The organism is Rhizobium sp. AP16 (genome assembly GCF_000281735.1).
GTDB classification, from domain to species: domain Bacteria; phylum Pseudomonadota; class Alphaproteobacteria; order Rhizobiales; family Rhizobiaceae; genus Rhizobium; species Rhizobium rhizogenes.
Genome location: NZ_AJVM01000074.1, coordinates 114,336 through 172,006, shown reverse-complemented (window position 1 = coordinate 172,006; position 57,671 = coordinate 114,336). Strand labels below are relative to the sequence as shown.

The 57,671-nt window shown below is 60.9% G+C and carries 48 protein-coding genes, 1 pseudogene and 2 riboswitches (2 of these 51 cut by a window edge); of the genes and pseudogenes, 37 read left to right on the top strand and 12 right to left on the bottom strand.

Annotated elements, in window-relative coordinates:
* A protein-coding gene (locus PMI03_RS25825) for a GntR family transcriptional regulator (protein ID WP_012649878.1) crosses the window boundary here: on the bottom strand, positions 1 to 685 show its 5' portion. It extends 71 nt beyond the left edge of the window; the window shows 685 of its 756 coding nt (coding positions 1-685); the start codon lies at positions 683 to 685; its stop codon lies beyond the left edge, outside the window.
* A gap of 129 nt (positions 686 to 814) precedes the next feature.
* On the opposite strand from PMI03_RS25825, the gene PMI03_RS25820 reads away from it, so the two are divergent.
* The 12 genes from PMI03_RS25820 (at position 815) to PMI03_RS25765 (ending at position 15,166) form a co-directional block, all read left to right on the top strand.
* Positions 815 to 2,137, top strand: a complete 1,323-nt coding sequence (locus PMI03_RS25820; RefSeq protein WP_007700626.1) for a M20 family metallopeptidase — start codon at positions 815 to 817, stop codon at positions 2,135 to 2,137.
* A 12-nt stretch (positions 2,138 to 2,149) separates the two neighbouring features.
* Positions 2,150 to 3,700: an ABC transporter substrate-binding protein gene (locus tag PMI03_RS25815; RefSeq protein WP_007700624.1), complete on the top strand. Its 1,551-nt coding sequence runs from the start codon at positions 2,150 to 2,152 to the stop codon at positions 3,698 to 3,700.
* A 117-nt stretch (positions 3,701 to 3,817) separates the two neighbouring features.
* A complete protein-coding gene (locus tag PMI03_RS25810) occupies positions 3,818 to 4,765 on the top strand; it encodes an ABC transporter permease (RefSeq protein ID WP_007700620.1) in 948 nt (315 codons plus the stop codon).
* Entirely contained in the window at positions 4,758 to 5,588 is an 831-nt protein-coding gene (locus PMI03_RS25805) for an ABC transporter permease (RefSeq protein ID WP_007700613.1), read from the top strand. The genes PMI03_RS25810 and PMI03_RS25805 overlap by 8 nt, the downstream gene beginning before the upstream one ends.
* 1 nt (position 5,589) lies before the next feature.
* Positions 5,590 to 7,227 (top strand): ABC transporter ATP-binding protein, encoded by a 1,638-nt coding sequence (locus PMI03_RS25800; RefSeq protein WP_007700611.1) that lies wholly within the window; start codon positions 5,590 to 5,592, stop codon positions 7,225 to 7,227.
* A gap of 23 nt (positions 7,228 to 7,250) precedes the next feature.
* The gene (locus PMI03_RS25795; RefSeq protein WP_007700604.1) at positions 7,251 to 8,471 is read left to right on the top strand and encodes a M20 family metallopeptidase; all 1,221 of its coding nucleotides are present in this window, start codon (positions 7,251 to 7,253) and stop codon (positions 8,469 to 8,471) included.
* A 6-nt stretch (positions 8,472 to 8,477) separates the two neighbouring features.
* Positions 8,478 to 9,599, top strand: coding sequence for a Xaa-Pro peptidase family protein (locus PMI03_RS25790; protein ID WP_007700598.1), 1,122 nt, complete (start codon positions 8,478 to 8,480; stop codon positions 9,597 to 9,599).
* A 358-nt stretch (positions 9,600 to 9,957) separates the two neighbouring features.
* Positions 9,958 to 10,176 carry a hypothetical protein gene (locus tag PMI03_RS25785; protein ID WP_007700595.1) on the top strand — a complete coding sequence of 73 codons (219 nt, stop codon included), beginning with the start codon at positions 9,958 to 9,960 and terminating at the stop codon, positions 10,174 to 10,176.
* 73 nt (positions 10,177 to 10,249) lie between these two features.
* Positions 10,250 to 12,010 (top strand): ABC transporter permease subunit, encoded by a 1,761-nt coding sequence (locus PMI03_RS25780; protein WP_007700591.1) that lies wholly within the window; start codon positions 10,250 to 10,252, stop codon positions 12,008 to 12,010.
* 23 nt (positions 12,011 to 12,033) lie between these two features.
* Entirely contained in the window at positions 12,034 to 13,365 is a 1,332-nt protein-coding gene (locus PMI03_RS25775; RefSeq protein ID WP_007700590.1) for an AAA-associated domain-containing protein, read from the top strand.
* Between the two features lie 125 nt (positions 13,366 to 13,490).
* Positions 13,491 to 14,555 carry a sensor histidine kinase gene (locus PMI03_RS25770; protein WP_007700587.1) on the top strand — a complete coding sequence of 355 codons (1,065 nt, stop codon included), beginning with the start codon at positions 13,491 to 13,493 and terminating at the stop codon, positions 14,553 to 14,555.
* Between the two features lie 2 nt (positions 14,556 to 14,557).
* A complete protein-coding gene (locus tag PMI03_RS25765; RefSeq protein WP_374188985.1) occupies positions 14,558 to 15,166 on the top strand; it encodes a response regulator transcription factor in 609 nt (202 codons plus the stop codon).
* A gap of 94 nt (positions 15,167 to 15,260) precedes the next feature.
* Here PMI03_RS25765 and PMI03_RS31215 read toward each other — a convergent pair whose 3' ends face one another.
* Entirely contained in the window at positions 15,261 to 15,617 is a 357-nt protein-coding gene (locus tag PMI03_RS31215; RefSeq protein WP_007700578.1) for a hypothetical protein, read from the bottom strand.
* Positions 15,618 to 15,862: 245 nt separating this feature from the next.
* A riboswitch (cobalamin riboswitch) is annotated at positions 15,863 to 16,077 on the top strand.
* 100 nt (positions 16,078 to 16,177) lie between these two features.
* Here PMI03_RS31215 and metE point away from each other — a divergent pair.
* The 14 genes and pseudogenes from metE to PMI03_RS31910 form a co-directional block, all read left to right on the top strand.
* Positions 16,178 to 18,526 carry a 5-methyltetrahydropteroyltriglutamate--homocysteine S-methyltransferase gene (metE, locus tag PMI03_RS25755; protein WP_007700577.1) on the top strand — a complete coding sequence of 783 codons (2,349 nt, stop codon included), beginning with the start codon at positions 16,178 to 16,180 and terminating at the stop codon, positions 18,524 to 18,526.
* 101 nt (positions 18,527 to 18,627) lie between these two features.
* Positions 18,628 to 18,855: riboswitch (cobalamin riboswitch) on the top strand.
* Positions 18,856 to 19,102: 247 nt separating this feature from the next.
* Positions 19,103 to 19,324, top strand: a complete 222-nt coding sequence (gene nrdH, locus PMI03_RS25750; protein WP_007700576.1) for a glutaredoxin-like protein NrdH — start codon at positions 19,103 to 19,105, stop codon at positions 19,322 to 19,324.
* Complete coding sequence (gene nrdI / locus PMI03_RS25745; protein WP_007700572.1) at positions 19,324 to 19,752, top strand: class Ib ribonucleoside-diphosphate reductase assembly flavoprotein NrdI; 429 nt, start codon at positions 19,324 to 19,326, stop codon at positions 19,750 to 19,752. The genes nrdH and nrdI overlap by 1 nt, the downstream gene beginning before the upstream one ends.
* Entirely contained in the window at positions 19,722 to 21,875 is a 2,154-nt protein-coding gene (nrdE, locus tag PMI03_RS25740) for a class 1b ribonucleoside-diphosphate reductase subunit alpha (RefSeq protein ID WP_007700571.1), read from the top strand. Before nrdI ends, nrdE begins: the two co-directional genes overlap by 31 nt.
* Before the next feature lie 16 nt (positions 21,876 to 21,891).
* Positions 21,892 to 22,881: a class 1b ribonucleoside-diphosphate reductase subunit beta gene (gene nrdF, locus PMI03_RS25735; RefSeq protein ID WP_007700569.1), complete on the top strand. Its 990-nt coding sequence runs from the start codon at positions 21,892 to 21,894 to the stop codon at positions 22,879 to 22,881.
* Between the two features lie 141 nt (positions 22,882 to 23,022).
* Complete coding sequence (locus tag PMI03_RS25730) at positions 23,023 to 23,748, top strand: phosphatase PAP2 family protein (RefSeq protein WP_007700567.1); 726 nt, start codon at positions 23,023 to 23,025, stop codon at positions 23,746 to 23,748.
* A gap of 280 nt (positions 23,749 to 24,028) precedes the next feature.
* Complete coding sequence (locus PMI03_RS25725; protein WP_007700564.1) at positions 24,029 to 24,925, top strand: ABC transporter permease; 897 nt, start codon at positions 24,029 to 24,031, stop codon at positions 24,923 to 24,925.
* Positions 24,922 to 25,743, top strand: coding sequence for an ABC transporter permease (locus PMI03_RS25720; RefSeq protein WP_007700562.1), 822 nt, complete (start codon positions 24,922 to 24,924; stop codon positions 25,741 to 25,743). The genes PMI03_RS25725 and PMI03_RS25720 overlap by 4 nt, the downstream gene beginning before the upstream one ends.
* A 41-nt stretch (positions 25,744 to 25,784) precedes the next feature.
* Positions 25,785 to 26,858, top strand: coding sequence for an ABC transporter substrate-binding protein (locus PMI03_RS25715; RefSeq protein WP_007700560.1), 1,074 nt, complete (start codon positions 25,785 to 25,787; stop codon positions 26,856 to 26,858).
* Positions 26,859 to 26,928: 70 nt separating this feature from the next.
* Positions 26,929 to 27,543 carry a helix-turn-helix domain-containing protein gene (locus PMI03_RS25710; protein ID WP_012649858.1) on the top strand — a complete coding sequence of 205 codons (615 nt, stop codon included), beginning with the start codon at positions 26,929 to 26,931 and terminating at the stop codon, positions 27,541 to 27,543.
* The gene (locus PMI03_RS25705) at positions 27,533 to 28,621 is read left to right on the top strand and encodes an ABC transporter ATP-binding protein (protein WP_007700555.1); all 1,089 of its coding nucleotides are present in this window, start codon (positions 27,533 to 27,535) and stop codon (positions 28,619 to 28,621) included. The genes PMI03_RS25710 and PMI03_RS25705 overlap by 11 nt, the downstream gene beginning before the upstream one ends.
* A 34-nt stretch (positions 28,622 to 28,655) precedes the next feature.
* A complete protein-coding gene (locus PMI03_RS25700; RefSeq protein ID WP_007700553.1) occupies positions 28,656 to 30,083 on the top strand; it encodes an aldehyde dehydrogenase family protein in 1,428 nt (475 codons plus the stop codon).
* Positions 30,084 to 30,362: 279 nt separating this feature from the next.
* Complete coding sequence (locus tag PMI03_RS25695) at positions 30,363 to 31,613, top strand: multidrug effflux MFS transporter (protein WP_039974678.1); 1,251 nt, start codon at positions 30,363 to 30,365, stop codon at positions 31,611 to 31,613.
* A gap of 82 nt (positions 31,614 to 31,695) precedes the next feature.
* A pseudogene (locus PMI03_RS31910) lies at positions 31,696 to 31,838 on the top strand (short-chain dehydrogenase); the annotation flags it as partial.
* 19 nt (positions 31,839 to 31,857) lie between these two features.
* On the opposite strand, the gene PMI03_RS25690 reads toward PMI03_RS31910, so the two are convergent.
* The 5 genes from PMI03_RS25690 to PMI03_RS25670 form a co-directional block, all read right to left on the bottom strand.
* Positions 31,858 to 32,385 (bottom strand): cupin domain-containing protein, encoded by a 528-nt coding sequence (locus PMI03_RS25690; RefSeq protein ID WP_007700546.1) that lies wholly within the window; start codon positions 32,383 to 32,385, stop codon positions 31,858 to 31,860.
* 121 nt (positions 32,386 to 32,506) lie between these two features.
* On the bottom strand, positions 32,507 to 33,751 hold the full coding sequence (lysA, locus tag PMI03_RS25685) for a diaminopimelate decarboxylase (protein WP_007700543.1): 1,245 nt from the start codon (positions 33,749 to 33,751) through the stop codon (positions 32,507 to 32,509).
* Between the two features lie 117 nt (positions 33,752 to 33,868).
* Positions 33,869 to 35,050, bottom strand: a complete 1,182-nt coding sequence (locus tag PMI03_RS25680) for a PLP-dependent transferase (protein WP_007700541.1) — start codon at positions 35,048 to 35,050, stop codon at positions 33,869 to 33,871.
* Between the two features lie 13 nt (positions 35,051 to 35,063).
* A complete protein-coding gene (locus PMI03_RS25675; protein WP_007700538.1) occupies positions 35,064 to 36,431 on the bottom strand; it encodes an MATE family efflux transporter in 1,368 nt (455 codons plus the stop codon).
* Positions 36,431 to 37,579, bottom strand: a complete 1,149-nt coding sequence (locus PMI03_RS25670) for a GNAT family N-acetyltransferase (protein WP_007700537.1) — start codon at positions 37,577 to 37,579, stop codon at positions 36,431 to 36,433. The genes PMI03_RS25675 and PMI03_RS25670 overlap by 1 nt, the downstream gene beginning before the upstream one ends.
* Positions 37,580 to 37,900: 321 nt before the next feature.
* Between PMI03_RS25670 and PMI03_RS25665 the strand changes: the two genes are divergently transcribed.
* The 8 genes from PMI03_RS25665 (at position 37,901) to PMI03_RS25630 (ending at position 49,287) form a co-directional block, all read left to right on the top strand.
* A complete protein-coding gene (locus PMI03_RS25665) occupies positions 37,901 to 41,875 on the top strand; it encodes a non-ribosomal peptide synthetase (protein ID WP_007700534.1) in 3,975 nt (1,324 codons plus the stop codon).
* A 33-nt stretch (positions 41,876 to 41,908) separates the two neighbouring features.
* Positions 41,909 to 43,219 carry a lysine N(6)-hydroxylase/L-ornithine N(5)-oxygenase family protein gene (locus PMI03_RS25660; RefSeq protein WP_007700531.1) on the top strand — a complete coding sequence of 437 codons (1,311 nt, stop codon included), beginning with the start codon at positions 41,909 to 41,911 and terminating at the stop codon, positions 43,217 to 43,219.
* Positions 43,220 to 43,663: 444 nt separating this feature from the next.
* Entirely contained in the window at positions 43,664 to 44,254 is a 591-nt protein-coding gene (locus PMI03_RS25655; protein ID WP_007700528.1) for a sigma-70 family RNA polymerase sigma factor, read from the top strand.
* A gap of 2 nt (positions 44,255 to 44,256) precedes the next feature.
* Positions 44,257 to 44,787 (top strand): GNAT family N-acetyltransferase, encoded by a 531-nt coding sequence (locus tag PMI03_RS25650; RefSeq protein WP_007700525.1) that lies wholly within the window; start codon positions 44,257 to 44,259, stop codon positions 44,785 to 44,787.
* Positions 44,784 to 45,608, top strand: a complete 825-nt coding sequence (locus PMI03_RS25645) for an ATP-binding cassette domain-containing protein (RefSeq protein WP_007700522.1) — start codon at positions 44,784 to 44,786, stop codon at positions 45,606 to 45,608. Before PMI03_RS25650 ends, PMI03_RS25645 begins: the two co-directional genes overlap by 4 nt.
* Positions 45,598 to 46,506, top strand: coding sequence for an iron-siderophore ABC transporter substrate-binding protein (locus PMI03_RS25640; RefSeq protein WP_007700520.1), 909 nt, complete (start codon positions 45,598 to 45,600; stop codon positions 46,504 to 46,506). Before PMI03_RS25645 ends, PMI03_RS25640 begins: the two co-directional genes overlap by 11 nt.
* Positions 46,506 to 48,491, top strand: a complete 1,986-nt coding sequence (gene fhuB, locus PMI03_RS25635; RefSeq protein WP_007700517.1) for a Fe(3+)-hydroxamate ABC transporter permease FhuB — start codon at positions 46,506 to 46,508, stop codon at positions 48,489 to 48,491. The genes PMI03_RS25640 and fhuB overlap by 1 nt, the downstream gene beginning before the upstream one ends.
* Positions 48,492 to 48,561: 70 nt before the next feature.
* Positions 48,562 to 49,287, top strand: a complete 726-nt coding sequence (locus tag PMI03_RS25630; protein WP_007700515.1) for a beta-ketoacyl-ACP reductase — start codon at positions 48,562 to 48,564, stop codon at positions 49,285 to 49,287.
* A 227-nt stretch (positions 49,288 to 49,514) separates the two neighbouring features.
* On the opposite strand, the gene PMI03_RS25625 is transcribed toward PMI03_RS25630, so the two are convergent.
* Together PMI03_RS25625 and PMI03_RS25620 are read right to left on the bottom strand one after the other, a co-directional pair.
* Positions 49,515 to 49,907: a GFA family protein gene (locus tag PMI03_RS25625; protein WP_007700512.1), complete on the bottom strand. Its 393-nt coding sequence runs from the start codon at positions 49,905 to 49,907 to the stop codon at positions 49,515 to 49,517.
* A 188-nt stretch (positions 49,908 to 50,095) separates the two neighbouring features.
* On the bottom strand, positions 50,096 to 52,285 hold the full coding sequence (locus PMI03_RS25620) for a TonB-dependent siderophore receptor (RefSeq protein ID WP_007700509.1): 2,190 nt from the start codon (positions 52,283 to 52,285) through the stop codon (positions 50,096 to 50,098).
* A gap of 320 nt (positions 52,286 to 52,605) precedes the next feature.
* On the opposite strand from PMI03_RS25620, the gene PMI03_RS25615 reads away from it, so the two are divergent.
* From PMI03_RS25615 to PMI03_RS25605, 3 genes are all read left to right on the top strand, one after another.
* The gene (locus PMI03_RS25615) at positions 52,606 to 53,508 is read left to right on the top strand and encodes an alpha/beta hydrolase (protein WP_007700508.1); all 903 of its coding nucleotides are present in this window, start codon (positions 52,606 to 52,608) and stop codon (positions 53,506 to 53,508) included.
* Between the two features lie 163 nt (positions 53,509 to 53,671).
* The gene (locus tag PMI03_RS25610) at positions 53,672 to 54,448 is read left to right on the top strand and encodes a cyclase family protein (RefSeq protein WP_007700507.1); all 777 of its coding nucleotides are present in this window, start codon (positions 53,672 to 53,674) and stop codon (positions 54,446 to 54,448) included.
* 185 nt (positions 54,449 to 54,633) lie between these two features.
* Positions 54,634 to 55,356 (top strand): 4'-phosphopantetheinyl transferase superfamily protein, encoded by a 723-nt coding sequence (locus PMI03_RS25605; RefSeq protein WP_007700506.1) that lies wholly within the window; start codon positions 54,634 to 54,636, stop codon positions 55,354 to 55,356.
* 30 nt (positions 55,357 to 55,386) lie between these two features.
* Here the strand turns inward: PMI03_RS25605 and maiA are convergent, their stop codons facing one another.
* The 3 genes in view from maiA to hmgA are tightly spaced (at most 37 nt apart) and all read right to left on the bottom strand, a layout consistent with a single transcriptional unit that may run on beyond the window.
* On the bottom strand, positions 55,387 to 56,019 hold the full coding sequence (gene maiA / locus PMI03_RS25600; protein ID WP_007700505.1) for a maleylacetoacetate isomerase: 633 nt from the start codon (positions 56,017 to 56,019) through the stop codon (positions 55,387 to 55,389).
* Positions 56,016 to 57,041, bottom strand: coding sequence for a fumarylacetoacetate hydrolase family protein (locus PMI03_RS25595; RefSeq protein ID WP_007700502.1), 1,026 nt, complete (start codon positions 57,039 to 57,041; stop codon positions 56,016 to 56,018). The genes maiA and PMI03_RS25595 overlap by 4 nt, the downstream gene beginning before the upstream one ends.
* Positions 57,042 to 57,078: 37 nt before the next feature.
* Positions 57,079 to 57,671 carry the 3' end of a homogentisate 1,2-dioxygenase gene (gene hmgA / locus PMI03_RS25590; protein WP_007700500.1) on the bottom strand. The gene runs 769 nt beyond the window's last position, so 593 of the gene's 1,362 nt are visible here — the last part of the coding sequence; its start codon lies off the right edge, out of view; its stop codon occupies positions 57,079 to 57,081.

Genomic DNA, 57,671 nt, shown 5'->3' with positions numbered 1-57,671 from the left:
CGGACTGATCGTAGGATACCTCATCGATCGTTAGCACGGCATCCGGCAGAGTGAGCTTCAGCAGCCGGGCATCATCTTCCGTCGCAAGCGTTGCCGCAATCTGTTCGCGAACCGCGGAAATGCGGATGCCATAGCGATCGAGAAGAAACAGATAGAGCAGCGCGGGAATGTCCTCTTTCTTCTCGGGGAAGCCCGGCAGCAAGTGCGCCGGAAGCGTGATGACCTCATGCATGACCGGTACGCCGCCGACGCTGCGCAGGCGATGAAAGGTGATCACCTCCGTCGGGCTTTCCAGTTGCAGGCTCGCGCTCTCGTCCTGGCTGGCCAGGCGCTTCTCAAGCGACAGGATTTCCGAGGTGGAATTCTGCAGCGAGCCGTCGAGGCCATGAAGGCGGAAATACTGAAAGAAGAAACGCAGGCTGTGCTGCGGCGTGCGCCCCGTCACGACCGTCCCCGTCTTGCGCCGGCGGCTCAGCAATCCCTCATTGGTCAGATCCGCCAAAGCCCGCCGGACGGTGCCGACCGCCACTCCGAACATCTGCGACAGCGCGATCTCGCTCGGCAGGATGGTCCCAGCCGGCCATTTGCCCATCATGATCGCTTCGGTGATCTGTCGCTTGACCACCTCATAGAGCGGCAGGGATAACTCCGCCGCTCGCGATGTATCTGCTAAAAAATTGGGCATTTCGCGCAATTAATTGCCTCTTATTTGGAGTTGACTCACGGAAGGCGAGGAAGCATCATTACTATATAGTTTATATGAATACGAGAATAGCAAAAGCCTCCATTCCGCGCATCTTTTTCGGAACTCAACGTGAGCAATCAAGCCTTATCACCCCAGTCGGTATCATTTGCAAACGCCTTGGCGGCAATCGAACGCGATGTCGAAAAGGCGGTCGAGGATCTGGCGCGGATGATTGCCATCGACACCTCCTTTCCACCGGGCTTGGGCTACCCTGCCTTTTCGGACCTGATGGAAGAACTGCTGGCACCCCTGGGCTTTTACACCAGGCGCGTCACGGTGCCGGACGCGCTATGGCGTGTCGCCAACGGCCCGGCTTGCGGAGAGCGCGTCAATCTGATCGCCGAACGTCCGGCAAACAAGCCGGTCTGCGGCCTCTACTATCATGTCGATACCGTTCCCGTAGCGCCGGGCTGGCAGCGTAACCCACTGGGCCTGACGCGCGAGGGAGACCAGCTTTTCGGGCTGGGCGCCGCCGACATGAAGGGGACGATCGCCGCGACATTGCTTGCGCTGCGCGCCGCCGAAGAGCACGGCGTCGAGCTTGCCTATGACCCGATGCTGCTGCTGTGTACGGACGAGGAAGGCGGGCTTTATCCCGGTATCCGCTATCTTGCCGAACAAAACATGCTCAAGGGGCACATCGTCAATTTCAACGGTTCGGCCGCGCCGCGCATCTGGGCCGGCTGCTTCGGTGTCTTTCACCTTCAGATCACCATCAGAGGGCATGCCGTTCATGCCGGCGAAGGCAATCGCACCGGTTCGGGCGTCAATGCCATCGAGGGTGCCCTCCCCCTTCTCAATGCACTCCAGGCGCTGAAGCCGAAGATCGCCGCTTTCGAGTCCAAACTGCCGCCGCCGCCACATGCGAGCGGCCCATTGCGGCCGCAGCTGTCCATATCCGCCGTCAACGGTGGCACGTCGGGCGGGCAGGTCGCGGCCGAGGTCAAGATCCTCGTCAGCCGCCGTTACGCTCCGGAAGAAAGCTATGATGCGGCGCGCGCCACACTCGAGGATCTGGTGCGCGCATGCGTGGCGCAAACGCCAGGCCTTAGCTTCGACATCGACGTCGTCGGCCACCTGATCCCAACGGCAGACCCCGATGGCCCCCATTGGCCGCGCTGGCAGAAGGCTTTGAGCCTCGGTTTCGGCTACCAGCCCTCCGACTTCAGCAAGTGGGGGGCCGCGAGCTGCTCGGATTTCGGTTACGTCCAACGGACCGGCGTGATGCAGGAGATACTGCTCGGGGGCCTCGGACGTCCCGAAAGCTGCATCCACAGCCCGGAAGAACACACGACAACGACGGATATCATCGCCCTGGCGAAAAGCATTCTCGCCTACCTCGCGCAGGATTTTTCCGCCGATCTCATTCCAGACTATTCCGCGTCAAAATAAGGGGAACACCAGATGCTGAAGTTGAACCGACGTCATTTTCTGGCCGGAACGGCGGCGCTTCTGACAGCACCGTCTCTCGGCCTTGCCCAGACTGCCACGCCCGCAAAGGGCGGAACATTGCGGATCTCCGTCGACCAGGCGGCAAGCGTGATCCATCCGCTTCTGACCCGCGTCAATCCGGAATACATGGTCACCGAGCTGCTCTACAGCAATCTGACGCGACTGAAGGTCGATATGACCATCGAGCCGGACCTTGCCGAATCCTGGAGCGCCAACGATGCGCTGACCGAATGGACGTTCAAGCTTCGCGCAGGCGTGAAATTCCATGACGGCTCGCCCTTCACCGCGACCGACGTCGTCGAGACCTTCAAGGCGATCCTCAATCCGAACAATGCGTCTCCGGCCCGCAACAATGTCGGCCCGATCGCCGATGTCACGGCTGCCGACCCTCTGACCGCCGTCTTCAAGCTCTCGGGTCCCTATGCCGACTTCCCGGTCGCCATGGCCTATACGGTGGCCCGCATCATTCCCGCCTCGATCGCGACCGGCGACTTCAAGAAGCTGTCGACAACAGCGAACGGTACCGGCCCCTTCAAGCTCGTGTCCTATGAGCCCGACCGCCTGATCGTCGTCGAACGCAATCCGGACTATTACGATCCGAAGCGTCCCTATCTCGACCGCGTGGAAATCCAGGTTTTCCCGGATACGTCAGCCCAAACCTCGGCACTTCTGGCCGGCGACATCGACGTCGTCTCTACCGTCCAGCCCACCGAATATCTGCGCATGAAGGACGCCCAGGGCGTCAACGCATTGCGCGTTCCCTCGGGCCAGTTCTGCAACATCAACTTCGGCTGCGACACCAAGCCTTTCAACGATCCCCGTGTCCGGCGCGCCCTGGCGCTGACTGTCGACCGGCAGGCCATGGTCGATTTCGTGACCGAAGGCTTCGGAACGCCGGGCAACGACACGCCGCTGAACTCCTCCTACCACTTCTATACCGACCTGCCGCTGCGCCAGGCCAATATCGAGGAAGCAAAGAAGCTGCTCACCGAAGCGGGCTATCCGGACGGGTTCGAAGCCACTCTGATTGCTTCCGACAAGCCGAGCCAGCGCACGCAGCTTGCCGTGGCGCTGCGCGAAATGGCCAAGGAAGCCGGCATCAGGATCAACGTCCAGACGATGCCACACGCCACCTATCTGGATCAGGTCTGGAAGAAGGGCAGTTTCTATGTCGGCTTCTACAACATGCAGCCGACGGCCGACGCCATCTTCAAGCTTCTCTATACCTCCGACGCAGCCTGGAACGAAACGCGCTGGAACAACACGGCCTTCGACAAGGTCGTCAACGAAGCACGCGGGATCACCGACGAGACCAAGCGCACGGCGCTCTATGCGGAGGCGCAAAAGCTGATGAACGAGGAAGTCCCCTCGATCATTCCAGTCTTCTTCGACGTCCTGGCGGCCAAGCGCGATTGGGTCTCAGGCTTCGAAGTCCATCCGCGCGCATCCGTCTTCCGCCTCGATTACACCGCCTTGACCGATAAGGCGCCGAAGCGGAGCTGAGCTCGTAGAGGCTCGGAGCCGATATAGGCGTTGCGCGTCGCTCTCCGGCGCGCAACGCAGCTCAAAGGCCGGCCGTATAATCCGCAGCCGGCCACAGGAACGCCAGGGAACAAGCCCTTGTCACCGCACTATCTGATCAAGCGACTATTGATGATCGTCTACACGCTCTTCGTCGTGTCGCTCGTCGTCTTCGCCATTACCCAGGTCCTGCCGGCCGATGCCGCCGTGATGATGCTGGGGGAAAACGCTACCGCCCAAGCCCTGGACGCGCTGCGCCAACAGATGGGCCTCAACGACCCCGTCTGGCTGCAATATCTGCATTGGCTGGGTGGCGTCCTACACGGCGATTTCGGCCATTCGCTGCGCACCGGCCAACCCATCGGTCCCGTGATGTTCGAAGCGCTGGGGCGCTCACTGCTGCTCGCCTGCCTGTCGATCGGCCTGATGCTGGTGCTGGCCATTCCACTCGGCGTCATCGCCGCGATGCGGCGCGGGCGCCTGACCGACATGCTCGTCAGCCTCGTGTCCTATGCAGGCGTTTCGCTGCCTGAATTCGTGACGGCAACGGTCGCGGTGCTGGTCGTTTCCGACTGGCTGAAATGGCTGCCCGCGACCGGCTACGTGCCGCTCACCGAGAATTTCCTCGACGGCATCGCGCATCTGGCGCTGCCCGTCTGCGTCATCTCCATCATCCTCATCGCCCACGTCTCGCGCATGGTGCGCTCGGAACTCGTCGATGTCTTGCATACCGACTATATCCGCGCCGCACGGCTGAAGGGCCTCTCCGGTTCACGCGTTCTGTTCGGCCACGCCCTTCGTAACGCACTGCTGCCAACCATCACCGTCGTTGCGCTGGATGTCGGCTATCTGCTCGGCGGCATCATCGTCGTCGAAGAGATCTTCGCCATTCCTGGCATCGGGCGGCAGCTCATCGTCGCCATCCAGACGCGCGACCTGCCCTCCATCCAGGCCGGCGTCCTCCTCATGGCCGCCACCTATTCCATCGTCAATTTCGCAGCCGACCTTCTCTATGCCTGGCTCGACAAGAGGATCCAATATGGTTGATCTTCTCAAGCGGCTGTTGCGTACACCGCAGGGCGCCACCGGCCTGATCCTGATCGTTCTGGTGTTCATCGTCGTCGCATTCGGGCCGTGGCTCGCCCCCCGCGACCCCGAAGCCATGTCGATCCTTGCCCGCTACAAGGGACCGAGCATGACCTTTCTGCTCGGAACGGATCAATATGGCCGCGATATTCTGAGCCGGCTGCTGATCGGCGCCCGTGCGACCGTGATCACGGCGGTCGTCGCCACCCTGGCCGGAACCTTTGCCGGCGCCCTCATCGGTACGGTGTCGGCTTATCTTGGTGGTCGCGCCGATGAGATGATCATGCGAACGATCGATGCCATCATGTCGATCCCGAACCTTCTGTTCGCGCTTCTGATCGTCAATCTACTCGGCTCCGGTAGCATCAATGCGCTGGTGGCGGTCGCCGTCGCCTTTGCGCCCGGCATGGCCCGCATCACCCGCAGCGTCGCCCTTTCCATCCGCAAGCAGGACTATGTCAGTGCGGCAATCGCCCGCGGCGAAAGCTCGTCCTACATCATTCTGCGCGAAATGCTGCCCAACGTCATCGCCCCGATCATCGTCGAGACGACCATCCGGATTTCCTTCGCCGTGATGCTGTTCGCGACACTGAGTTTCCTTGGGCTCGGCGCCCAGCCGCCAGCAACGGAATGGGGACTGATGATCTCCGAAGCGCGCCAATACATGCATATCAGCGCCGGCATTCTGATCTGGCCGAGCCTGGCGATCGCAATCGTCGCCGTCGGCTTCAACCTACTCGGCGATGGCCTGCGCGATGCTCTCAACCCGCGCACGGGAGGATGAGATGAGCGAACTCGCACAAAACAGCGTTCTACAGATCCGCAACTATTCGCTCGACTATCTGACAGTGAACGGCGTCTTCCACGCATTGAAGAACATCGACCTGGAGATCGCGGCCGGGGAAATCCTCGGCCTCGTTGGGGAATCCGGTTCCGGCAAGACCTCGCTTGCCTGGTCGATCATGCGTTACCTGCCGGACAATGCCCGCGAAGTCGCCGGCGCCATCCGGCTGCAGGGCGAGGACCTCGCGGCGAGATCGCCGGCCGAAGTCAACCGCATGCGCGGCAAGCAGATCAGCATGGTGTTTCAGGACCCCGGCACCTCGCTCAACCCCACCCTTTCGCTCGGCACGCAGCTGACGGAGGCGCTGAAGCGTCATCGCGGGCTTACCAAGAAGCAGGCATGGAGCGAAGGCGAGGCGATGCTTGCCCGTGTCGGCCTGAAGAGCCCGGCGCAGATGATGCAGCGCATGCCGCATGAGGCATCGGGCGGCGAGAAGCAGCGTGTCGTCATCGCGACGGCCTTTGCCTGCAATCCGCAATGCATCATCTTCGATGAACCGACGACCGCGCTTGATGTCATCACCTCGCGGCAGATCCTCGACCTATTTCTCGATCTTCAGGCGGAGACAGGCGTCGCCTCGCTCTATATCTCGCACGATCTGGCGCTGCTCTCCCGCACGGCCAAGCGCGTGGCGGTGATGCGGCGCGGCGCGATCGTCGAACAGGGCGCCATCGACGATATCTTCAGAGCACCGCGCCAGGATTACACCAGAGAGCTGCTTGCAGCCGTGCCGCGACCCGCCAACCGGCTGGTCGAGACGCGCCCGACCTATCAGACCCAACCGCTGATGGAGGTCGAGAATATCAGCGTCCATTACGGTCGCAAGCCGTTTCTCTCGGCGCTGACGGGCCGCACCTTCAAGCGCTTCACCGGCAATCGCGCCATCAGCCTCACTGTGCAGCCGGGCGAAATCCTCGGCATCGTCGGAGAATCCGGTTCCGGCAAGTCGACGCTCGCCAAGGCGATGACCGGGCTCAATCCGTTCGAAGGCAGGATGACCTTCGCCGGGCGGACAATCACCGGCCTTGCCGACATGGACAGGAGCTATCGCAAGGATGTCCAGCTGATCTTCCAGCACCCCGACGCCTCGCTCAATCCCCGGCAGAAGATCCATGAAATCCTGTCTCGACCATTGAAACTCTATGGCGCGGGTGAAGGCGGTTCCCTGTCGCAACAGATCGGCGACCTGTTGGAACAGGTTCGCCTGCCGCGCACCCATGCCGACCGCTATCCGCATCAGCTCTCGGGTGGAGAGAAACAGCGCGTCGCCATTGCCCGCGCCTTCGCCTCGAAACCGAAGCTCGTCATCTGCGACGAGATCACCTCGGCGCTGGATGTCTCGGTGCAAGCATCGATCGTGCAGCTGCTGCTGGAACTGCACCGCAAGCACGGCACGGCCTTTCTCTTCATCACTCATGACCTCAATCTCGTCCGCCAGATCGCCCATCGCATCGCCGTGATGTACCGCGGCGATCTTGTCGAGGTCGTACCATCAGACGAAATCGCCAGCCCTGACCGCGCCGACTATACCCGCCAGCTGATCGCGGCGGTTCCGGCGCTCGCAAGCACATCCATTTAGAATTGCAGAGCAAGGAGCATATAATGGACCCGAAATCGCTCGTCGGCACAATCGACGAGAAGAGCTGCCTCGACTTCCTGTCGAACATGGTACGCCAGAAGAGCCATTCCCAGACCGATGGCGAGCGCGAACTCGCCCGCATCATGGCCCGCGAGATGGCAGCGATCGGCCTCCAGTCCGAGCTGCAGCCTTTCGACGACGGTCAGCGCTTCAATGCCATCGGGCGCCTGAAGGGATCGGGCGGCGGCAAGAGCCTGCTGTTCAACGGCCATCTCGATACCAATCCGGTGACCGAAGGCTGGACTGTCGATCCCTGGGGCGGCCTCGTCGATGACAAGTTCATCTACGGTATCGGCGTTTCCAACATGAAGGCGGGCGACGCGGCCTATTTCTGCGCCGTCAAGACGCTGCTGGATGCGGGCGTGAAGCTCAAGGGCGATATCATCCTGACCTATGTGGTCGGTGAATTGCAGGGCGGCGTCGGCACGCTCGCGGCCATCCGCAGCGGCGTCAAGGCCGACTATTTCATCAACAGCGAGCCGAGCGACCTCGCCGCCGTGACGATGCACGCGGCAGCGCTGAGCTTCGTCATCGAGCTTACCGGCGACACCCGACATCTTTCCAAGCGAGAACAATCCGTCGATGCCATCGCCGCCGCCTGCGACATCATTCCGCGCATCAACGCCATGACGTTCAGCGGCGCGAGAAGCGAAGTGCATCGCTCCATCAACCGCGGCCATGTCGGCGTCGTCCATGGCGCTCTCGGACGCGATCTCGAGGAATGGCGGCCACCGCAGGTCTCCGACTTCGTCCGCATTCGGGGCTCGGCCCGCTACGCACCCGGCCAGACACAGGAAGGCGTTCTCGCCGATCTCGCCGGCGAACTCGTCGAACTTGAGAAGCGTTTTCCAGGGCTCAAGGCCAAGCTGGTTCCCGAGATGATCGAAGGACGTCCGCTGATGCCGCCTTTCGAGGTGTCGCCGACCTCGCGCATCGTTACGTCGATCAACGCGGCCTATGAGGCCGTGCGCGGCGAGAAGCAGCCGACCGGTGCGATCACACCAACCCGCTTTTACGGCACAGATGCCGGCCATCTCTATCACGAGCTTGGCATGGAAGGCATCGTCTGCGGTCCAGGCGGGCGCTACAACACCATGCCGGACGAGCGCGTCGACATCATCGACTATCTCGACATGATCCGCGTCTACATGCTCACCATTCTCGACATCTGCGAGATCGCCTGAGGCCGCATGTTCCCTCGTGACGAATATGACTGGCGGATTGCCAAGGCACATGCCGCAATGGACGCCTCCGCTGTCGATCTCCTTCTGATCGACAGCGGCGAGCTGCTGGCCTGGCTGACGGGCTATACCGTCTCCGAAACCATGTACCGCGCCGCCCTGCTTCCACGCCACGGACAGCCGTGGTTCGTACTTCGCGAACTCGACGAAGCGCCCTGTCGGGAGAAGACTTGGATCGCGGATGTGATCGGCTTTGCAGATGTCGATGATCCTCATCAGGCCGTCGCGGACAGCATCTGCGCCTATGGTTTCGCTGACGCCCGCATCGGCGCTGATATCAATGCCTATAGCTTCAGTGCCCATACGGCCGCCAGGCTCAGGGCATGCCTGCCTCGGGCGGAATTCATCGCCCTTCCCGGCATCAGCGACAGCTTGCGCTGGATCAAATCGCCGCGCGAGATCGCGGTTCTGACGGATGCGTCTGCTATTGCCGACAAGGCCATGCGGGCCATCGCCGAGACAATCCGCTCGGGCATGTCGACCCGCGATGCGGCAGCGGTTGCAGCCGCGACATTCCTGCGGGAGGGCGCCGATACGGGTGAGACCGGACCGATCGTCAAGGCGAGCGGCAGCCACGAGTTTCTGCATGGTGCGCTCAGGAATGACGTGCTGAGCGAGGGAGACATACTGCACGTTGAGTTGATCCCACGCATCGGCGGCTACGGCGCACGTCTGATGCGGCCGATCATCATCGGCAAGCCCGCGTCCCGGCTCCGCGATGCAACGTCCCGCATCGTCACGCTGCAGGACGAGCAGATTGCGACCATGAAGCCCGGAGCTATCGCGCGGGATGTGGACGCCATCGTTCGCAATGGCCTCGTCGCGGAGGGTTGGCGGCCAACCTATAACAACGTCACGGCCTATACGCTCGGTCTCTATACGCGCACGCCGCGCACAAGCGACTTTTCCCGCGTGTTCCTGCCGACGGAGAATTGGCCGCTGGAAGACGAAATGGTCTTCCATGTCTATGCAAGCGCCTGCGGCCTTGGCTTTAGCGAAACAGTCGTGGTGACGCCTGACGGCGGCAAAAGGCTGACATCGACTGCCCGGCAGATCTTGATCTCCGGCTAGCCGTCAATCGCGGCGGCGGCTCTTGCCGCCCCCGATCGGCTTGATCCACAGCGCAAACATTCCCCGCCTATACCAAGGTATAATCGCGGTGCACCAACGCCTGATTGACCGTTCATCCCCCCCATGAGATCACGGCCATGCCCCACGACGCAGCGCGCGGGGTTACCGAAACAACAGATCAAGAAGCCAATGGACAGCTACTCTAGTCGCTATCCGGTTGCGGCATCCGGCCGTGACCGGATGGTCATCGCAACAACCTGGAACGCTCCCGGCGCAATCGCCCGGGCGAGCGCCGGTCGGGCCTAGCCTGTCCGGTTCGCCGCCCGGACCCGCCGTCGGCGGACCGAGGAGGTGAACCATGAACAACATCGTTCTTTTTCGCGGACGGATGCCCGCATCCAAATTTCCGGTGATCCGGACACTCCCCGCCCATTCGGAACAGCCGCGCCCGGCCCTTGTCGCCGTCTGGCACACCAGCCCGCTGACGGGGAAGCTGGAGTGCTTCTGGACCACGCAAGACCGCGCGCCCCTCGACGAGGATGGCAGTCGTCGCACGGATAATCATCAGGTGGCGTAGCCCCCGCTGCGACCGCCATCACATCACGCGGGCATATCGCCGACACTCTCCAATTTTTCCATGAGGTCATCACATGGTCTTTCTTTCCAATGATCGCCGGGGGCACAGCGCCGTTGCCGAACTGGCACGAACCCGCATTTTGCCGAACGGCTACGATCTCGTCGCCTTCGCTTTCGTCGCGGCGCTGGCCGTGCTCGCTGTGCATGGCGCTGCCGAAATGCGGGCGCCGCTGGACGGGTTGGCAAACACCCCCATCTCGCTCGATCCCGCGCGGCTGCCGGAATATGCCCTGCGCACGACGTTGCGGATGTTCGCGGCAATCGGGGCCTCGCTCGTCTTCACCTTCGTTTTCGCAACGCTGGCCGCCAAAAGCCGGCGGGCGGAGATGATCATCATCCCTGCCCTCGATATCCTGCAATCCGTGCCGGTGCTGGGCTTTCTGACATTCACCGTCACCTTCTTCATGGGGATCTTCCCGGGAAGCCAGCTTGGCGCCGAATGTGCGTCGGTCTTCGCGATCTTCACCAGCCAGGCCTGGAACATGGCCTTTTCCTTCTATCAGTCGCTGCGAACTGTGCCGCGCGATCTCGACGAGGTGAGCCGTGGTTTCGGTCTTTCCGCCTGGCAGCGGTTCTGGCGGCTGGAAGCGCCTTTTTCGGCGCCCGGGCTGATCTGGAACACGATGATGTCGATGTCCGGCGGCTGGTTCTTCGTCGTCGCCTCCGAAGCGATCACCGTCGGCAATACCACGGTGCAGCTGCCGGGCCTCGGCTCCTGGCTGGCGGTTGCCATCGACAAGCAGGATTTTGCAGCAGTGAGCTGGGCAGTCCTCGCAATGGGCGTCGTCATCGTGCTCTACGACCAGCTGCTGTTCCGGCCGATCGTCGCCTGGGCCGACAAATTCCGCTTCGAGCAGACGGCTGGGCAGGAGAAGCCCCGCTCATGGGTCTATTCGCTGATCCAGCGCACGCGCCTGCTGAAATACCTGATGGGACCGCTTGCCTGGGCATGGGGCAGCCTGATGCTCGTCCGACTGCCGGCCATGCCCCGAAAGGCGCCGGTCGTCAGGCACAACAATGCCGTGGCTACACGAATGCTCGATTACGCGTGGTTCGTTCTGATCGCAGGTATCGGCATCTGGGGCATCTGGACTGCGTTTGCCTTCGTGAGCCAGACGCTCACATGGAGCGACGCGTGGGAAGCCTTCAGCGGCGGTCTCGTCACGCTGCTGCGCGTACTTGTGCTGATTGCGGTGGCGTCCGTGATCTGGGTGCCGATCGGCGTCTGGATCGGCCTCAGGCCGGCCGTTGCCGAGCGTGTTCAGCCGGTGGCGCAGTTCCTCGCGGCCTTTCCCGCCAATGTGCTGTTTCCCTTCGCGGTCATAGCAATCGTCGCGACCGGAGCGAGCCCGAACATCTGGCTCTCGCCGCTGATGGTGCTCGGCACGCAATGGTACATCCTCTTCAACGTCATCGCCGGCGCCAGTGCCTTTCCGACGGATCTAAAGGAAGCTTGCTCGGTCTACCAGCTGCGGTCCTGGACCTGGTGGCGGCGCGCCATTCTGCCGGGGATCTTTCCCTACTACGTCACCGGCGCGCTGACGGCATCGGGCGGCTCGTGGAATGCCAGCATCGTCGCCGAGGTGGTGAGCTGGGGCCACACCAAGCTCGAGGCCTTCGGCCTCGGCTCCTACATCGCCAAGGCCACGGAGGCCGGCGACTACCAGCGCGTCATCCTCGGCATCGCGGTCATGTCGCTCTTCGTCACGCTTTTGAACAGAACCCTCTGGCGACCGCTCTACGTCTTCGCCGAACGCCGCCTGCGTCTCAACTAACCATTCCAGTCGGAGTAACAATCATGGAAAACACCATACTCACGAAAAAGGCAGGAATTGCCGAAGCCGCCCCGCTGGTATCGGCCAAGCAGGTCTGCCAAATCTACGACAAGGGCGCATCCGGCTCGCTGGTCGTGCTGGACAATGTCGATCTGGAGCTTCGCTCCGCCGAGATCGTCGGACTGCTTGGGCGGTCCGGTTCCGGTAAGTCGACGCTGCTGCGGGCGATCGCCGGCCTGATCCGGCCGAGCAAGGGCGAAGTCACCTTCGAAGGCAAGCCCGTGACCGGTCCCAACTCGGGCGTCTCCGTTGTTTTTCAGAGTTTCGCGCTCTTCCCCTGGCTTTCGGTCCTGCAGAATGTCGAACTTGGCCTTGAAGCCCAGGGCGTAGCACCGGCCGAGCGGCGCAAGCGGGCACTTGCCGCCATCGACCTCATCGGCCTAGACGGTTTCGAAAGCGCCTATCCGAAGGAACTCTCAGGCGGCATGCGCCAGCGTGTCGGCCTTGCGCGCGCCCTCGTCGTGCGCCCGAAGGTGCTGCTGATGGACGAGCCCTTCTCGGCGCTCGACGTGCTGACGGCCGAGACACTGCGCACCGATCTGCTCGATCTGTGGTGCGAAGGCCGGATGCCGATCGAATCCATCCTGATGGTGACGCACAATATCGAAGAGGCCGTGCTGATGTGCGACCGCATCCTGATCTTCGGGTCGAACCCCGGTCGCGTCATCGCCGAAATTCGCGTCGACCTACCGCAGCCGCGCAACCGTCTCGATCCCACCTTCCGGATGCTGGTCGAAGATATCTATGCAAGGATGACCGCGAAAACCGGCACGACGGCGCGCGATGGGCTTTTCCCAGGAACGGGAATAGCCATGGCCCTGCCGCGGGTATCGACCAACCTGCTGTCCGGCCTGATCGAGACGGTCGCGGCCGAACCTTATCGGGGACAGGCGGACTTGCCACCGCTTGCCACGCATCTCCATCTCGACATCGACGATCTTTTCCCCGTCGCCGAGACACTACAACTGCTACGCTTTGCCGATCTGGAAGGTGGCGACATTCGACTGACGGCACCGGGCCTGCGCTTCTTCGACAGCGATGTCGACGAACGCAAGCGCCTGTTCGAGCAGCATCTCGCCACCTATGTGCCGCTTGCCGCCCATATCCGCCGTGTTCTCGACGAGCGGCCGACGCACCGCGCGCCGGCCCGGCGTTTTCGCGACGAGCTCGAGGACTACATGTCGGAGGACTATGCCGATACCACGCTGAAAGCCGTGACAAACTGGGCTCGTTACGCCGAATATTTTGCTTATGACGAGAATGCCGACCTGTTCACACTCGAAAACCCAAGTTGAGGGCGACACTCGATCATGGCCGACCATTGGCACTCCGCAATGGTCGGCATTGCTCATGGCTTTCCGATCGTGCACCCTGCCGTCGCACGTGCGGCGGCGGATTCGTGTGAGAAGGGTAAGGCAACATGAGGCGCGAGGTCCTGCGATATCTGGTCGAGGCGCCCTTGATGTGGCTGGGCATTACGCTGCTCGCCGCCCTGATCTTTGTTGCCGACACGGTGACCAATCTGGAGATCGCCTTTGCGGTGCTCTATGTCTCGGTGATCCTCATCTCCGTGCGATCCGGCCGGCCTGGAGCCGTCATGGTCGTGGGGATCGTCTGTGCCGTCCTCACCATAGTCAGCTATTGTCTGACACGACATGGCGATTCCCAATCCGGCACGGTGAACGGGGCCATAAGCCTGCTCGCGATCGCCGCGACCACCTATCTGGCGATCAGGATCGAGGCGACCGAGGCAAGAGCCAGACAGGCGCAATCCGAACTCGCACGCATGTCGCGCATCATGACGATGGGCGAACTCAGCACCTCCATCGCCCATGAGGTCAGCCAGCCGATCACCGCGATCGTGGCCAATGGCAATGCGGCGCTCCGCTGGCTGTCGGCAACGCCTCCCGACCAGGAGGAGGCCCGGCGCGCGCTCGACAGGATCGTCAAGGATGCCGGTCGCGCCGGCGAGGTGATCGGCCGTGTCCGCAGCCTCGTTGCGCGAACATCTCCATCGCGCGACAGCATCGACATGGCCGAGACGATCTCGGAAGCGCTGGCGCTCGTCCGTAGCGATATCCGCGAAAACCATATCCTGCTGCGCACCGAACTTGCCAATGATCTACCATCCGTGACGGGCGACCGGGTTCAGCTGCAGCAGGTGATCCTGAACTTCGTCATCAATGCCATCGAAGCGATGGCGGGCGTCGATGCGGAGAAACGCGAACTGCTGGTCAGCGCCGCAGCTGACGACAGGAAGATAACCATCAGCGTGCGCGACACCGGCATGGGCGTGCCGCCAGCCGCTTCCGACAGGATGTTCGAAGCCTTCTTCACGACCAAGACGACAGGAATGGGGATGGGGCTGGCGATCAGCCGGTCGATCGTCGAGGCGCATGGCGGTGCGGTCTATACGGCGCCCAACTTCCCGCATGGCGCGGTGTTCGGCTTCATCCTGCCGTCGGATACCGGAGCAAGAGGATGATCATGCCGGAGCAGAAACCGACCATTTATGTCATCGACGACGATCCCTCCGTCCGGGATGGGCTGGACAGCCTCCTGCGCTCAGTCGGCTATGACGTCAGCAGCTTCGCATCGCCACGGGATTTCCTGAAGCATCGACGATCCGACGGTCCGTCCTGCCTTGTCCTTGACGTCAGGATGCCGGATGCAAGCGGCCTTGATTTCCAGGACGAGCTGGCAAGAACCGGCAATCCCCTGCCCATCATATTCCTGACCGGCCACGGCGATGTGCCGATGTCCGTGAGGGCGATGAAGGCCGGGGCGGTGGAGTTTCTGCTCAAGCCCTTTCGGGAACAGGATCTTCTCGACGCCATTCGGCAAGCTTTGGAAAAGGATCGCACCCGGCTTCGCCAGGACGCTGCTACGACCGATTTGCGGGAGCGATTTGCGACGCTGACGGCGCGCGAGCGTGAAGTGATGGCGCTTGTCGCCCGCGGACGCCTCAACAAGCAGATCGCCGCCGAACTCGGCCTCAGCGAAATCACCGTGAAGGTCCATCGCGGCCAGGCGATGCGCAAGATGCAGGCGGGATCCGTCGCCGATCTCATCAGAATGGCCGACGCGCTCGGATAGTCGGAATGTCTGTCCAAGGCACGATCAAAACCGTGCCTTGGCATTATGCTTTGGCCCGCCGCCTACATTGGTCGCGGCGGATGATACCGGAGCCTCAATTGAGGGCCGGGCAGCCGCGTCGATTGGCAAAGACCATGCGGTCGGGACCGCCATCATTCCAGCCACGGACAACAATGCGTCGCCCATTGTTTTCGACCGAATCAATGCGGCGGAAACCTTCCTGGCGGGCGGCATCCATAAGGTCGCGCCGGCTGCAACCACCACGGTCACCACGGTCACGATCTCTGCGCGGGCCATCCCAGTCCTGATCCTGGCGGCGGTCCCATCTTGGCGGCTGCCTGTATCCATCATCGTCGCCGTAATACTGCGCCATGGCGACAGATGGCATCAACTGCGTTGCGGCCAAGCCGGCCAACGCGATGAAAGAAACTCGTGCAAAACGTCTAAACATCCTTCGCTCCTCACTCTGATATCGATGGCATGGATGGGTGATATTGCACTCTACATGAACGCTATCCGAACAAACCGTTCATACAGTCCCAACGCGATCGTCTCCAAAAGCATCGCCCCATAATGCTGCATTTCCCCAGATATGAAAACTAGGGTTGCGTGCCGTGAAGGCAAGCGTCCGCCAGAAGCGTCGCAGGATCATATAAAGATATCTTTATATCTCTTGACGACAGCAACACATTCCGACATCCTGCGTGCCATCGTGGTTCTGCGGATCGTCTGATCCGGAGCTAAGAGGGAATTCGGTCAAGACATCTGCAATGTCCATGCCGGAGCTGCCCCCGCAACTGTAGGCGGTGAGCCGCCATCCGATCAAAGTCACTGAGGAAGACGCCTCGGGAAGACAGGATGGTGGTGACGACCCGCAAGCCAGGAGACCTGCCGCGATAGATAACGTCCACGGGCGGGGTGTCCCGGTGTGCCGCTTTGCGATCGGCACCCCTGTGCCTTTCGTCGATGCGTCATTCCAATGCCTTGCCCACAACCCTCGGGGTAAGGAAAATGACCATACTGACTGCGAATCTCGGCTTTCCACGCATCGGACGACACCGCGAATTGAAATTCGCTCTGGAATCCTGCTGGTCCAGGCAATCGGACCGCGCCGCTCTTTTCGATGTCGCCAAGACACTTCGCGCCGACAATTGGCGGCTACAGAAGGAGAAGGGGATCGCCGTAATTCCCTCCAACGACTTCTCGCTTTACGATCATGTCCTCGATACCGCCGTCATGGTCGGCGCCATCCCGGCGCTCTACGGCTGGAGGGGAGGCCCGGTCGATCTCGACACCTACTTCGCCATGGCACGCGGATCGACGGGCGGCGGCCATGGCGATTGCGGCCATGTCCACCATCATCAAGGCGCGCCGGCGCTCGAGATGACCAAATGGTTCGACACCAACTATCACTACATGGTTCCGGAAATTGGGCCGGACCAGGCTTTCGAGCTGACGGCCAACAGGCCGCTGGAAATGTTCCGGGAAGCAAGGGCGCTGGGAATCCATACGCGCCCGGTCTTGCTGGGGCCGATCACCTTGTTGAAGCTCGCCAAGAGCAAGGAGGAGGATTTCGAGCCGATCCGGCTTCTGGACCGGCTGCTTCCCGTCTATGCGAGGATACTCGCCGAACTGAGCGCGGCCGGCGCGGACTGGGTCCAGATCGACGAGCCAGCGCTCGTGCTTGATCTGACCGACGAAGACAGGAGCGCTTTCGCACACGCCTATGAGGCTTTCCACAAACTGGTGCCCAACCTCAAGATCATGGTCGCCACCTATTTCGGAGCGATCGGCGATAACCTGCCCATCGTACTCGCCAGTCCCATGGCGGGGCTGCATATCGATCTCGTCCGAGCGCCGGAACAATTGAGCGAAGTCCTGGCGAAGCTTCCGCCAAATCGCGTTCTGTCACTCGGCGTCATCGACGGCCGCAACATCTGGCGGGGCGATCTTGTGAAAGCCCTGGATCATCTGGAGCCGGTCGTTGCCGCGATTGGAGCCGACCGGGTACAAATCGCGCCTTCCTGCTCACTTCTCCATGTGCCGATCGATCTTGAGCTCGAGACGGCGCTCGATGCCGATCTTGGACGCTGGCTGGCTTTCGCGACACAGAAGCTCGACGAGGTCGTAGCTCTTGGGCGCGGTCTGTCCGACGGACGAAACGCCATCGGCGACGCCCTTGCGGCTTCTGCCACTGCCGCGGCATCGCGGGCATCCTCGCCGAAGGTTCACGATCCCGTGGTCGATGGTCGTATCAAGGGCCTCGACGCTTCCATAAAGCGCAGACAAAACGCGTTCCTTCGTCGCAAGGCTATCCAGGAAAAACGGCTCAAACTGCCCCTGTTCCCAACCACGACGATCGGGTCGTTCCCGCAGACGGCCGAGGTGCGCAAGGCCCGAGCCGCGCATGGGAAGGGAACCATGAGCTATGTGGACTACGATGCCTTCCTGAGAAAAGAGACGGAATCGGCAATCCGCTGGCAGGAGAAAATCGGCCTGGATGTCCTCGTTCACGGTGAGTTCGAACGCAACGACATGGTCCAATATTTCGGGGAGCAGCTTTCCGGGTTCGCGTTCACCCAGCATGCCTGGGTCCAGAGTTACGGCTCGCGCTATGTGCGCCCGCCGGTCATCTATGGCGACGTATCCCGCCCAAGGGCGATGACGGTCCAATGGTGGCGTTACGCCCAGTCTCTCACGGAAAAGCCCGTCAAGGGCATGCTGACCGGGCCGGTAACGATCCTGAACTGGTCTTTTGTGCGTAACGATCTTCCGCGAAGCGCGGTGTGCCGCCAGATTGCCCTTGCGATCCGGGACGAGGTTGCCGACCTTGAAGAGGCAGGCGCCTCGATGATCCAGATAGACGAGGCAGCCTTGCGCGAGGGTCTGCCGCTGCGAACGTCGGACTGGAAGATCTATCTCGACTGGGCGGTGGAATGCTTCCGGCTGTGCTCGACGGGCGTTTCCGATGAGACGCAGATACACACGCATATGTGCTATTCCGAGTTCAACCACATCATAGACGCCATCGCCGCAATGGACGCCGATGTCATTTCCATAGAGACCTCACGGTCGAAGATGGAACTGCTCGATGCATTCCGGACATACAAGTACCCGAACGAGATCGGACCGGGCGTCTACGATATCCATTCGCCGCGCGTTCCCGAGGTATCGGAAATGACCGAGCTGCTCGACCTTGCCCGTCTGCGGCTGGGCGATGCGCAGCTCTGGATAAATCCTGATTGCGGATTGAAGACCCGCAAATGGGACGAAGTGAGGCCGGCGCTCGTGAACATGGTTCATGCGGCTCGTCTGCTTCGCCTGTCGGCCCAGGCCCGGACAACGGCATCGGCGTCCTGATCCTCAGCAGAGCAACGCCTCCCCCTGCGGCGGCGCTGCTCTATCCCCACGAAACGCGACGGCACATCATCATATCGATTGACGAAATTCCAACCTCGTCTACTATATCTAGTGTTCGAGGTTCTTCCGATTCGCAATAATTGGAGGCTAAGACGGGAATACGGTGCGCGACCGCCCCTTATGGGCGCCGCAATTCCGGAGCTGCCCCCGCAACTGTAAGCGGCGAGCATCTATCCAGCGAAAGCCACTGAAGCATGATGCTTCGGGAAGGTGAGGATTGATGCAACGACCCGCGAGCCAGGAGACCTGCCTCAAACAAAACGTCCACGGGCGGGGTGTCCGGAAGGTCGCGATGTACTGCGGAATGACACCGTTCGTGCACGCCTCCCCGAACTCCTGCGATCAGTCAACTTCGGGGTGAAGTCCATGTCGAATTTTTCAAGCCAGTCCCGGCGCGAGTAGCCGTACATCCACGTCCAAATCCGGGCGTGTGCTGATCCATCTTCATTTCCTTCGAACGGGCATCGGCGGATGTCCGGACGATATCGTGTGCCTTTCAAAGATACGAGGACAATCATGAGCATCACCGTCTACAGCAAGCCCGCCTGCGTCCAATGCACCGCGACCACAAGGGCACTCGACCGTCACGGCATCGACTATCGGATCATCGATGTTTCCATCGACGATGCCGCCCTCGAACTGGTGCAGGGCCTCGGCTACCGCCAGGTCCCGGTGGTCGTTGCCGGCGAACAGCACTGGGCGGGCTTCCGGCCCGACATGATCAGCGCGCTTGCCTGATGGGACAGCCATCGACGGAGCGGATCGTCTATTTCTCCAGCCGGTCCGAGAACACCCATCGCTTCATCGGCAAGCTCGGCCTGGATGCCGTGCGAATACCGGTCCGTCCAAATGAGCTTTTCCGTGTCCACCAGCCCTTCGTCCTCGTGGTGCCGACCTATAGCGGCGAAAGCGGCAAGGGCGCGGTTCCAAAACAGGTGATCCGTTTCCTGAACGAGACGGAGAACCGATCGAACATCCGGGGCGTGATTGCCGCGGGCAACAGCAACTTCGGAGCGACCTTCGGGATCGCCGGCGACATCATCTCCGCCAAATGCCAGGTGCCGTACCTTTACAGGTTCGAGCTGATCGGCACGGAAGAGGACGTCGTCAATGTCAGAGATGGATTGGAACGATTTTGGACACGCTCACACTCGAACGCCCGGTGAAGGCTACGGAAACGCAGCTCGACTATCATGCGCTGAACGCCATGCTGAACCTTTACGATGAGGATGGCAAAATCCAGCTCGACAAGGACCGGCTGGCGGCGAAGCAGTATTTTCTCCAGCACGTCAACCAGAACACCGTTTTCTTCCATAACCTCAGGGAGAAGCTCGATTATCTGGTGACCGAGGGCTACTACGAACGCGAGGTTCTCGACCAGTATTCCTTCAACTTCGTGCGCGATCTCTTCGACCACGCCTATGCGAAGAAGTTCAGGTTCCCGACATTTCTCGGGGCCTTCAAATATTACACCAGCTACACGCTGAAAACCTTCGACGGGAAGCGTTATCTCGAGCGCTATGAAGACCGCATCTGTATGGTGGCGCTGACCCTGGCGCAGGGCAATGAATCCCTGGCCAGAGACATGGTCGACGAAATCATTTCCGGCCGCTTCCAGCCGGCAACGCCGACCTTCCTCAATGCCGGCAAGAAGCAGCGCGGCGAACTGGTCTCCTGCTTCCTGATGCGCGTCGAGGACAACATGGAGTCCATCGGACGCTCGATCAATTCAGCGCTTCAGCTCTCCAAGCGCGGCGGCGGCGTCGCTCTCTCGCTCACCAACATCCGCGAGGCCGGTGCGCCGATCAAGCATATCGAAAACCAGTCATCCGGCATCATTCCGATTATGAAACTGCTGGAAGACAGCTTCTCCTACGCCAACCAGCTCGGCGCGCGGCAAGGGGCGGGCGCGGTCTATCTGAACGCGCATCACCCCGACATCATGCGGTTCCTCGACACCAAACGCGAGAATGCCGACGAGAAGATCCGGATCAAGACACTGTCGCTCGGCGTCGTCGTCCCGGACATCACCTTCGAACTCGCGAAGAACAACGAGGACATGTACCTGTTCTCGCCCTATGACGTCGAACGCGTCTATGGCGTACCCTTCACGGAAATTTCCGTGACGGAGAAATACCGCGAGATGGTGGCCGACAACCGTATCCGCAAGAAGAAGATCAAGGCGCGCGACTTCTTCCAGGTGATTGCCGAAATCCAGTTCGAGAGCGGCTATCCCTACATCATGTTCGAGGACACGGTGAACCGCGCCAATCCGATCGCCGGGCGCATCACCATGAGCAACCTCTGCTCCGAAATCCTCCAGGTGAGCGAGGCGAGCACCTACAGGGACGATCTTTCCTACGAGCATATGGGCAAGGATATTTCCTGCAATCTCGGCTCCTTGAACATCGCCGCGGCTATGGATTCGGAAGACTTTGGCAAGACGATCGAGACGGCAATACGGGCGCTGACGGCAGTTTCTGACATGAGCCGCATCTCGTCGGTACCTTCGATCGAAAAGGGCAATGACGAAAGCCATGCGATCGGCCTCGGCCAGATGAACCTGCATGGCTATCTCGCCCGCGAGCGGATTCTCTATGGCTCCGAAGAAGGCGTCGATTTCACCAATATCTATTTCTATACCGTGACCTATCATGCCATCCGCGCCTCCAACCGCCTGGCAGCGGAGCGGGAGCGCAGCTTCAAGGGGTTCGAGAATTCGAAATATGCCTCCGGCGACTATTTCGGCAAATACACCGAACAGGAATGGAAGCCCGCGACGGAGCGGGTTCGAACACTGTTCGAAACCGCTGGCATCGACATTCCGACGCGGGAAGACTGGCAGGAACTGAAGCAGGCCGTGATGACATCGGGCCTCTATAACCAGAACCTGCAGGCCGTGCCGCCGACGGGATCCATCTCTTACATCAACCACTCGACCTCCTCTATCCATCCGATCGTCTCGAAGATCGAAATCCGCAAGGAGGGCATGATTGGCCGTGTCTATTATCCGGCTGCCTTCATGACGAATGACAATCTCGACTACTATCAGGACGCCTACGAAATCGGGCCTGAGAAGATCATCGATACCTATGCGGCTGCCACCCAGCATGTCGATCAGGGACTGTCGTTGACGCTGTTCTTCCGCGACACCGCGACGACCCGCGACATCAACAAGGCGCAGATCTACGCCTGGAAGAAGGGCATCAAGACCATCTACTACATCCGCCTTCGCCAGATGGCGCTGTCCGGCACGGAAGTGCAGGGCTGCGTGTCCTGCGCACTCTGATCTCCTGGGGAACAAGATGAACATCCAAGTGAAAACCAAAAACCCGAAGCGTCCCGAAGCAGTGCGCGCCATCAACTGGAACCGCATCGAAGACGACAAGGATCTGGAAGTCTGGAACCGGCTGACGGGGAACTTCTGGCTCCCGGAGAAGGTGCCGCTCTCGAACGATATTCCGTCCTGGGCGGCGCTCAAGCCCGAGGAACAGCAGCTCACCATCCGCGTCTTCACCGGCCTGACGCTGCTCGACACCATCCAGACAAGCATCGGCGCGCCGACTTTGATGGAGGATTCGATCACCTCTCACGAGGAGGCCGTCTATTCCAACATCTCCTTCATGGAAGCCGTCCACGCCCGCTCATATTCGTCGATCTTCTCGACGCTATGCTCGACGCCTGACGTCGATGACGCCTATCGCTGGTCGGAGGAGAACGAGCATCTGCAGAGGAAGTCGGCGCTCATTCTCGAACAGTACCGCAACGGCGATCCGCTGAAGCGCAAGATCGCCAGCGTCTTTCTGGAAAGCTTCCTGTTCTATTCCGGCTTCTATCTGCCGATGTACTGGTCGAGCCGCGCCAAGCTTACCAATACCGCCGACATGATCCGCCTCATCATCCGCGACGAGGCCGTGCATGGCTACTACATTGGCTACAAGTTTCAGCGCGGGCTGGAGCGTCTGAGCGAAGAGGGTCGGCAGGAGATCAAGGACTTTGCTTTCGATCTGTTGCTCGAACTCTATGACAACGAGACGAAATACACCGAAGCGCTCTATGACGGTGTCGGCCTGACGGAGGACGTCAAGAAATTCCTGCATTACAATGCCAACAAGGCACTGATGAATCTCGGCTACGAGGCACTGTTCCCGCCGGACGCTTGCAAGGTCAACCCGGCGATCCTGTCGGCACTCTCGCCGAATGCCGACGAAAACCATGACTTTTTCTCAGGCTCGGGATCGTCCTATGTCATCGGTAAGGCGGTGGCGACCGAGGATGAGGATTGGAACTTCTGAGCCGACATCGCCGGTCATTTCCGAAACCATGCCGTTTCGCAAGCAGCGCTTTTCTCGTTGCCGCATGGATTTGGCCGGTGGTACATCTCCACCAGAATCCAGAGGAGACGAAATGACAACTATTCAGGTGGGCGACCGCGCATGAACGATCAGCAGCCCCGCAAGCCGGGTATATTTGGGTGGCTGAACCGTTTCGAACCCCTGGTGCTCATCATGTTCGCGGCCTTCTCCGGCGGGCTCTTTCTGTTTCTGCAATTGACCGGCGAGGTTCTTGAAGGCTCGACGAGGCGATTTGACGACAGCATATTGCTGGCGCTTCGCCAGCCCGGAGATCTCTCCCGTCCGGTGGGGCCTGCATGGCTCACCCATGCCTTCAGCGATATCACCAGCCTTGGCGGCACGACGGTCCTCGCACTGTTGACGACTCTGGTGACGATCTACCTGCTTCTCGATCGCCGCCGCTCGATCGCCATCTTTATCCTTGCCTCGGTGTTGGGCGGATGGCTGCTGAGCACCACTCTGAAGCTGGGCGTTGCAAGGCCGAGACCGGACATCGTTCCGCATCTGGTCGAGGTTCATGATCTCAGTTTTCCGAGCGGCCATGCGATGGTGTCGGCCGTCACCTATCTGACGCTTGGCGCGCTTCTCTCCCGCACGCAGGCCTACAGGTCCACCCGGATCTTCATGATCGTGGTCGCCATTCTTCTGACGCTGCTGATCGGCACAAGCCGGGTCTTTCTCGGCGTGCATTTCCCGACCGATGTCCTCGGCGGCTGGTGCGCCGGTGCCACCTGGGCGCTCGGATGCTGGATGATCTCCCGTCGCTATATATCGAAATCCCCTAGAACGAAAAAACCGACGTCCTGATCGACAATGCCGTCAGATAGACGCCGGTGGGCGGATCGGTCGACGTCGCCACAGGCTTGACCTGCATCTGTCGAACCGAACGCCCCCGGCTTCTGCGCCGTCGTGTCGTTTGGCCAGCGCCCGGACATGCGCGGGGTGGGCTGATCCACTTTTCGGCTGACATTGCGCCGCCCAGCAAAGCAGATCATCACTCAAAGACAGGCCGCACTCGAAAAACCGCTTGACCAATTCACAAAAATGAAATGCTATCAGTTAATTTCATTTTCCAGGCAGCGATATAATGTCGAACGGTGCCATGGCCCAACTTGCCGACGGCGAGACCAGACGAAAGAGCGGTTCAGCCTTTCGCGCGGCGATGCTGGCCCCAGGCGCGCTCGTCGCCTTCGTCCTCATCCTCTTTGCGCTAGCCCTCGTCATCTTCCTCTCGTTTCGGACAAACGACGGCTCGCTGCTCGGCGCCGGCATTTCGCTCGCCAATTTCGGCACGCTCTTTTCCGATCCGCTCTATGGGATGGTCATTCTACGATCCTTGGTGATTGCCGGTGTCGTGACACTGGCGACGGTGGCAACGGCCTATCCTGTTGCCTACTACCTTGCCTTTCACGCCGGTTCGAAACGAGGCCTGCTGCTCTTTCTGGTGACCCTGCCCTTCTGGACCAGCTATCTGCTGCGGGTCTTCGCCTGGAAGATCGTACTCGCCTATAACGGTGTCCTCAATTCGGCGCTGATGATGACCGGGATCACTTCAGAGCCGCTGACGATCTTCCTGAACACGCCGGCGGCCGTCGTCCTGACACTGGCGCATGCCTATGCTCCCTTCGCCATTCTGCCGATCTACGTGGCGCTCGAGACCCTGCCGAAATCGCTGCTCGAGGCAGCAGCCGATCTCGGCGCCCGGCCCTTCACGACATTTCGCCGCGTAATCCTGCCGAACTCCATGCCTGGCGTGCTTGCCGGCGCGCTGGTCGTGTTCGTGCCAACGGTCGGTGATTATGTGACGCCGGCGCTGGTGGGCGGTCCTGCCAGCACCATGATCGGCTCGCTCATCCAGGCGCAGTTCGGCAAGGCGAATGATTGGCCGTTCGGCGCGGCACTCGCCGTGCTGGTCATGCTGGTGATCCTCGCGGTCGTCCTCATCGTGCGCGCCGCCGACCGCGCTTTCGGGAGCCGCACATGAGCGGAAAACCCGTCCAGGAACGAAAGCAGGGACACGGGCTGGCGATCTATGTCGTCGCCTACCTCATCTTCCTCTACCTGCCGGTCGTACTGATCCCGCTATTTTCCTTCAACGATTCCATCCAGGCGGCCTTTCCCCTGAAGGGCTTCACCTTCGCCTGGTATGCAACGCTCGTCGGCAATCAGGCGCTCACCGGCGCATTGCAGACGAGCCTGCTGATCGGCGTGCTCGCGGCCTCGCTCGCGACCCTTTGCGGCATAACGGTCGCCTATATGGACACATACGGCCGGTCACGGCTGGCAGGCACGATATCGACGATCGCCCGGCTGCCGATCCTGATCCCCGGCGTCATCGTCGGCATCTCGCTGCTGATCCTCGTCAATCTTGCCGGTCTCGGCCCGTCGCGGATCGCCATCGTGCTTGGCCACGTCCTCGTGGCGCTGCCCACCACCGTCGTCATCATGCGATCCCGGTTCCTCGCCATCCCGAGGAGCATCGCCGAGGCCGCCCAGGATCTCGGCGCCGGCGACGCGATCGTCTTTCGCCGCATCATGCTGCCGCTGGCGTTTCCCGCGATCGGTTCGGCCTTCATGCTGGCCTTTCTCACCTCCTTCGACGAGTTCATCGTCGCCTTCTTCCTGTCGGGAACCGAGCCGACGCTGCCGCTCTATATCTGGAGCCAGCTGCGCTTCCCGAAATCACTTCCGACCGTGATGGCACTTGGAACGAGCATCCTTGCCGTGTCGATCGTCATTGCCGGCTGCGCCGAACTTCTACGCCAGCGCGGCCTTTCGAGGAGCGCGCGCGGACAAGCCTGAGATCTGCAACGACGACAACGAAAGAAAAGAGGAGAACTGCAATGCCCCATAAAAGCAGACTGAATTTCCGCCGGCTGGCGGCCGGGATCGCCGCATTGGCGATCACCGTCGCATCGGTGGCGCTGCCGGCGCAGGCGGCCGACAAGCTCACCTATTTCACCTGGTCCGGCTATGAGCTGCCCGATTTCGACAAGACCTATCTCGCGGCCCATCCGAATACCGTCGAAACCTCCGTCTTCGGCGATGACGACGACGCCTTCACCAAGGTCAAGGCCGGCTTCCATCCCGATCTCGCGCACCCCTGCTACGACAAGGTCGCCCGCTGGAACAAGGAAGGGCTGCTGCAGCCGATCGACACCTCCAGGATCAAGAACTGGGACAAGATCTTCCCCGTCTTCCGCAATCTGCCGGATCTGCAGGCCGGCGACGGCAAGGTGTGGATGGTGCCCTGGGATTGGGGCAATACCTCCGTTCTCTACCGCACCGATCTCGTCAAGAATCCCGAGCAAAGCTGGAAGCTGCTGTGGGACAAGCAATATGCCGGACGGATCGCAACCATCGACGCCGTGCACGACACGCCGGTCGTCGCAGCCCTGCTCGCCGGCGTCAGCCCTTTCGACATGACGCCCACTGAGCTCGACAAGGTGGCCGACAAGCTACGCGAACAGCGGCCACTGGTATCCGCCTATACGACCGACATGACCTCGGTGGAGCAGTCGCTGGCAAGCGGCCAGCTCGTGGCCGCCATGACCTGGAACGCTTCGGCGGTGGCCCTGAAAAAGCAGGGCGTGCCGGTCGAATTCATGAAGCCGAAGGAAGGCATGCTGACCTGGGCCTGCGGTTTCGTGATGCTCAAGGATGCCAAGAACATCGATCTCGCCTATGACTTCATCAACAGCCGGCTCGAGGCCGATTCTGGCAAGTTCCTGATCGAAAGCTATGGCTATGGCGCATCGACCAGCTCGGCCTTCGCCGCCGTACCGAAGGAGACGCTGGACAACCTCCAGCTTCCCGCCGACCCGGATACGATGCTGAAATCCACCGTCTTCACCGGCCCGATGAAACAGAACGATGATCTGGCCAAGATGTTCGAAAAGGTGAAGGCCGGCGGTTGATCTCTGGCAATGCCGGCCCGGACATAGCATGTTCGGGCCGGCCGATGGCTGCAAGGACCTGGGAGACATGATGGACGCTCTGGACGATCAGACAGACAAGCCCGCGCGCGACGCCAACGAAGTGGACGTCCTCGTCGGACGGCGGGTTCGGGCATTGCGGCTCGAACGCAATCTTTCGCTGGCGGAGCTTGCCACCAGAACCGGCATATCGATCGGCGCGCTCAGCCAGATCGAACGCGGCATGTCGTCTCTCAGGGTGCGCGTCATCTGGCCGCTTGCCGCCGCACTCGACGTCGAACCCTCGGCGCTGATCGTCGATGGTGGCGAGCCGGTCAACGATCTCTATTGCGTGCGCGCCAACAGCCGCCGGCCGCTGCCTGTGCGCGCCGAGGGCATATCCAAGGACCTGCTCTCGCCGCCGGGTGCTGCCTTGACGGGCATGCAGGTCATCGTTGAGCCGGGCGGAGGCACCGAAACCTATGCCCATACGGGCCATGAATTCGGCTGCGTGACAGCGGGCGAGGTGGAACTGGTCGTCGATGCGACCCGCTACCTGCTGAAGACCGGCGACAGCTTTGCGTTCAAGAGCACCCTGCCGCATTCCTTCCGCAACGCCGGCACCGAGCGCTGCACCATCCTCTGGGTCAATACCGCAAAGCCCGTGGAGGCAACCGATGACGCATGACGACGCGCTCCTGCGCCTGCGATCCATTTCCAAGCATTTCCCCGGTGGCATCGTCGGTCTCGACACGATCGATCTCGATATAGCCGAGGGTGAGTTCCTCAGCCTCCTCGGCCCGTCCGGCTGCGGCAAGACCACGACGTTGCGGGTGATTGCCGGCTTCGAAAGCCCGACCTCGGGCGAATTGCTGCTCGGCGGCCGGGACATCACGCCGCTGCGCCCTTACGACCGACCGGTGAACACGGTCTTTCAGGACTACGCACTCTTTCCACACATGAACGTCGCCGAGAATGTCGGCTTCGGTCTTTCGCTCAAAAATGTCGGTGCGACTGAGCGCAACAAGCGGGTTGGCGATGCGCTCGACCTGGTGGGTCTCGCCGACAAGATCGGCCAGCGCGTTCAGGCGCTTTCCGGCGGACAGCGACAGCGCGTGGCGCTGGCGCGCGCCATCGTCTGCGAGCCGCGCGTGCTGCTGCTCGACGAGCCTCTTTCCGCGCTCGACGCGCATCTGCGCGAGCAGATGCAGGTTGAGCTCAAGCGCCTCCAGCGCGAACTCGGCACGACCTTCGTCATGGTCACCCACGATCAGACCGAAGCCCTTTCGATCTCGGACCGCATCGTCGTCATGAACAAGGGCGCGATCGAACAGATCGCCACTCCGGCAACGCTTTACGACCGGCCGGCAACGAAATTCGTCGCCAGCTTCATCGGCGCGATGAATCTTTTGCCGGCGCGGCTGACGACGCGAAGCGCGACCGAGCTGCAGTTTTCCGCAGGAGAACTGCAGCTCCATGTTGCAAGTGACATGGAGCCTGAGCTTCGTGCCGGCGATCTGCGCACGGTCGGCATTCGCCCCGAGGATTTGACCATCAGTACCGAGAACGGCGGGAACGCCGCCGGCGCGCGCATCGAAAGTGTCTCCTTTCATGGCCGCAGCCTGCGCATCCATGCCGCCCTGCCAAGTGGCCAGCCGATCATTGCAGATATTCCGCGCGGCGCGGGACTTTCCACCTTCGCACCGGGCGACAACGCCTTCATCGCATTAAGGGCCGGGGCGGCATGCCCCATTCTTCCCGCCTGAACCTCTCGGCCAGTCCGTGACCAAGGAGACCAATATGAGCCATAACCTGCAATTCTTCATCGACGGACAATGGGTGGACCCGGTCACGCCGAAGACGCTTGATGTCATCGATCCCTCGACCGAGGAGGCCTATACGCAGATCTCCATCGGCTCCGCAGCCGACGTCGACAAGGCCGTCAAGGCAGCCAAATCCGCCTTCGAAAGCTTTTCGCTGACCACCAAGGCCGAACGCCTGGCGCTGCTGAAGCGCATTCTGGAAGCCTATAACGACCGCTTCGAGGATATCGCGCAGGCGGTCAGCCAGGAAATGGGCGCTCCGCTGCCCTTCGCGCGCGACTCCCAGGCCTGGGCCGGCCGCGGCCATATGGAGGCAACGATCGCCGCCTTCGAAAGCTATGAATTCGAGGCAAAGCGCGGCGCGACCACGGTCGTGAAAGAGCCGATCGGCGTCTGCGCGCTGATCACCCCATGGAACTGGCCGCTGAACCAGATCGTCTGCAAGGTCGCGCCGGCAATCGCCGCCGGCTGCACCGTGGTGCTCAAGCCGTCCGAAATCGCGCCGATCAGCGGCATCGTCTTTGCCGAAGTCATGGAAGCGGCGGGTACGCCGAAGGGCGTGTTCAACCTCGTCAACGGCAACGGCCCCGAGGTCGGGCAGGTCATGGCCGGCCATCCGGATGTCGATATGGTTTCCTTCACCGGCTCGACCCGCGCCGGCATCATTGTCGCCAAGACCGCGGCCGATACCGTCAAGCGCGTGGCGCAGGAGCTCGGCGGCAAGTCGGCGAACATCATCCTCCCCGATGCTGATTTCGAGACCGCCGTCACCAAGGGCGTTTCCGGCTGCTTCGGCAACTCCGGCCAGTCCTGCGACGCCCCGACGCGCATGCTGGTGCCGGCCGCGCGTCACGATGAAGCCCTGGCGATTGCCAAGATTGCCGCTGAAAAATTCAAGGTCGGCGATCCCCGTACCGAAGGCACCGATCTCGGCCCGGTCGTCAGCCAGATCCAGTACGACAAAATCCAGCGGCTGATCGAAGCGGGCATCAAGGAAGGCGCGACGCTGGTGACCGGCGGCCCCGGTCGGCCGGAAGGGCTGAACCGCGGCTACTACATCCGCCCGACGATCTTCGGCCATGTCACCAACGACATGACCATCTCCCGCGAAGAGGTTTTCGGGCCGGTACTGTCGATCATTTCCTATGAAGACGAGGACGACGCGGTTCGAATCGCCAACGACACCGTCTATGGGCTCGCCGCCTATGTTCAGTCGACGGATATCGCCCATGCCCGCAAGGTGGCACTGCGCATGCGCGCCGGCTCGGTTTATCTCAACTATCCGGACTGGGATACGTTTGCGCCCTTTGGGGGCTACAAGCAGTCGGGCAACGGCCGTGAATATGCCGACTGGGCGATCCACGATTTCCTCGAGATCAAGGGCGTCGTCGGCTGGGGTGAATAGAGCAGCACTGCTCCGATCCATGATCGCGGCGCCCAACAGGCGCCGCGTTTCCTCGTCTCGCATTGACGACACACAAATTCCTGTCTAGTTTTTGCATCATGAAGATTGCAACGGTTCTCGCAGTGGTGATAGGGCGCATGGGCAGGATGGTATAACCATCCGGCGAAAGCTCCCATGCGCGGTAAACAGGCTCCTGACGGGGCCTTTTTTTATGCCCGGAATTCGGGCGACGCCTCGTCAGATTTCCCTCGTCACCCCACAGGCAAGACGGTCAAAACCATGACGGACAACAATCCCATTCGAACTCCGCGCACCCGAGCGACCGAAAATACAGCGACAGCAGCTGCTGCGCCCCGATTGACAACCCTCATCTTTCTCTCGGCGCTCTCTGTGCTGCCGGTGAACATGATCCTGCCATCGCTGCCCAGGATTGCCGGTGAATTTCATGCTGACTACGCTCTCGTCAATCTTTCGGTAGCCGGCTACACGATCGTCACGGCCCTGATAGAGATCGTCGCCGGTGCGATGTCGGATCGGTATGGGCGCAGGCCGGTCGCATTGACCGCCGTCTCCATTTTCATCGTCGCGTCGATGGGCTGCGCTCTGGCGACCAATATCGGCACCTTCCTTGTTTTTCGGGCGATGCAGGCCTCGATCGGCGCCTGCTTTTCCGTCGCTCTCGTTGTCGTCAAGGAAACATCAGGGGAGCGCGGCACGGCAAGCAGAATTGGCTACGTCTCCATGGGATGGGCGATTGCACCCATGGTCGGCCCGATGTTTGGCGGGTTACTGGACGAGCTGTTCGGATGGCGGGCGATCTTCGTTGTCCTCGCCATCCTTGGTGTGGCCGTCCTCGCTCTGTCCATGCGCGAACTAAGGGAAACCTCCACGCGCGCATCGAGGCCGAAGACGCATTACCTTGCCTCCTACGCGCAACTGCTCAGTTCGGCGCGGTTCTGGGCCTATACCCTGTGCATGGCCTGTTCCATGGGAACGCTCTACATCTTCCTCGGAGGAGCACCTTTGGCATTCAACCACTCGCTCAGCGGATCGAGCGCCATACTCGGCTTCTACATGGGAATGGTCCCGGCGGGCTTCATTCTGGGCAGCTATCTGGCTGGCCGCTACGCCTCCCGAAATGCGCTGAGCACCGTCCTCATCGTAGCGCGTCTCTTCACCTGCATCGGGTTGCTGGCTGGTCTGGTTCTCGTGATGTCAGGCACTGCTCACGTTCTTGCATTCTTTGGACCCCGCATGTTCATCGGCATCGGTAACGGGTTGACCATGCCCGCCGGCAACACCGGTGTTCTATCCGTGCGCCCCGACCTCGCGGGCACCGCTGCGGGACTATCTGCTGCGATGAGGCTCGCCGGCGGAGCGCTCATCGGTTCCGTGGCCGGTCTATTTCTGGCGCGGTCAGGCACAATCCATGCCTTGTTCGTCATGATGCTGGTGTCGGCATTGCTCGCATTGTTTGCGGCATTTTATGCAGCTTTCGTCGATCGGCATATTTCCAAGCCGGTTACCTGACAAACGGAGCGTCAGGTTGCGGCCGGCATGTTGTAGGAGGTTATGAATTCCAACACGGACAACATGGCCGGCGCGCTGCGCCCTCGTCGATCCTCAAGAAGTGGCCCACGCCTGCGCCTATCTGTCATCTGCTGAATCCGGCCTGATGACCGGCTCGGTCATCTGCTTCGACCAGTCGATCTGGGGGCCTATGACGGCTCGCCGCATCCGGTCGCCGCCCTCTGAAACACCAGAATGCGCGGCCCTACTCATCGTTCGGCCGCGCTTTCAAGCTACGCAGCCTGTCCGGCAATCCATCGTGAGGACCAAGATCGCGTTGCGGGTGATCGTCCCACCAATCGTCGATCACATGCTGGCGTTCAGGATGAAGCGGATAAACGATGCGGTTCTCCGGCTTGTGCCTTTCGCCGACGACAAGCAGACGCACCTCATCATCCGTGTTGTTGAGGAAACTATGCGCAATCCCCGTTCCGGAGGGAAACCCAACCCCGTCGCCGGGCTTCAGACGATGAAGATGGCCATCGAGCCATACATCGGGTTCACCCTCGATGACGTACACAAACTCCTCCTCTGCGCTCTCGGCATGCGGGAAGGAGGTGCGCCGGCCAGGCGGCAATCTCTCATGATGAATGCCCAGTTTGCTTAGCCCGAACCTTCTGCCAAAAGCCGCGCCGACACTCATCAGCTCGTCGTAGCCGTCATAACGCCGGTTATCCGGGCGCTCAATCTCCTGCCAATAGGCGATGTAGCGTGGACGTTCTGGCGCTGCCATCGAAGTTCCTCCGATTTGATTGCGCTCAGACTGCCAAAAACCGCGGTTGTTTTCCACACCGGAAGAAAGGTGCGGCCATCCGAGCCCGCCTTACGCGGGCTCGGCAGTTGAAGCTACCCGCCTAAAGATTTTCGAGTTCGAGCAATTCGTCCAACGTCTGGCGCCTGCGGATCAGCCTGTGCCCGCCGTTATCCAGAAGCACCTCGGGCGCGTATAGACGACTATTGTAGTTCGAGGACATCGTCGCCCCGTAGGCGCCGGTGCCGTGGAACACCAGAAGGTCGCCGACATGCGTTTCGGGCAGATCCCTTCTCTCCACCGTTCCGAGTTCCGTCTGCGTGAACACATCGCCTGATTCACACAAGGGGCCGGCAACGACGGTCGGCAGGGTGACGGCCGAGCGAGCCTGGGGCGTGGGGCCGGGGATGACGGATATATGGTGATAGCTGCCGTACATGGCCGGTCGCGCGAGATCACTGAAACCGGCATCGACCAGCGTGAACCGGTTCTGGCCCATGGTCTTGACCGCCCTCACCTCCGCAAGCAACACGCCGGAATCCGCCGTCAGGAAGCGCCCAGGCTCGATCTCCAGGCGGATCGGATGCTTGAAGTGCGCCTCGACCTGCCGCCGTGCCTCATCCCAGAGCGAGAAATAATGCGTGGGGTCGATCTCCTCCTCGCCTTCCTTGTAAGGAACGGAAAGGCCGCCGCCAGCGGAGATCGCCTCGATATCGATGCCGAGATCGCGGCAGAAGTCGACCATCGCACCGCAGACACGCTGAAGATGACCGTAGTCCACGCCGGAGCCGATATGCATGTGCAGCCCGACCAGCGTCAGGGAGTGCGCGCGCACGGCAGAAACCGCCTCGTGCAACTGCTCGAACCAGATACCGTGCTTGCTGTTTTCGCCGCCGGTATTGGTCTTGTTGCTGTGGCCGTGTCCGAAACCGGGGTTGACGCGAAGCCAAACCCTGTGGCCCGGAGAGCGCTCGCCGAGCTGATGCAGCATGTCGATCGAGCCGATATTGACCTCGATCTTGTCGGCAACGACCCTGTCGAGGATTGCGCGGTCGAAGACATCGGCGGTGAAGACGATCTCCGCAGCATCAGATGTACTGCCGACCGCATAGCCCGCCCGCACAGCACGCTCGATCTCGCCGAGCGAGACGGCGTCGACGAAAACGCCTGCCTTGCGCATTTCCCGGAGGATATGGATGTTCGAGCAGGCCTTTTGCGCAAAGCGGATCACGTCGAAGGCCGATAATTGCTTGATGCGGCGGCGAATGGCTTCAGCATCGTAGACCCAGAGTGGCGTCCCATATTCGGCGGCGAGCGTGGTCAGGGTGTCGTTGGAAGGGATGGTCATTTTCTCTCGGTCGGTTGGGGCTGGGGCTTGGCAATAGGCCGTGACAATAATGCGGGCGGAATGCCGTTGTCACTCCGCCCGCTTCGTAATGCAAATCAGAATTTTAGGCGTCGCCGCTTATTTTGCCGCGACAGCGAATGCCTGCTTCAGATCGGCGATGATGCTCTTCGCATCATGAAGACCGACGTTGAGGCGGATCGTGCGGTCGCTGACGCCGAAACGTGCAAAGACATTCGTTTCGGGGGAGATGCTCAGGGCCGCCTTTGCCGGAACGACGAGGCTTTCCGGTCCGCCCCAGCTGACGCCGATCCGCACCAGGCGCAGGGCGTCGACGAAGGAGGCAACGTCGATATGGTGCGCAACCTCGAAGGAGAAGAGACCGCCAAATCCACTGAAGGTGCTCTTGCCCGGATGCTCGGCGAAAGCGGGGTGCATGACATTTGCCACAGCATCAGTCGATTTCAGCCAGGACGCGACCTCAAGTCCAGCTTCGTGGTGATGGCGCATGCGGAACGGCAGGGTTTCGAGATTGCGCAGAACTAGCCATGCCTCGAACGGCGCGAGCTTGGCGCCCGTATAAGGATAGATCTCGCTGTTGATCCGGTTGATATGCGCGCGCGATCCGGCAACGAGGCCCGCGACCGTATCGCTCTGCCCGCCCAGATATTTCGAAGCTGCATGGATCACCAGGTCGATGCCAACGGCGAGCGGGTTCTGGTAAAGCGGCGTCGCCCAGGAATTGTCGACCATGGTCACCACGCCATGCCGACGGGCCGCCTCGGCGATGGCCGTCAGGTCCTGCAATTCGAAGACCATCGAGGTGGGATTCTCGAGATATATGACTTTGGCGCCGGGGATAGCCGCAATCATCTTCTCCGTATCGGTCCCGTCGATATAGTCGACGATGACGCCGAAGCGCTTCAGCACTTTTTCGAAGAAGCGGAAGGCATCGCTATAGACATGCCGCACGGTGACGATCCGTTCGCCCGGCCCGACGAAAGCAAGGACCGCCGCCGCGATGGCGCCCATGCCGCTTGAGAAGGCGCGTGCTTCCTCCGCACCTTCCATCTCCGCGATCCGGCGTTCCAGCAGTTGCACCGTCGGATTGTCGCCGCGCGAATAGATCGGCTTTTTCGAACGGCCGGCAAAAACATCCTCAAGGTCGCTGTAGCTGTCGAACAGGAAGAGCGACGTCTGATAGATCGGCGGCACGGCCGCATTGAAGGGATCGTCCTGGACAGGCATCAGCATGTCGGACGTTACTCTATGATAGGCATCGAACCTTGGGGTCTCGTTCATGGCGTCCTCGTTTTCAGGGATGGAGTGTCGATTGGCCAACCAGTTGGCCAGGGCTTGTCGGTAGGAGGGCCAGCCATTCGCGACGGGCGATGACGAGGCCAAGCACGGCCGCGAGGATTGCGGCGCCCGCCGGCGCAAGGGCGACGCCGGCAAAGCCGATCCAGAGCGGCAGCAAAAGCAGAAGAGGAATGAGCAGATAGCCTTGTGGCGCAAGCCCGACCACGGCGGAAAGTCCGGCCCGGCCCCGCGACTGGAGCATCACCAGCAGAACCGACTGAAACGCCGCCAGGGGAAAGACCGGAAAGAGTGCCCGTAAATAGGAGATCGCCTCGGCTGCGACCTCGGGACTATCGGTGAACAGACGCACAATCGGTTCGGCTCCCAGAAACAGCAGCACGGAATAGAGCGAGGCGACGGGAATCGTCACCATCAGCATGACGCGGATGATCGCCCTGACGCGCAGCGGATCACCCGCCCCGACGGCATGGCTGACAACGCTTTGGGCGCCGAGGCAGAAGCCGAAGACGGGGAGTTGGCCGAGCGTCATCAGGCGAATGGCGATTGCGGTTGCGGCTACGCCTGCATCGCCGCCATGGACGGCCGCCTCGCGCAGAAGAACGAGGAAACCCACGCCCGTCACAACACTCGTGGCAGCCGCGGGAATGCCGATCCTTGCGATCGGCCGCAGCAATTGCCAGTGGACCAACCGCATCGTCACCCTGACCTTGCCCCATCTGCGCTGAAAATAGACCACGTAGCAGAGAAGGGCTGCCACCGACGACAGAATGGTCGCAAAGGCAGCGCCCGTTTCGCGAAACTGCAGCAGGAAGATGAAGACCGGGTCGAGAATGGCATTGAGCGCAAAACTGGCAATCAGCACGATCATCGAGAAGCGCGAGTTTCCTTCGGCGATCGCGATGAAATCGCAGACGGCCTGCAGCAACCCGAGCGTCACGCCGAAGGCCAGCAGTCGCCCATAATTGAGGCCCGGCGCCAAAAGCTCGTTGCTGGCGCCGAGAGCGCCGACGAAGCTCGGCAATCCGAGATAGATGAGGACGGAGAGGACGATGCCAATCGGAATGGTCGCGGCCAATGCCGTTACCGCCACCGACGAGGCGGCGGGCACGTCACCCTCGCCGAGATGCCGCGCCAGAAGCGTAGCAAGCCCGATGCCGAGCCCTTGCCCCGTCGCTGCGACCAGCAGGAACAGCGGCATGACCAGGCTGATGCCGGCAAGCACCTCCGGCCCAAGTGCACCGAGGAAAATCGCGTTGATCGCATGATGGCCGGCGCTTGCCGCCAGTCCTGCCACAGCCGGCAGGGCAATCGTCAGAACGAGCCGCATGACGCGCGGATCGTTCATATCGGCAACTGCCTTCATCACGCAACGTCCCGAGGTAGCGAGCCAAGGACCAGCAAGCCGTCTTCCCCGGACAGGCCGGAGAGATCGGGCGACAGCAGCCGGTCCATGAAGAAGCGCTCGCGCAGGAGCATCACCAGCAACGCCTTCTTGTGGGCAAACTGGATGTGCTTGATCTTGGAGAAGCCCGACCGGTCGAGATTGCGGATCTGCTGGCGGTGATGATGCACCGGCTCGCCGACGATCCGCCGCGTGCGCGGATCGGCCAGGAACATGTAGTGCATCAGCGACGGCAGCCAGGCACTGACGAAGGCCTTTCCGCGGAAGGCGTCCTCGCCGATGGCGACATGCCAGCCACGATCATGTCCTTCGGCCTCGTAATGCGGGCCAATGCGATCTTCCTTGGCCCAGTAAAGCTCGAAATAGCCGAAGGGCACTCCGCCGAAAGTTCCGATCAGCGGCAGGGTGCGCGGATCGGCGAGCCGGCCGGCGATGAAATCGCGATGATAGGAAAGCTCGCCATTGTCTTCCCATATGGCGGCGACGCGGGGATCGTTCATCCAACGATGAAAATGCGGGAGATCCGCCTCGACATCGGCGACATGGAAGCCGATCGGCATGTTCAGCCAGGGAATGAAGCGGTTGTAGACGGAGCCGACAGGTTTCGGCGCCCGCAGGGGATGAAGGACGCCGTTGGTCAGGACCGGCGTTTCCGGATAGGCGAAAGGCGTGCCTCCGAGCCAGGGCTTTGCTTGCTGGAAGAAGGCTTCCGGACGGGCGATGAAACGATCCCCGCGCTGCTCAACAGCGCCGGATCCCAGCAGGCGCGTCAGAAGAGCGCGATCCTCAAGAACGATATCGACCGCTTCCAGCTCCGGATGGCAGGTTAGGACGGCATCCAGCACGGCGTTGACGACATCCTCGGGCGATAACTCTTTCGTCCCGGCTGATATTTGATCGAAGACCAGCAGCGGATTGGCCAAGGCCGAGACGCGTCCCGAGGCCACCTCGACGCCATGATGTTTGACACGGAAGCCGCTGGGTGCCGATAGCACGATGACGGGCAGGCCGAGCATCAGTGCATGGCTTGCAAATCCCTCCGGCGGCAGGCGCAGATCGAATGATCCGGCCGCCGCGATCTCGCGCGTCGTCGCAACAAAAGCATCCATTTTCAGTCTCCAAATCCGGCCGACGCCAACAATCACCGGTAAAACCGGGCACGGCACTAATTCCGCAGAGACGAATGGGGGCAGGCGAAATTCAAAATATTTCTCAAATTTATTTTTCACTATTTTTCTGAATTTTGGATCATCCCGTTCGTCTTACAGCCGCATCGAATTTAGAAACGGAAATATCCGAATTAGAACTGTTATAATGTAAGTATTATATAAAGATATACTTATAAATACTCGCCATGCGCGAAATTATAAATGATAATAATTTCGCGAATTCGATTGCTACTTCAAACGCAACTCGGAGAACTGCAAGATATGACACTCCACGACAGAAATGCCACGGCAGCAAATAGTTCGGATCACATCGCAACGTGTCCGCTATCGCCGACGCAATCTCGAATCTGGCTTCTGTCCGAAACCGGCAACGAAGCCGTTTTCGGACGACAGATCCTCGGGATCGCGTTCGCCTCGGTGGAGGCGTTAACGGCGCGCAAGGCGCTCGCGGCCCTGTCGGAACATCATCCCCTGATCGCCCGTAAATTCGAGGCGCGTCCCGGCGGGATCGTCTATCAGAGCCTGGGTGGCGCAGGACGCATTGAGATCATCGAACGCAGCCTGCCCGACGGGGAAAGCATCGAGGAAGCATTGCCTGCCGCGGCCGAAGAAGAAAGACAACGGCCGGTGGACCTGCAGGCAGGGCATCCGGCTCGCTTCGTGCTCTTCGTCAACGGGCAACAGGCCGTCGGCGTTCTGTTCTCGCTGCATGCGGTTATCGGCGATAGCGCGGCGCTCGACCGGCTTGCGAGCGATTTTATCCGCAATATCGGCGGCCTCTCCGCCGCAGGGACCGAACTTGCCGAAACCGCACTTCCCCATGCCGCCGCGTGGATGCTCGACCATGCCGCACCCTGCAATCCCTCAGCCGAGCGGGTGGATTTCTGGTTCCGGCGGCTGACGGCGCAGGAAAACATCGCCGCCCTCACGCCGCAGGCATCGATTGCGAAAGAGATCGAGGACGCCGGCTGGTGCGAGCATGTGCTCGACATACCGGCGCAGACCTATGCCGAACTCTCCAGCGATATGCCCGCGGCTCTCGTCGTGGCGCTGCGCCGCTATTCGGGATACGGCACGCAGAGGATCGGCCTGGTCACGAGGCCGGAGAAATCCGTGGTAACGGCCCGCACGGAAGATGTGCTGATCGTGACCGCAGAGATCGACGGGGCGATGACGCTCCAGCAGACCCGCAAGGCGCTTGCGGCCGACATGGAAACCGCTGCCCTGCAAGCCCTACCCTTCGAAGGGCTGGCTGAAGCCCTGCTGCGGCGCGATGAGCTTTTCGACACGACGAGCCTCGTCAAGACGCTTCTCGACATCAGGCCGGCTTTCCATTTCGAGACGGCAGCGGCGGTTCGCACCCTTGCCGAGCCACCCGCCCGCCGCGACGCCGAACTCGTTATCACCGTTTCCTATCTCTCCGGCGACCGCGCAAAAATCCGGTTCGGTTTCGATCCGCAGAAATACGAGCGCGGGCATATCGTCCGTTTTGCCAATGATCTGGCAACCGCGCTTGAACACCTTCGCAGCAAACCGGATCAATCGATCAAGGATATTCCCTTCGTCTCGCGCGAGGAACTTGACAGGCTTTCCGCACCCTATCCGGACCAGCCGGAAGCGGACGACGGTCTGCCGATCCATGAGGTGATCTCGGCACAGGCGAAACGACGGCCGGATGCCTTCGCCGTCGCGCAGGGCGAAAAATCCATTACACATGGCGAGCTGGAGGCGGCGGCCAACCGACTGGCCAACCGTCTGGTCGCCATGGGGATCGGGCCGGAAAAGCGGGTCGCGATCGCTCTTGAGAAGTCGATCGACGCGATCATCGCCATTCTCGCGGTGCTGAAATCAGGCGGCGCTTTCACCCCCGTCGAGCCGGATCATCCCGAAGCACGCAACCGGCATATCCTCAGCGCGCCTGGCCTGTCGCTGATCATTTCACGCACGCGGTCGATCGCCAACCTGCCGACCGACATCGCAACGCCGATGCTTAATCTCGACAAAACCGATCTCACCGCCGAGAGCATCGAAGCGCCCGCCGTCTCCATCGCGGAGCGGCAGCTCGCCTATGTGATCTACACATCCGGATCGACGGGCGTGCCAAAGGGCGTTGCCGTCGAGCACGGGCCGCTTGCTCATCATTGCAAGGCGACCTTGCGTATCTACGAAATGAGTGAGGCATCCTGCGAATATCCGGTGCTGCCCTTCACCTCCGATGGCGGGCATGAGCGCTGGATGGTTCCCTTGATGGCCGGCGGCGACGTGGTGCTGACGCAGGACAAGCTGGCGACCCCGGAAGACGCCTTCGCGATGATGCGCAAGCACGGCGTCAACAACGCCAGCCTTCCGACCAGCTATGTGCGCGGCCTTGCCGAATATGCCGGCGAGAACAGCGAGATACCGAGGCTCAGGCTCTATTCGTTCGGCGGCGAGGCGCTGTCGCAGGCGGTGTTCGACATGATCACCGAAAACCTGCAGGCGCAAATGCTGATCAACGGCTACGGGCCGACTGAAACGATCATGACCCCGATGATCTGGAAGATCCCCGCAGGCACCCGTTTTGAGGGGACCGTCGCGCCGATCGGCCGGGGCGTCGGCGACAGGCGCATCTATGTGCTTGACGCCGATCTTGCTCCCGTACCGGTCGGCGTGATCGGTGAAATCCATATCGGCGGCAGCGGTCTGGCGCGCGGCTATCAAGGTCAGCCGGAACTGACCGAGGAACGCTTCATTCCCGACCCCTTCTCCGACAATGGCGGCCGGCTTTACAAGTCAGGCGACCTTGGCCGCTGGCGTGAGGACGGCATCGTGGAGTTCGCCGGGCGCGTCGATCACCAGATCAAGTTGCGTGGTTATCGCATCGAGCCTGGCGAGATCGAAGCAGTGCTCAGATCCAACCCGAGCGTCGCCGAGGTCGTGGTGCTGCTGCATCAGGAGGGAGGGCGCAGCTCGCTGGTCGCCTATGTGGTGCCGCGCGAAGGCGAAACACTGAGCGTGACGGAGTTGCGGCGGGCCGCGATGACTGCCCTGCCGGATTACATGGTGCCGCAGACGATCATGCTGCTGGACAAGCTTCCGATGGGGCCGAACAGCAAGCTCGACAGAAGCGCGCTGCCCGCTCCCCGGATAGACCGGGACATGGTTGCGCCCGCGAATGACAAGGAAAGGGCGATCCTCGACGTATGGAAGGATATTCTCGACATTCCGGAAATCGGCGTCACCGAGAACTTCTTCGATATAGGCGGCCAGTCGCTCGCCGCCGTGCGTATCGTCTCCCGCCTGAAGACCCGCCATCCGGAATGGCCGCTGACGATCGCCGACATGTTCAACTATCCGACCATCCGCGATCTCGTGATCGCCATCGAGGGCACGCGCGACGAAGCCGGCGTCGACATGGTTTACCTGCGGCGCGGCGGCGACCGACCGCTCCTCTATTGCTTCCCCGGCCTGCTGGTCAGCACCCGCGAATACATGCGGCTTGTCGACTATCTCGGCCCGGAACAGCCGGCGACAGGCTTCATTTGCTACTCCCTGACGGAAAGCAAGACGCTCAGCACCCGTGTCGAGGATGTCACGGCGCGCTATGCCGAAGCCGTGCGCAAACAGGCCAAGGGGCGCCCTTGCGCCTTCCTCGGCTGGTCCTGGGGTGGCCTGCTTGCCTATGAAGCCGCCCGCCAGCTCGGGAATGACATCGATCTTCGCATGATCGGCATGGTGGATGTCTGCGACATGGACGAGGAATTCACCCTCGGCATCATGCCGCGCTTTGCCGACGGTGTCCGGGATCGAACCCACGAGCAGGTCCAGCGCTGGCTGGCGACAACGCCGATGCGCGACGACTGGATGAGGCTGTTCTCGGCGATGGATGAGGAAGTCTACGAACAGTTCCTCAACCATATCGTCAAGCACAACGTCATCCTGCCGTCGGACGGCCCGGACATCGGCTCCGAGGAGCACACATTCTGGATCCTAATCGATAATGCGATGATCTTCCGAAACTACCAGCTGCAGCCGGCAGATTTCCGCATTCACGCCTTTGCCGCCGAGGACTCGCTGACGCGATCGCTGAACGTCATCGACTGGCGCCGCTATTCGCCCAACGCCACAGCCTCCGAGATCGTTACCGGCACCAACCATCTGACGATCATCGGCAAGACACCCTTCCATCAGCGCTTTGCGAGACGACTCGACCAGGCCTTCGAGACGACATCCGCGTCCGCGCGCAAGGCCAAATAATCTTTCTTTCCGATATCATTCTGGAGCTGCTTTATGACATCTCAAGTGCTCGACCTCGCCGGGGCCGGAATTGGTCCGTTCAACCTCAGCCTTGCCGCCCAGCTGGACTCCATTCCGGCGCTGTCGGTCCGTTTCTTCGAAAAGCGGCCGTCCTTTGCCTGGCATCCGGGCATGATGCTCCCTGGCGCGGAAATGCAGACATCGATCCTCAAGGATCTGGTGACAGCAACCAACCCGACAAGCCCGTGGAGCTTCCTGTCCTACCTGGTGGCGCACAAGCGTTTCTATCAGTTTATCAACGCCGAATATGAGGCCGTTCCGCGCAAGGAATTCGCCGATTATCTCGGATGGGTGGCGCGCGGGCTGACATCGCTTCACTTCGGCACCAGCATGCGTGACGTTCAAATGGCCGACGGGCTGTTCTCGGTCGCCACCGACAACACGCAGATCCATGCCCGCAACCTCTCCGTCGGCATCGGCAAGATCCCGGCGCGGCCGGCATGGGCCGAAAGACTGCCGAAATCGCTCGCCTTTCACAGCAGCGAGGCCGCCTTGCGCCTTGGCGATCTGAAGGCACCGCGCGTCGCCGTGATCGGCGGCGGTCAGAGCGGGGCTGAGATCGTCGATGCTCTCATGGACATGAAGACCGTTTCCTCGATCCATTGGCTCAGCCGCCGGCCCAATTTCGAGCCACTCGATGCAACGCCCTTCACCAACGAGCTCTTCACGCCCGGCTATATGGAACGCTTCCATGGCCTGCCCGAGGACCTGCGGCTCACTCATACGCGCCGGCAGGTGCTTGCCAGCGATGGCGTCTCCCCCTCGACCTTGAAGAAGCTCTATCGCCGCCTCTACGAAAGGAAGCTCGATGGGCTCGATCACGGCATAGCCCTGCGCCCGTATCGCGACGTCATCTCAGCCCTAAACAACGGTCCCGAGATCGAACTGACCATGCGCAACGGCTTTGACGATAGCATCGAGACGATCGAAGTCGACATGGTCGTGCTTGCCACCGGGTATCGCTTCGTGCTCCCCGACTTCCTCCAATCTCTCCAGAGCCGGATTGCGGTCAACTCCATCGGCGAGCCTGTTCTCGAAAGCGATTTCTCCGTGGCATGGGACGGTCCGCGCGAGAATAAGATTTTCGTGCTGAATGGGGGGCGCAACAGCCACGGGATCGCCGAGCCCCAGCTCAGCCTCGCCGCATGGCGAAGCGCCGTCATCGCCAACGCCCTGCTCGGCAAGGCGCATTTCGACCTCGATCAGCTTGATCCGATCGTTCAATGGGAATCTCAGGGGCAAGCCTCGCTTCTCTCCGCGCATATGGGGCAGGCGGCGGAATAGACGCACTGTAGTGCTCACAAAAAACATCGCGCGGACCGAGCACCAGGGCTTGAGTCTGCGCGATGGACGTTCGATTGCAGATACTATCTACGGGGAGCGAAAGCCGGCCGAAGAAATACAACTAAAAATGGTTCAACCTTAAGGCCCCACGGGTATGTTTTCATCCCTTCCAGCGCCCGTCATTTCGCAGCGGCTAATCCTCGCTCATGGGCCACTATCAGTGTCTGAGCGGAGCTTAAATCGATCAGTCGACATCGAAAAGGCATCATGCCAACCACAGATTCTTCCAATAAAAATCAATAAAATTAATGGGATATCATGAAATAAGGCAGGAAGCCGGCGCTGACGCGTTTTTATGTTGACTAACATTATCATGTTTTTTAGGGTGCGCCAAAACAGAGGGGTACATCGAAATGCAACTTTGGATTTCAGAGAGAACCCGACATGGTCGTCAATCCTTCGCAGTCGATATCGAATGAACAGCTCAAAGCAGCACTCCTCGCCTACCCTAAGCTATTGGCCAGCGCCCGCCGGATCACCGGCTGCATGACGCTTGCCGAAGACGTCGTTCAGGAAGTCCTCCTTCAATTGGTCTCCAAGCCGCTCAAGTCCGATATAGCCGCGCCGGCACCCTATGTGATGCGTATGGTCCGCAATCTCGCCAGGGACCACATGCGCCGGCTGCGCTATGAACGAGGCCTGTTCGTCGAAGAGCAGGTCGGCGGCAGCACATCGGCCTATGGCAGTCCCGAAGAGCGGCTGCGCGAAACCGAGGCGTATGAGGCCTTTCGGTGCACGGTCGAGGCGATGCCCGCCAGAACGCGGAAATTCTACGAGGAACACTATTTTGACGACGTCCCTCAAAACATCATCGCGAAAGAGGCCGGCGTTTCATGCGCCCTCGTTTGCGGACTGCTCAGGGATGCCCACTCGCGCTGCCTGGCGGCCATATCGCTGAATGCCGATCAGACGACGGAATCCTACAGCAATCATGGGCGCCATCGCTCGCCGAGACCTAGAGAAATGAGGGCCTGACAATGTATGATGCCGGAGTTTCCGGGAGTGGGTTCTCACCTTCGGATGAGCGCAGCCAGATCCAGGATGCGATAGAGATCACCAGCGACAAGGGCAATATCTGCCGCGAGATCATGTCTGAACTGACCGAATGGTTCAGCGAACCCGATGTCATAGAGACATGCGCGGAGGCGATCGAGTCGCTGCCGATGTTCGGCTGCGTCGACAATAACAGGATCGCCGGTTTCGTCGCGATGCGATCCCATCCCCCGGACGCCATGGAAATATTGGTCATCGCCACAAGGCGCGCCTACCACCGCAGCGGGGTCGGCAAGCGGTTGCTTGCGGCCGCCGAGGATTGCGCCCGCAGTGCCGGCTGCAAGGTCCTGACGGTCAAGACGCTGGCGCCGCGTGGGAAGGACGAACCTCAATACGACGCAACGCGCGCCTTCTATGACAGGAACGGCTTTATCCGCGCGGAGATCTTTCCGACGCTCTGGCATGAGGATCATCCCTGCTTGTTCTTCGTCAAACCACTCGAGGCCATCAGTTGACCGCGTCACCTAAAAGCGAAATGGCCGTCGAGCCTTCCAACGAGCAGCCGGCCGTCTTCACCACGGAGAAGCTACGTTTCGATGTGGACGGCCGAACCATCCTTCATCCGCTCGATCTGAGCTTCAGAGCCGGCGAAATCTCGGGCTTGATCGGCCACAATGGTTCGGGAAAATCCACCCTGATCAAGCTGCTCGCCCGGCAGATCCAACCAAGCGGCGGCCAGGTGCTGTTCGACAGCGCGCCCGCCGGCTCCTACGATGCACGCGCCTTCGCCCGGGCGGTTGCCTACCTGCCGCAGGACACATCCTCGGCCGCCGGCATGACCGTCAAGGAACTGGTCGCCTCCGGCCGCTACCCCTGGCATGGGGCGCTCGGTCGCTTTACCGACCTCGACCGGGAAAAGGTCGAGACCGCCCTGCGGCTCACCCATGTCGACACCTTGGCGGGCCGGATGGTCGACACACTTTCCGGCGGCGAGCGCCAGCGGGTGTGGATCGCCATGCTGATTGCGCAGGATAGCCGCTGTCTTCTGCTCGACGAGCCGACCTCCGCCCTCGATATCGCGCACCAGATGGAGGTGCTGGGCCTCGTGCACGAGCTGTGCCGCACCAAGAACCTGAGCGCCATTCTCGTCCTCCACGACATCAATATCGCATCTCGTTTCTGCGATCATCTCTATGCGCTGAAGGCAGGACGGTTGATCGCCGCCGGCCCGTCCGCAAGCCTGATGAAAGCGGAAACCCTTCATGCCATCTATGGCGCGGACATGGGCGTCACCGCCCATCCCGTGCACGGAACCCCGCTCGCCTATGTCATCTGACGGACCTCTCGACATCTTCAGGCTGTCGCGCCGCAACGCCCTGATCGCCGCCGCCGCGATGCTCGCCGCTCCTCGGATCGGGTGCGCCGCATCACCAATGTCCGGCCCGATCGTTTCGCTCGATTACGGCCTGGCCTCGACCCTTCTGGCGCTTGGGGTGACGCCGGCTGCCATCGTCTCGCTTGCCGATTGGGACAAATGGGTGGTGGAGCCGAAAATGCCATCTGGCGTCGTTGATCTCGGGACCGCCTGGGAAATCAATCTTGAAATCCTGGCGAGCCTCAAGCCGGCCCTGATCCTGACGACCCCCTATCTGGCCGCCCTCAAACCACGCCTCGAACCGATCGCACCCGTTCTGGAGCTGACGATCTATGCCGAAGGGGGAGAAGCATTGCCTCGCGCCATCGAGGCGACCAGGACGTTGGCCACAGCGATCGGCCGCGAGCCGCAGGCCGCCGATTTCCTCGCAAGATCGGAGCAGTTCTTCGATGATTGCGCCCGGCGGGTCCAACGGATGTCACCGTCGCCGCTGGCGCTCGTCAGTTTCGTCGATCAGCATCATGCCCGCATCTACGGCGGCGCTGGCCTCTATCAGAACGTCATGACCCGGATCGGCCTAAAGAACGCCTGGACGGGTAGCGGCAATTTCTGGGGTTTCGAGACCATCGGCATCGAACAGCTGGCTTCGCTCGATCAGAACCTGCGGCTGATCGTCTTCGAACCGCTCATTCCCCCCAATATCCTGTCCGGCCTGGAAGAGAGCCCCTTGTGGACCAGCCTGCCATTCGTCAAAGCCGGGCGGATCTCGGTTCTTCCCGGCTCTCTCATGTTCGGCATGGTGCAGGAAGCCGAGCGCTTCGCCCGCATCCTGCTTGACCATCTTGAGAAGGCGGCCTGATGCGTATCCATTCAGATAATAGCCTCGGTGCTCCGGCCGTAGGGATCGGACTTCTGCTGCTCGCCGGCCTGCTCGCCTGGCATCAGGTCTCGCCCGATCTCTCGCGCCTGACGGCGCAGGACGTCGGATATGATCCGCGCCGGATGCTGCTTCTTTATTCGACCCTGCCGAGGATCGTTACCGCGCTTATTTCCGGCGCGGCACTGGCACTGGCGGGAAGCCTGCTCCAGCAGGTGTTACGCAACCCGCTTGCCTCGCCGACGACGCTCGGCATCTCCGCCGGCGCAAACCTCGCACTGGTCGCCGCGATGCTCGCCTTTCCAGCTCTTGAAGGGTTGAGCCGGGATGCGGTCGCCCTCTTCGGCAGCGCGGCCGCGGCGGCTGTTGTCTTCCTGATCGGCGCACGGCGCGGCTTCTCGCCCTTTGCACTGGTTCTTGCCGGATTGATCGTCAGCGTCTGGAGCGGCGCGCTTGCCGCCATTCTCGTTCTCATGAACGATCGCTATCTCTCCGGCCTGTTCATCTGGGGCGCCGGGTCCCTGGCGCAGCAGAGCTGGACGATACCGTTGTCGCTGCTTCCCAAGATCGCCGCTCTCGCAATCCTCGCCGTCCTGATGGCCCGACCGCTATCGCTGATGGAACTCGGAGACAGCGGCGCCAGCGGGCTCGGCCTGTCGGTCAAGCGAACCCGCATCACCGCCGTCTGCATCGCCATCGCGCTTGCCGCAGTCGTCACCAGCGCGGTCGGCGTCATCGGCTTCATCGGCCTCATCGCTCCCGGGATCGCCCGCCTTGCCGGTGCACGGCAGATGAAGAGCCAGCTTATCTGGTCGCCGCTGATCGGTGCCGGATTGCTGCTTCTGACCGACGAGGCACTGGCATTTTTGACCACAGACTCCTCGACCTTTCTACCGACGGGCGCCGTCACCGCGTTTCTCGGCGCGCCGTTGTTGCTGCTGATGCTGCCGCGCCTTCGGATAACGCAGCGGGGCGTGCCGGCCTCTCCGGAGGCGAAAGGACGGTTCGAACACGTCTCGCCCCTCCTGCTTGCAGCAGCAAGCGTCCTTCTCCTCATCCTCGTCGCCGGTGCGATCTTCTTCGGACGCGGGCCGGACGGAACATGGAATATTCTTGCCTACCTGAATTGGCCGGATGTGCTGCCCTACCGCCTGCCGCGCGTGATCGCCGCCTTTGCCGCCGGCATGATGCTCGCCGCAGTCGGCTCGATCCTGCAGCGCCTCACCGGCAATGAAATGGCGAGCCCCGAAGTGCTGGGCATATCTGCCGGCGCGACCATCGGCGTGACCGCCGCGCTCTTTCTCCTGCCGGCGCCCGGCATGGCGGCGCAGCTCGGCTTCGGTGGCCTCGGCGCGCTCGCCGTCCTCATCGCCATTTTCATTTTCGGCATGCGGTCAGGTTTTGCGCCGGAACGTGTCCTGCTGACAGGGATCGCGCTCGGCGCAATGCTGGATGCCTCGATCAGCGTTCTCGCGGCAAGCGGGGATCCCCGCGCAATGACGGTGATGCAATGGATGAGCGGATCGACCTATCTGGTCGACACGCCGAAGGCCGCCGCAGCCGTGATCGCGGCGATCATCGGCCTGATCCTCTCGTTTCTCGCCCGTCGCTGGCTCGACCTGCTGCCGCTCGGCCCGCAGGCGGCACAGGCGATCGGCATTCGCGTCAATCTCGCGCGCGGCTGCCTCTTTTCACTGGCAGCCGCCATGACCGCCGCCGCTACGCTCGTGGTCGGCCCCTTGAGCTTCATCGGCCTGATGGGTCCCCATCTGGCGCGCGAGCTTGGAATGCGGCGCGCCATGCCGCAGCTTGCCGGCGCGGCACTGGCCGGCGGGGGGCTGATGGTGCTCGCCGACTGGTTCGGCAGAATGATCGCCTTTCCCTATCAGATCCCGGCGGGCCTCGTGTCGGCGCTGGTCGGAGCACCGCTGCTGTTGATCCTGCTGCTTCGCAGAAGGAGAGCTTGATGACAAAGGCATCCCTCTGTCCCGGTTGATATCGAAACCGGGTTCACACGAAAATGGCAGGGAGATAAACATGACCAGGGTCGCTTTGGTAACGGGAGGCACGCGCGGGATTGGCGCGGCGATTTCCATTGCTCTGCGAGAGGCGGGTTACAGGGTTGCGGCCAGCTATGTCGGCAATGATGACGTCGCTCGCGCGTTCCGGGAAAAGACCGGCATTCCGGTCTACCGGTGGGACATTCGCGATTATCAGGCCTGCAAGGAAGGGATTGCCCGGGTCGAGGGCGATCTCGGGCCGATCGACGTGCTCGTCAACAATGCCGGCATCACCCGCGACGGCATGTTCCACAAGATCTCACCCGAGGACTGGAATGCGGTCATCAGCACAAATCTGAGTGGGCTGTTCAACATGACCCATCCGGTATGGCCGGGGATGCGCGAGCGGAATTTCGGCCGGGTGATCAATATTTCCTCGATCAACGGGCAAAAGGGCCAGCTCGGCCAGGCCAATTACTCCGCCGCGAAAGCCGGCGATCTCGGCTTCACGAAAGCGCTGGCACAGGAAGGTGCGGCAAAGGGGATCACCGTCAACGCCATTTGCCCCGGCTATATCGGCACGGAGATGGTTCGGGCCATGCCGGAAAAGGTGCTGAAGGAACACGTCCTCCCGCAGATACCGGTCGGCCGCCTTGGCGAGCCCGAGGAAATCGCGCGTTGCGTGGTCTTCCTTGCCTCCGATGAGGCCGGCTTCATCACCGGATCGACACTGACCGCCAATGGCGGCCAGTATCTTGCCTAGAGCGTTTCAGCGTTTCACTGAAGCGCAGTAACACTCTAGCCCTTTGTTTTTACGCAATTCCGGACGGAAAACCGCAGCACACTTTTCCTGGAATTGCTCTAAGTAAGAAGGAAGAAAGGCGGGCTGGTGTCGCAGCCCGCCCGGAGATATCACCGACCTCCAAATGGGTCGGCACGTCATGAAGCGGACAAAAACCTCGGAGGCATCCCACGCATGTGACGTGCGACCTATTCCTCAAAGCGGCTCGCATCGTCACGATCGCGGTCGTATCGTTTCGTGAGCGGAAACGGCGGCAGCCAGGCTTCGCGGCGTATTGTCCAGAGTTCGTAGGTTGGCATCAGCTGGTCAGGAGCATCGAGGGACCCCAGGTTCACCTCGATTTCGTCCGCGGTGCGCGCAAAAACGGGCGAGCCGCAGCGGGGGCAGAAAAACCGCCCGGCGTAGTCGCGTGTTTCGCCATCAACCGTCACCGCATCCTGAGGGAAGATCGCGGAAGCGTGAAAAAGCGCGCCATGATGCTTGCGGCAGTCGAGACAGTGACAAAGGCCGACCCGGTATGGGAGCCCCACCGCTACGATGCGGACATTGCCGCACAGGCAACCGCCCATGAATCGGTCCATGCTGCATCTCCTCCAAGATCAAGCGGGCGGACTATTTACAACGAACATCGCAGCCATTGCAATTTTCCGCCGCGGGCGGGATGCATCATTATTCCGGAGTGGCGCCAGGGATCATCGCTTTCAGACGAACGGAGCCTGGCGGCATATGACGCGTCGCCCTCTACATAAAGGGCGACGCGTGAATCACATTACCAGCGATATTTGAGCGAAGCGGTGATGTTGCGGCCCTGGCCCAGGTAGCAATAGCCTTCGTTGCAGACCGTCAGGCGCCGGTTGGCGATGTTGCGGACGTCGACGGATGCCGTCAGGCCTTTGTATTTCTGGTCGATTGCACCGAAATCGTAGGAGAGCGCCGCATCCAGATAGAAGCTTGCATCATTCTTGGCGGTGTTGGCCGTGCTGGTATAGGTCTTGCCCGTGTAGCGAATGCCGGTGCCGACCGTAAGGCCGTTTGCGGCCGTATCCTCCTGGAAAGTATAGTTCGACCACAAGCTGACAATATTCTTCGGCGTAACCGCAGGTGCGTTACCAGTGTCGTCGCCGGCAGTGATTTCGGAGTGATTGTAGGAATAGGCCGCAATCACATCCCAACCGTCTGTGACGTTCGCCTTGGCCTCCAGCTCAATACCCCTGTTGGTAACCTCACCAAGCGAAGCATAGACAAGTGTCAGCGGATTGACCAAGACGGGCTTGTTCTTCTCGACGAGGTTATAAGCAACGGCGGACAATAGAATGTCGGTGCCCGGCGGCTGATATTTCACACCCAGCTCGTATTGTTCACCCTTCGTGGGATCCAGGATTTGGCCGGAGGCGGATCGCTGCGTGACCGGATCGAAGGAGGTCGAATAGCTGGTGAAGGGTGCAATGCCGTTGTCGAAGAGATAGAGCGCGCCGGTTTGGACTGAAAAAGCATGCTTGCTGAGGCTGTCGTCCGTGCTCGTTCCGGAGGATACGTAGGTCGTATCCGACGATTGCTTGACCCAGGTCTGGCGCCCGCCGAGCGTGAAGCGCCATTTGTCGAGTTCGATCTGATCAAGGGCGTAAGCGCCGATCTGCTGCATGCTGGCGCCGACCCGGCTGTAATTATACTCCGGCGTCGGACCTGATACCCCGTAAGTCGGATTATCAATATCGAAGTCGTAGGCCGCGCTGGCCGTCGAATCAAACCCATACGCGAAGGAATCGTTCATATGGGTGTAGTCCAAGCCGAACAGCACGGTATGGGCGGCCGGACCGGTATCGAACTTCGATTCAAGCTGGTTGTCGACCTGGAAGACGTTCATGGTATCGCTGATTGCACTCGCGCCGCGATGAGCGACATTACCGGTCCAGCTGTAGACGGCGAGATAGCGCGCTTTCAGATCCAGATGAGAATAGCGCAGATTCTGGCGGAAGGTGAAGCCGCCGTCGAACTCGTGTTCGAACTGGTAACCGACCTGCTGCTGGCGCGTCTTCTGATAGTCATAGTCCGGATCGCTCGCGCGCAATTTGAGGACATTGCCGTCGGGGCCGGTCAGCGCACCGACATTGGCATCGCCTTCGGTGGACTGTGCCGAGCCATAAACCGTGAATTTCGTGGCATCGTCCGGCTTCCAGGTGAAGGACGGCTGTATGAAATAGCGATCGTCGGCAATATCGAAATTGGTGTCGCCCTTTCGCGCGAGACCGACGATCCGGTACAGCATGCTGTCATCGTCCTGATTGACCCGGCCGCCAAAGTCGAACATGGTCTGGGCACGGTCCGATGTTCCATAGACGGCCCCGACCTCCCTGATCGTCTCATCCGTCGGCAGCTTCGAGATCTTGTTGACGATGCCGCCCGGCGAGCCTGGGCCATAAAGCACGGATGTCGGCCCCTTGATCACTTCGACCCGGTCGAGCGAATAGGGATCCGTGCGGAACATCCCGTAATTCATATAGGGTTGCCGCAGACCGTCGCGAAAATCACCCGTGGTGGTAACGTCATTGCCGCGGATATAGACCTGATCGAAGCGTGGATCGAAACCATAGGAGCCGGTCTGGACGCCGGCGGAATAACGCACCGCCTCGATGATGTCCTGGGCGCCGCGCTCCTCCATTTCCTTCTTTGTGATCACGGAAACGGATCGCGGTGTCTCGACCAGCGGCGTATCGATCTTCGTGGCGCCCTTGCTCTTCTTGGCTGCGACGGTAGAATTATCGCTCGCATCACTTGTATTGCCGTTAACGACAATCGGAGCAAGCTGCGTCGCGTTCCCTGCACTCCCATTGGCTGAGGAGTCCTGGGCAAAGGCATTCCCGCTCAATGCAAGCACCGTGGCAAGCGCCGTCGTCGTGCGCGCCAGATAGAATCTATCTCTCTTTAAGTAAATGATATTATTGAATGATTTAAACGCCATAACGAGCCCTGTCCACCCATTCCTGAAAAGATGGCGCAAACTAGATCGTCATACCGGACTTCGTCAAGAATACATGATTTAAATAGTCATCTTTTTACCATTTTTGATCTCGTACGCCTCGAATCTGTTGAAAAACGCACGGATCAGCATCGGATATTATTGCTCTACTCAATTTTTAGTTGCCGCCACAGAGGCTGACCATCTGCTTGCCAGAGCATTGCCAAAATAATATGAGGAATTAAATCATATTTCGAGTCGGCCACGCGATTCCAAAAAGGAACCGCGCAGCGCTATCGGTCGCTCGACCCTGCGGAGAGAACATGCCCAACCCGTCATCCAGCGCGACAGAGGCGTCGCTTGCGCCCGTGACGATCGCCGACGCCAGTTTTGCCGATCTCAGCTCCGGCAATGCCAACGAGTCCTATCGCATCTTTCTCTACCGCCCCGCCAAGACACCCCCGCCCGAGGGGTGGCCTGTTTTGTATCTCACGGACGGCAACGCCTGCTTCGCGACGACGGTCGATGCCTTGAAGGTGCAAGCTTCCTATCCGAACGGGACCAATGTCTGCGACGGCGTCGTCGTCGCCATCGGCTATCCCACCGATGAACCCTATGATCCGCTGCGACGTTCCTGGGATTTGAGCCCGCCTCCCGGCCGGGTCTATCCGCCCTTCTTTCCCGACACACCGGATGTCAGAACAGGCGGCGGCGGCGAGTTCCTCACCTTTATCGAAGAGCGATTGAAGCCCTGGGTCGAAGAGCAAGTTCCCATCGACCGCTCCCGCCAGACCCTGTTCGGCCATTCCTTCGGCGGGCTGTTCGCCCTCTACGCCCTGTTTTCAAAACCCACCGCCTTCAACCGATGGGTCGCGGCGAGCCCGGCGATATTCTGGGAAGATGCGGCGATCCTTGCGGCGGAAAAAACGTTCCTGGCAGAGCATGAGGCTTTCCTCGACATCGAGCTGCATCTGTCTGCCGGTCAATATGAGGGCGAGGTGCTGGCACCCTTTCACAAGGGAACGCCGGAGGAACAGAAGCGGCAGGAGCGCGCCAGGGAAACCCGGACGGTGGGATATGCCCAGGAAATGGCCCTGCGACTGGCGGGGTCGGCCACGCTGCCGGGGAAAGTCATGTTCGAAGAATATGCAGGCGAAAATCACATGTCGGTGCTTCCGGTCGCCTTGAACAGGGCGGCGCAGATTGCGTTCCGAAGAGCAGACTGACAGCAAATACCAAGGCCTCGACTGCGCGAGAGCGCATCTTCGGCTTTACAATCCTCAATCACTTTTCGGCCCGAAACCAACGGGCTAAGGAAATAGCCGCTTGGGGCTCGCATCTCGTCGGCATCGATCAGGACCGACGGGTGGAATTGAGGAAAAACAAATCATGGCGCAAACCATTGTCGATCTGTCGGTGCCGATAGCCAACGATATCCCGGCGGATCCTCCGGTCCAGATTCCTCACATCGAATACATCGATCACAAGCAGAGCCTTTCACAGATTCTGCCGTTCTTTCCGGGTCTTGCCGCCGAAGATCTACCGGACGGCGAAGGCTGGGCCGTCGAGCGCGTCACCCTTACGACGCATAACGGCACCCATCTTGATGCGCCGTGGCACTATCACTCCACCATGGATTATGGCCTGCCCGCGCTCAAGATCGATGAGATCCCGCTGGAATGGTGCTTTCAACCGGGCGTCAAGCTGGACTTTCGTCACTTCGAAGACGGCTATGTCGTCACCGCTGCGGATGTCGAAGCCGAGCTTGAACGCATCGGACACACCCTGAAGCCTCTGGAAATCGTCGTCGTCAACACGTCGGCGGGCAAACGTTTCGGCCAGAACGATTATGTCGCCAGCGGTTGCGGCATGGGATACGAGGCGACCATGTATCTCTTGGAACGCGGCGTGAAGGTGACCGGCACCGACGGCTGGAGCTGGGATGCTCCCTTCGTCCACACGGCCAGACGATATGCATCGACCGGCGACGCCTCGCTGATCTGGGAAGGTCACAAGGCGGGGCGGCACCGGGGATATTGCCATATCGAGAAACTGCACAATCTCGAAGCACTTCCCTCGACGGGTTTCAAGATCAGCTGCTTCCCCGTCAAGATCGAGCGCGCTTCCGCCGGCTGGACGCGGGCAGTCGCCATCATCGACGGCTGAGATTATGGGCCTGGCGGTTGACATAGCAATGTCGGCCGCCTGAAAGACCGGGAAAATCCGGGGCTTACATCCGCATTCGTTTTCGATAAGTAAATGGCATGAGACTTCTGGCAATCAGTGACCTGCATCCGGCGGCTGCCTGCCACATTGGTGCTTAAGACAAGGTGCCAGCGGGAGCTTGATGCATGATGGCAAAAGACGAAGTCGTCGTCTGGTGGATGCGTACCGACGATGCCGAGCGGCATTTACCGCAACTGGAAGCGCTGCTCGATGACACCGAGCGCGCACGCGCCGCTCGTTTTCATTTCCAGCGCGACCGTTCATCCTATATCGCGGCGCATGCCCTTGGGCGCAGCCTACTCTCAACGTATGCCGGCGGCGACCCGACCGGCTGGCGCTTCACGACAGGCGATCACGGCAAGCCGGAAGTCATCTCGCCGCATTCCGGTCCCCGGTTGCGTCTCAATCTATCGCATACGCACGGACTAGCAGCCGCGATCCTGACGCTGGATCATGATGTGGGGATCGACGTGGAATGGCTCGACCGAAAACCCGCCATCGATCTCGCCGAGCACTTCTTCGCGCCCGCCGAATGCGCGCATCTGGCGGGCGTTGCACCGGAGCTTGCCCATGAAGTCTTCCTGACATTCTGGACCCTCAAGGAAGCCTACGTGAAAGCGATCGGTAAGGGACTGGCGCAGCCGCTGGACTCCTTTGCATTTACACTCGATCCGCTATCGATCCGGTTCGACGACGAACTGGCCGGCGATCCCGCACACTGGCTACTCCGCCGCTTCCAGCCAACGTGTGATCATCTGATGGCGCTCGCGCTGCATCACCCAAGACCGCAGAACGTGACCGTCACGACACTGGCCGCCGATTCAAGCTTGCTGCTTTCTACGAGGTGACGACGGGGCTCCGGCGAGCAATACTTTCCGTTATGATCTCACACGGTCGGGATGCGCCGCCTGAAAGGCCGGCAGTTCGGCACACTTGCCATCGATATCAACGATGCGCTTGAGCTCGGTCAGGTCCACGCCCCAGCGGCGGGCGTTATAGACTTGCGGAACGAGACAAAGGTCCGCCATCGTCGGCCGATCGCCAAAACTGAAGGCACCATCGAATTCGCCGAGCATCACCTCAAGTTTACGCAGTCCATCCGAGATGAAGTGCTTCATCCATTCCTCTCGGGCCTCGGCCTTGCCTGTCAGGGTCATGACCTCTGCCACGACATGCATGTTGCATATGGGATGGATGTCCACGGCGATCGCATAGGCAAGCGCTCGAACCTGTTGCCGGCCAGCGGGGTCACGGGGCAGCAATCCACTCTCCGGCCAGGTTTCGGCTAGATACTCGATGATCGAAAGCGACTGCGTCAGCGTCCTTCCGTCGATCACAAATGTCGGCACGAGACCCTGCGGGTTCAGCGCAAGATAGTCCGGTTTTTTATGCTCTCCCTCCAAAAGGTTGATCGGCACTGTCCTGTAGCCAATCCCCAGCATGTTGAGCGCGATACGGACGCGGTAGCTCGCGGACGATCTCCAATAGTCGTAGAGAACGACCTCGTTCATATCGCCCCGCCCCCACTATATCGCTCGACAGTCTGCTCGATCGCCCCGAAAATCGAATGGCCGGCCCGATCCTTCATCTCGATGCGGACCTGATCGCCGAATTTCAGGAATGGAGTTTTTGGCGACCCGCTTTCGATCGTCTCGATCATCCGGATCTCGGCGATGCAGGAATAGCCATCGCCTCCATTCTCGATCGGCTTGCCCGGCCCGCCCTCCAGCTTGTTGGACACGGTTCCCGAGCCGATGATCGTGCCGGTCACCAGATCGCGGGTCTTGGCGGCATGGGCGATCAGCTGGCCGAAATCGAATGTCATATCGACGCCGGCATTCGCCTTGCCGAAGGCCCTGCCGTTCAGGTTCACGAGCAGCGGCAGATGCAGCTTGCCGCCATCCCACGCCTCTCCAAGCTCGTCCGGCGTCACCGCGACTGGAGAAAAAGCCGATGCGGGCTTGGACTGGAAGAAACCAAATCCCTTCGCCAGCTCTTCCGGGATGAGACCACGCAGCGATACGTCATTGACGAGCATCATCAACTGGATGGCGGTACGCGCAACCTCCGCATTGCTCCCCATGGCCACATCACCGACAATGACGGCGACCTCGCCCTCCATGTCGATGCCATAGGCCTCGTCGGCCGCCAGGATCGGATCGCGCGGCGCGAGAAAGCTGTCCGAGCCGCCTTGATACATCAATGGGTCCACCCAAAAGCTCGCCGGCATCTCGGCATTGCGTGCCTTGCGCACTAGCTCGACATGATTGACATAGGCCGAACCGTCGGCCCACTGATAGGCTCGCGGCAAAGGCGAAGCGGCGTCATGCTCGTGAAACCGGATTGTCGGCTGGGCGCCTGTCTCTATACCCTCGGCAATCAGCGCCAGTCTCGGCGCCACATGCTCCCAGTCGTCGAGCGCTGCCTGCAAGGTGCGGGCGATATGACCGACCTCGGAGCAGCGGGTAAGGTCGCGGGAGACGACGACGAGCCGCCCGTCCCGTGTGGAATCTTTCAATGTCGCGAGCTTCATGTCCTGGCTCCAGTGTCGGAGGATGAATGGCCGGTCTTCACTTGATGCCAGGTGTCCCGTCGAACCTGCGCTCCAACCCGTCCCAGCACTCCAGATAATTGTCCTGCAGCGTTTCGAGCTCCGCGGCGTATTTCGTCACCTGCTGCGGGTAGCGGGTCTCGAACATGAAGGCCATGGTGTGATCCAGCTTCACTGCCTTGAGCTCGGAATTGGATGCCTTTTCGAAGCCTGAAGCGTCCGGCCCATGGGGAAGCATCATATTGTGCAGGCTGATGCCGCCCGGCACGAAGCCTTCCTCCTTGGCATCATACTGACCATGGATCAGGCCCATGAATTCGCTCATGATGTTGCGGTGATACCAGGGCGGGCGGAAGGTATGCTCGGCGACCAGCCAGCGCGGCGGAAAGATCACGAAATCGACATTTGCCGTGCCGGCACTTTCGGTCGGCGCGGTCAGCACGGTGAAAATCGACGGATCGGGGTGATCGAACAGGATCGCGCCAACCGGGGAAAATGTCCGCAGGTCATATTTGAAGGGCGCGTAGTTGCCGTGCCAGGCAACGACATCGAGAGGCGAGTGGCCGATCTCGGTGACGTAGAACTTTCCGCACCATTTCACATGCACGCGGC

Bases quoted from the DNA above. Each gene is read 5' to 3' on its own strand.
- PMI03_RS25815 (WP_007700624.1), top strand. From the start codon at position 2,150: ATGCTGAAGTTGAACCGACGTCATTTTCTGGCCGGAACGGCGGCGCTT.
- PMI03_RS25805 (WP_007700613.1), top strand. From the start codon at position 4,758: ATGGTTGATCTTCTCAAGCGGCTGTTGCGTACACCGCAGGGCGCCACC.
- PMI03_RS25800 (WP_007700611.1), top strand. From the start codon at position 5,590: ATGAGCGAACTCGCACAAAACAGCGTTCTACAGATCCGCAACTATTCG.
- PMI03_RS25795 (WP_007700604.1), top strand. From the start codon at position 7,251: ATGGACCCGAAATCGCTCGTCGGCACAATCGACGAGAAGAGCTGCCTC.
- PMI03_RS25790 (WP_007700598.1), top strand. From the start codon at position 8,478: ATGTTCCCTCGTGACGAATATGACTGGCGGATTGCCAAGGCACATGCC.
- PMI03_RS25785 (WP_007700595.1), top strand. From the start codon at position 9,958: ATGAACAACATCGTTCTTTTTCGCGGACGGATGCCCGCATCCAAATTT.
- PMI03_RS25780 (WP_007700591.1), top strand. From the start codon at position 10,250: ATGGTCTTTCTTTCCAATGATCGCCGGGGGCACAGCGCCGTTGCCGAA.
- PMI03_RS25775 (WP_007700590.1), top strand. From the start codon at position 12,034: ATGGAAAACACCATACTCACGAAAAAGGCAGGAATTGCCGAAGCCGCC.
- PMI03_RS25770 (WP_007700587.1), top strand. From the start codon at position 13,491: ATGAGGCGCGAGGTCCTGCGATATCTGGTCGAGGCGCCCTTGATGTGG.
- PMI03_RS25765 (WP_374188985.1), top strand. From the start codon at position 14,558: ATGCCGGAGCAGAAACCGACCATTTATGTCATCGACGACGATCCCTCC.
- PMI03_RS31215 (WP_007700578.1), bottom strand. From the start codon at position 15,617: ATGTTTAGACGTTTTGCACGAGTTTCTTTCATCGCGTTGGCCGGCTTG.
- metE (WP_007700577.1), top strand. From the start codon at position 16,178: ATGACCATACTGACTGCGAATCTCGGCTTTCCACGCATCGGACGACAC.
- nrdH (WP_007700576.1), top strand. From the start codon at position 19,103: ATGAGCATCACCGTCTACAGCAAGCCCGCCTGCGTCCAATGCACCGCG.
- nrdI (WP_007700572.1), top strand. From the start codon at position 19,324: ATGGGACAGCCATCGACGGAGCGGATCGTCTATTTCTCCAGCCGGTCC.
- nrdF (WP_007700569.1), top strand. From the start codon at position 21,892: ATGAACATCCAAGTGAAAACCAAAAACCCGAAGCGTCCCGAAGCAGTG.
- PMI03_RS25730 (WP_007700567.1), top strand. From the start codon at position 23,023: ATGAACGATCAGCAGCCCCGCAAGCCGGGTATATTTGGGTGGCTGAAC.
- PMI03_RS25725 (WP_007700564.1), top strand. From the start codon at position 24,029: ATGTCGAACGGTGCCATGGCCCAACTTGCCGACGGCGAGACCAGACGA.
- PMI03_RS25720 (WP_007700562.1), top strand. From the start codon at position 24,922: ATGAGCGGAAAACCCGTCCAGGAACGAAAGCAGGGACACGGGCTGGCG.
- PMI03_RS25715 (WP_007700560.1), top strand. From the start codon at position 25,785: ATGCCCCATAAAAGCAGACTGAATTTCCGCCGGCTGGCGGCCGGGATC.
- PMI03_RS25710 (WP_012649858.1), top strand. From the start codon at position 26,929: ATGGACGCTCTGGACGATCAGACAGACAAGCCCGCGCGCGACGCCAAC.
- PMI03_RS25705 (WP_007700555.1), top strand. From the start codon at position 27,533: ATGACGCATGACGACGCGCTCCTGCGCCTGCGATCCATTTCCAAGCAT.
- PMI03_RS25700 (WP_007700553.1), top strand. From the start codon at position 28,656: ATGAGCCATAACCTGCAATTCTTCATCGACGGACAATGGGTGGACCCG.
- PMI03_RS25695 (WP_039974678.1), top strand. From the start codon at position 30,363: ATGACGGACAACAATCCCATTCGAACTCCGCGCACCCGAGCGACCGAA.
- PMI03_RS25690 (WP_007700546.1), bottom strand. From the start codon at position 32,385: ATGGCAGCGCCAGAACGTCCACGCTACATCGCCTATTGGCAGGAGATT.
- lysA (WP_007700543.1), bottom strand. From the start codon at position 33,751: ATGACCATCCCTTCCAACGACACCCTGACCACGCTCGCCGCCGAATAT.
- PMI03_RS25680 (WP_007700541.1), bottom strand. From the start codon at position 35,050: ATGAACGAGACCCCAAGGTTCGATGCCTATCATAGAGTAACGTCCGAC.
- PMI03_RS25675 (WP_007700538.1), bottom strand. From the start codon at position 36,431: ATGAAGGCAGTTGCCGATATGAACGATCCGCGCGTCATGCGGCTCGTT.
- PMI03_RS25670 (WP_007700537.1), bottom strand. From the start codon at position 37,579: ATGGATGCTTTTGTTGCGACGACGCGCGAGATCGCGGCGGCCGGATCA.
- PMI03_RS25665 (WP_007700534.1), top strand. From the start codon at position 37,901: ATGACACTCCACGACAGAAATGCCACGGCAGCAAATAGTTCGGATCAC.
- PMI03_RS25660 (WP_007700531.1), top strand. From the start codon at position 41,909: ATGACATCTCAAGTGCTCGACCTCGCCGGGGCCGGAATTGGTCCGTTC.
- PMI03_RS25655 (WP_007700528.1), top strand. From the start codon at position 43,664: ATGGTCGTCAATCCTTCGCAGTCGATATCGAATGAACAGCTCAAAGCA.
- PMI03_RS25650 (WP_007700525.1), top strand. From the start codon at position 44,257: ATGTATGATGCCGGAGTTTCCGGGAGTGGGTTCTCACCTTCGGATGAG.
- PMI03_RS25640 (WP_007700520.1), top strand. From the start codon at position 45,598: ATGTCATCTGACGGACCTCTCGACATCTTCAGGCTGTCGCGCCGCAAC.
- fhuB (WP_007700517.1), top strand. From the start codon at position 46,506: ATGCGTATCCATTCAGATAATAGCCTCGGTGCTCCGGCCGTAGGGATC.
- PMI03_RS25630 (WP_007700515.1), top strand. From the start codon at position 48,562: ATGACCAGGGTCGCTTTGGTAACGGGAGGCACGCGCGGGATTGGCGCG.
- PMI03_RS25625 (WP_007700512.1), bottom strand. From the start codon at position 49,907: ATGGACCGATTCATGGGCGGTTGCCTGTGCGGCAATGTCCGCATCGTA.
- PMI03_RS25620 (WP_007700509.1), bottom strand. From the start codon at position 52,285: ATGGCGTTTAAATCATTCAATAATATCATTTACTTAAAGAGAGATAGA.
- PMI03_RS25615 (WP_007700508.1), top strand. From the start codon at position 52,606: ATGCCCAACCCGTCATCCAGCGCGACAGAGGCGTCGCTTGCGCCCGTG.
- PMI03_RS25610 (WP_007700507.1), top strand. From the start codon at position 53,672: ATGGCGCAAACCATTGTCGATCTGTCGGTGCCGATAGCCAACGATATC.
- PMI03_RS25605 (WP_007700506.1), top strand. From the start codon at position 54,634: ATGATGGCAAAAGACGAAGTCGTCGTCTGGTGGATGCGTACCGACGAT.
- maiA (WP_007700505.1), bottom strand. From the start codon at position 56,019: ATGAACGAGGTCGTTCTCTACGACTATTGGAGATCGTCCGCGAGCTAC.
- PMI03_RS25595 (WP_007700502.1), bottom strand. From the start codon at position 57,041: ATGAAGCTCGCGACATTGAAAGATTCCACACGGGACGGGCGGCTCGTC.